Annotated in this window: 42 protein-coding genes and 4 pseudogenes (2 of these 46 only partly in view); 30 read left to right on the top strand and 16 right to left on the bottom strand. The window is 70.7% G+C overall.

Going from position 1 to position 57,671, the window contains the following annotated elements; genetic code table 11:
• From ACIQU4_RS11600 to ACIQU4_RS11615, 4 genes and pseudogenes are all read left to right on the top strand, one after another.
• A protein-coding gene (locus ACIQU4_RS11600) for a caspase family protein (RefSeq protein WP_403728349.1) crosses the window boundary here: on the top strand, positions 1-172 show its end. Its footprint begins 1,823 nt before the window's first position; only the last 172 of its 1,995 coding nucleotides appear in the window; its start codon lies off the left edge, out of view; its stop codon occupies positions 170-172.
• Positions 173-229: 57 nt separating this feature from the next.
• Positions 230-1,294, top strand: a complete 1,065-nt coding sequence (locus ACIQU4_RS11605) for an AAA family ATPase (RefSeq protein ID WP_403728351.1) — start codon at positions 230-232, stop codon at positions 1,292-1,294.
• A gap of 13 nt (positions 1,295-1,307) precedes the next feature.
• A complete protein-coding gene (locus ACIQU4_RS11610) occupies positions 1,308-4,895 on the top strand; it encodes an SAV_2336 N-terminal domain-related protein (RefSeq protein WP_403728353.1) in 3,588 nt (1,195 codons plus the stop codon).
• Positions 4,896-5,860: 965 nt separating this feature from the next.
• A pseudogene (locus ACIQU4_RS11615) lies at positions 5,861-6,512 on the top strand (IS701 family transposase); the annotation flags it as partial.
• A gap of 22 nt (positions 6,513-6,534) precedes the next feature.
• Here the strand turns inward: ACIQU4_RS11615 and ACIQU4_RS11620 are convergent.
• Positions 6,535-7,538, bottom strand: a pseudogene (locus tag ACIQU4_RS11620) (IS5 family transposase).
• 84 nt (positions 7,539-7,622) lie between these two features.
• Between ACIQU4_RS11620 and ACIQU4_RS11625 the strand changes: the two are divergent.
• From ACIQU4_RS11625 to ACIQU4_RS11660, 8 genes and pseudogenes are all read left to right on the top strand, one after another.
• Positions 7,623-7,881, top strand: a pseudogene (locus ACIQU4_RS11625) (IS701 family transposase); the annotation flags it as partial.
• A gap of 335 nt (positions 7,882-8,216) precedes the next feature.
• Positions 8,217-10,319, top strand: coding sequence for a hypothetical protein (locus tag ACIQU4_RS11630; RefSeq protein ID WP_403728354.1), 2,103 nt, complete (start codon positions 8,217-8,219; stop codon positions 10,317-10,319).
• Positions 10,316-11,266: a hypothetical protein gene (locus ACIQU4_RS11635; protein ID WP_403728355.1), complete on the top strand. Its 951-nt coding sequence runs from the start codon at positions 10,316-10,318 to the stop codon at positions 11,264-11,266. The genes ACIQU4_RS11630 and ACIQU4_RS11635 overlap by 4 nt, the downstream gene beginning before the upstream one ends.
• The gene (locus tag ACIQU4_RS11640) at positions 11,259-16,832 is read left to right on the top strand and encodes a DEAD/DEAH box helicase (protein ID WP_403728357.1); all 5,574 of its coding nucleotides are present in this window, start codon (positions 11,259-11,261) and stop codon (positions 16,830-16,832) included. The genes ACIQU4_RS11635 and ACIQU4_RS11640 overlap by 8 nt, the downstream gene beginning before the upstream one ends.
• 122 nt (positions 16,833-16,954) lie before the next feature.
• A complete protein-coding gene (locus ACIQU4_RS11645; protein ID WP_403728359.1) occupies positions 16,955-18,403 on the top strand; it encodes a PIN-like domain-containing protein in 1,449 nt (482 codons plus the stop codon).
• Positions 18,404-18,879: 476 nt separating this feature from the next.
• Positions 18,880-19,299 (top strand): aspartate 1-decarboxylase, encoded by a 420-nt coding sequence (gene panD, locus ACIQU4_RS11650; RefSeq protein WP_403728360.1) that lies wholly within the window; start codon positions 18,880-18,882, stop codon positions 19,297-19,299.
• Positions 19,300-19,314: 15 nt separating this feature from the next.
• A complete protein-coding gene (locus ACIQU4_RS11655; protein ID WP_403728362.1) occupies positions 19,315-19,668 on the top strand; it encodes a GNAT family N-acetyltransferase in 354 nt (117 codons plus the stop codon).
• Positions 19,662-20,291 (top strand): aspartate/glutamate racemase family protein, encoded by a 630-nt coding sequence (locus ACIQU4_RS11660; protein WP_403728546.1) that lies wholly within the window; start codon positions 19,662-19,664, stop codon positions 20,289-20,291. The genes ACIQU4_RS11655 and ACIQU4_RS11660 overlap by 7 nt, the downstream gene beginning before the upstream one ends.
• Positions 20,292-20,565: 274 nt before the next feature.
• Here ACIQU4_RS11660 and gndA read toward each other — a convergent pair whose 3' ends face one another.
• A complete protein-coding gene (gndA, locus tag ACIQU4_RS11665; RefSeq protein ID WP_403728364.1) occupies positions 20,566-22,008 on the bottom strand; it encodes an NADP-dependent phosphogluconate dehydrogenase in 1,443 nt (480 codons plus the stop codon).
• Positions 22,009-22,193: 185 nt separating this feature from the next.
• Here gndA and ACIQU4_RS11670 point away from each other — a divergent pair, with 185 nt between their 5' ends.
• A complete protein-coding gene (locus ACIQU4_RS11670; RefSeq protein WP_403728366.1) occupies positions 22,194-23,477 on the top strand; it encodes a transglycosylase family protein in 1,284 nt (427 codons plus the stop codon).
• Positions 23,478-23,579: 102 nt separating this feature from the next.
• Here ACIQU4_RS11670 and ACIQU4_RS11675 read toward each other — a convergent pair.
• Positions 23,580-24,401 (bottom strand): annotated as a pseudogene (locus tag ACIQU4_RS11675) (DMT family transporter); the annotation flags it as partial.
• Positions 24,402-24,587: 186 nt separating this feature from the next.
• Between ACIQU4_RS11675 and ACIQU4_RS11680 the strand changes: the two are divergent.
• Complete coding sequence (locus tag ACIQU4_RS11680) at positions 24,588-26,081, top strand: SDR family NAD(P)-dependent oxidoreductase (protein WP_403728368.1); 1,494 nt, start codon at positions 24,588-24,590, stop codon at positions 26,079-26,081.
• Positions 26,082-26,141: 60 nt separating this feature from the next.
• On the opposite strand, the gene ACIQU4_RS11685 is transcribed toward ACIQU4_RS11680, so the two are convergent.
• Positions 26,142-26,669 (bottom strand): HD domain-containing protein, encoded by a 528-nt coding sequence (locus tag ACIQU4_RS11685; RefSeq protein ID WP_403728547.1) that lies wholly within the window; start codon positions 26,667-26,669, stop codon positions 26,142-26,144.
• 346 nt (positions 26,670-27,015) lie between these two features.
• Between ACIQU4_RS11685 and ACIQU4_RS11690 the strand changes: the two genes are divergently transcribed.
• Both ACIQU4_RS11690 and ACIQU4_RS11695 read left to right on the top strand, forming a co-directional pair.
• A complete protein-coding gene (locus ACIQU4_RS11690) occupies positions 27,016-27,192 on the top strand; it encodes a hypothetical protein (protein WP_385585375.1) in 177 nt (58 codons plus the stop codon).
• 173 nt (positions 27,193-27,365) lie between these two features.
• Complete coding sequence (locus ACIQU4_RS11695; protein ID WP_403728370.1) at positions 27,366-28,349, top strand: NAD-dependent epimerase/dehydratase family protein; 984 nt, start codon at positions 27,366-27,368, stop codon at positions 28,347-28,349.
• On the opposite strand, the gene ACIQU4_RS11700 is transcribed toward ACIQU4_RS11695, so the two are convergent.
• From ACIQU4_RS11700 to ACIQU4_RS11710, 3 genes are read right to left on the bottom strand one after another with little or no spacing between them, the layout of a single operon-like run.
• Positions 28,335-29,774, bottom strand: coding sequence for a lipase maturation factor family protein (locus ACIQU4_RS11700; RefSeq protein ID WP_403728371.1), 1,440 nt, complete (start codon positions 29,772-29,774; stop codon positions 28,335-28,337). The genes ACIQU4_RS11695 and ACIQU4_RS11700 overlap by 15 nt on opposite strands.
• 20 nt (positions 29,775-29,794) lie before the next feature.
• Positions 29,795-30,328: a DUF1990 family protein gene (locus tag ACIQU4_RS11705; protein WP_403728373.1), complete on the bottom strand. Its 534-nt coding sequence runs from the start codon at positions 30,326-30,328 to the stop codon at positions 29,795-29,797.
• On the bottom strand, positions 30,325-31,185 hold the full coding sequence (locus ACIQU4_RS11710; protein WP_403728375.1) for a YndJ family protein: 861 nt from the start codon (positions 31,183-31,185) through the stop codon (positions 30,325-30,327). Before ACIQU4_RS11710 ends, ACIQU4_RS11705 begins: the two co-directional genes overlap by 4 nt.
• Positions 31,186-31,376: 191 nt before the next feature.
• On the opposite strand from ACIQU4_RS11710, the gene ACIQU4_RS11715 reads away from it, so the two are divergent.
• The 5 genes from ACIQU4_RS11715 (at position 31,377) to ACIQU4_RS11735 (ending at position 37,529) form a co-directional block, all read left to right on the top strand.
• Complete coding sequence (locus tag ACIQU4_RS11715) at positions 31,377-32,786, top strand: DUF6777 domain-containing protein (RefSeq protein WP_403728377.1); 1,410 nt, start codon at positions 31,377-31,379, stop codon at positions 32,784-32,786.
• A gap of 7 nt (positions 32,787-32,793) precedes the next feature.
• Positions 32,794-34,857 (top strand): SpoIIE family protein phosphatase, encoded by a 2,064-nt coding sequence (locus tag ACIQU4_RS11720; RefSeq protein ID WP_403728379.1) that lies wholly within the window; start codon positions 32,794-32,796, stop codon positions 34,855-34,857.
• 73 nt (positions 34,858-34,930) lie between these two features.
• Positions 34,931-36,181: a hypothetical protein gene (locus ACIQU4_RS11725; protein ID WP_403728381.1), complete on the top strand. Its 1,251-nt coding sequence runs from the start codon at positions 34,931-34,933 to the stop codon at positions 36,179-36,181.
• Between the two features lie 32 nt (positions 36,182-36,213).
• The gene (locus ACIQU4_RS11730; protein WP_403728382.1) at positions 36,214-37,074 is read left to right on the top strand and encodes an Fpg/Nei family DNA glycosylase; all 861 of its coding nucleotides are present in this window, start codon (positions 36,214-36,216) and stop codon (positions 37,072-37,074) included.
• Positions 37,075-37,100: 26 nt separating this feature from the next.
• On the top strand, positions 37,101-37,529 hold the full coding sequence (locus ACIQU4_RS11735; RefSeq protein ID WP_403728384.1) for a hypothetical protein: 429 nt from the start codon (positions 37,101-37,103) through the stop codon (positions 37,527-37,529).
• A 42-nt stretch (positions 37,530-37,571) separates the two neighbouring features.
• Here the strand turns inward: ACIQU4_RS11735 and ACIQU4_RS11740 are convergent, their stop codons facing one another.
• Both ACIQU4_RS11740 and ACIQU4_RS11745 read right to left on the bottom strand, forming a co-directional pair.
• Positions 37,572-38,036 (bottom strand): hypothetical protein, encoded by a 465-nt coding sequence (locus tag ACIQU4_RS11740; protein ID WP_403728549.1) that lies wholly within the window; start codon positions 38,034-38,036, stop codon positions 37,572-37,574.
• A gap of 201 nt (positions 38,037-38,237) precedes the next feature.
• The gene (locus ACIQU4_RS11745) at positions 38,238-38,777 is read right to left on the bottom strand and encodes a sigma-70 family RNA polymerase sigma factor (RefSeq protein WP_403728385.1); all 540 of its coding nucleotides are present in this window, start codon (positions 38,775-38,777) and stop codon (positions 38,238-38,240) included.
• Between the two features lie 275 nt (positions 38,778-39,052).
• Between ACIQU4_RS11745 and ACIQU4_RS11750 the strand changes: the two genes are divergently transcribed.
• Positions 39,053-40,267 carry a CapA family protein gene (locus ACIQU4_RS11750; RefSeq protein ID WP_403728387.1) on the top strand — a complete coding sequence of 405 codons (1,215 nt, stop codon included), beginning with the start codon at positions 39,053-39,055 and terminating at the stop codon, positions 40,265-40,267.
• Positions 40,268-40,294: 27 nt separating this feature from the next.
• Here ACIQU4_RS11750 and ACIQU4_RS11755 read toward each other — a convergent pair whose 3' ends face one another.
• Positions 40,295-40,756 (bottom strand): universal stress protein, encoded by a 462-nt coding sequence (locus ACIQU4_RS11755; RefSeq protein ID WP_399251409.1) that lies wholly within the window; start codon positions 40,754-40,756, stop codon positions 40,295-40,297.
• Between the two features lie 60 nt (positions 40,757-40,816).
• Between ACIQU4_RS11755 and lysX the strand changes: the two genes are divergently transcribed.
• Together lysX and ACIQU4_RS11765 are read left to right on the top strand one after the other, a co-directional pair.
• Positions 40,817-44,146, top strand: a complete 3,330-nt coding sequence (gene lysX / locus ACIQU4_RS11760) for a bifunctional lysylphosphatidylglycerol synthetase/lysine--tRNA ligase LysX (RefSeq protein ID WP_403728389.1) — start codon at positions 40,817-40,819, stop codon at positions 44,144-44,146.
• Between the two features lie 70 nt (positions 44,147-44,216).
• Entirely contained in the window at positions 44,217-45,149 is a 933-nt protein-coding gene (locus tag ACIQU4_RS11765) for a polysaccharide deacetylase family protein (protein ID WP_403728391.1), read from the top strand.
• Positions 45,150-45,216: 67 nt separating this feature from the next.
• Here the strand turns inward: ACIQU4_RS11765 and ACIQU4_RS11770 are convergent, their stop codons facing one another.
• Positions 45,217-45,915 carry a class F sortase gene (locus tag ACIQU4_RS11770; RefSeq protein ID WP_403728393.1) on the bottom strand — a complete coding sequence of 233 codons (699 nt, stop codon included), beginning with the start codon at positions 45,913-45,915 and terminating at the stop codon, positions 45,217-45,219.
• Positions 45,916-46,270: 355 nt separating this feature from the next.
• On the opposite strand from ACIQU4_RS11770, the gene ACIQU4_RS11775 reads away from it, so the two are divergent.
• Positions 46,271-46,822, top strand: coding sequence for a hypothetical protein (locus ACIQU4_RS11775; RefSeq protein ID WP_403728395.1), 552 nt, complete (start codon positions 46,271-46,273; stop codon positions 46,820-46,822).
• A gap of 220 nt (positions 46,823-47,042) precedes the next feature.
• Here the strand turns inward: ACIQU4_RS11775 and ACIQU4_RS11780 are convergent, their stop codons facing one another.
• The 3 genes from ACIQU4_RS11780 to ACIQU4_RS11790 form a co-directional block, all read right to left on the bottom strand.
• Complete coding sequence (locus tag ACIQU4_RS11780; protein ID WP_403728396.1) at positions 47,043-47,615, bottom strand: hypothetical protein; 573 nt, start codon at positions 47,613-47,615, stop codon at positions 47,043-47,045.
• A gap of 231 nt (positions 47,616-47,846) precedes the next feature.
• A complete protein-coding gene (locus tag ACIQU4_RS11785) occupies positions 47,847-48,617 on the bottom strand; it encodes a hypothetical protein (protein WP_403728398.1) in 771 nt (256 codons plus the stop codon).
• Between the two features lie 54 nt (positions 48,618-48,671).
• Entirely contained in the window at positions 48,672-49,367 is a 696-nt protein-coding gene (locus tag ACIQU4_RS11790; RefSeq protein WP_403728400.1) for a hypothetical protein, read from the bottom strand.
• Between the two features lie 314 nt (positions 49,368-49,681).
• On the opposite strand from ACIQU4_RS11790, the gene ACIQU4_RS11795 reads away from it, so the two are divergent.
• Both ACIQU4_RS11795 and ACIQU4_RS11800 read left to right on the top strand, forming a co-directional pair.
• Positions 49,682-50,512, top strand: coding sequence for an SAM-dependent methyltransferase (locus ACIQU4_RS11795; protein WP_403728551.1), 831 nt, complete (start codon positions 49,682-49,684; stop codon positions 50,510-50,512).
• A 107-nt stretch (positions 50,513-50,619) separates the two neighbouring features.
• On the top strand, positions 50,620-52,791 hold the full coding sequence (locus ACIQU4_RS11800; protein ID WP_403728553.1) for a putative bifunctional diguanylate cyclase/phosphodiesterase: 2,172 nt from the start codon (positions 50,620-50,622) through the stop codon (positions 52,789-52,791).
• A 32-nt stretch (positions 52,792-52,823) separates the two neighbouring features.
• Here ACIQU4_RS11800 and ACIQU4_RS11805 read toward each other — a convergent pair whose 3' ends face one another.
• Entirely contained in the window at positions 52,824-53,894 is a 1,071-nt protein-coding gene (locus tag ACIQU4_RS11805; protein ID WP_403728402.1) for an FAD-dependent monooxygenase, read from the bottom strand.
• Between the two features lie 119 nt (positions 53,895-54,013).
• Here ACIQU4_RS11805 and ACIQU4_RS11810 point away from each other — a divergent pair, with 119 nt between their 5' ends.
• Positions 54,014-54,658 (top strand): TetR/AcrR family transcriptional regulator, encoded by a 645-nt coding sequence (locus ACIQU4_RS11810; protein ID WP_403728404.1) that lies wholly within the window; start codon positions 54,014-54,016, stop codon positions 54,656-54,658.
• A 93-nt stretch (positions 54,659-54,751) separates the two neighbouring features.
• On the opposite strand, the gene ACIQU4_RS11815 is transcribed toward ACIQU4_RS11810, so the two are convergent.
• Positions 54,752-55,630, bottom strand: a complete 879-nt coding sequence (locus ACIQU4_RS11815; RefSeq protein ID WP_403728406.1) for a LysR family transcriptional regulator — start codon at positions 55,628-55,630, stop codon at positions 54,752-54,754.
• A 94-nt stretch (positions 55,631-55,724) separates the two neighbouring features.
• Here ACIQU4_RS11815 and ACIQU4_RS11820 point away from each other — a divergent pair, with 94 nt between their 5' ends.
• Complete coding sequence (locus tag ACIQU4_RS11820; protein ID WP_403728407.1) at positions 55,725-56,429, top strand: succinate dehydrogenase; 705 nt, start codon at positions 55,725-55,727, stop codon at positions 56,427-56,429.
• Between the two features lies 1 nt (position 56,430).
• On the top strand, positions 56,431-57,671 hold the 5' portion of the coding sequence (locus ACIQU4_RS11825) for a fumarate reductase/succinate dehydrogenase flavoprotein subunit (protein ID WP_403728408.1). 712 nt of this gene lie beyond the right edge of the window; 1,241 of the gene's 1,953 nt are visible here — the first part of the coding sequence; its start codon is at positions 56,431-56,433; its stop codon lies off the right edge, out of view.

The following is a 57,671-nucleotide window of genomic DNA, read 5'->3' on the forward strand; positions in this document are numbered from 1 at the left end:
GGCCCATGCACTGATGGAGGATGCTGGGCTCAACATCGGTAGCCTGCCTGAAAAATTGAAGAAGATACGCAACTCCACACCGCTCTCTGAAATGCCGCCGAGTTGGCGGCATCCCCTGGCCCTGCTGTGGGACGATCCGGATCGCAGGCCCAGGCCGCAGTCATTGTCCTGAAATGCGGTCGTGCTCGGCGGTGCGCGGATTCGGCAAACGAACAGAACGGGGAATGCGGTGAAGGACTGGTGGATCTACTACGGCGAAGGTAGCCCTGAGGAGAAACTCGCCCGGCTGGCCGCGATCAAGCCCCCGCCGTGGCGAGAGTTCACCGGAAGCCCCGACCCGGCTTACCAGCGTCCAGGTACCGAAGGCCCCGCCTGGGCGAAGAGCAAGAGCCGTGGTTCGGGCTACGTGCCCGGTGATGCCGAGAAGGACGCAGTCAACACCGCCCTGTACCTGCGGCGGCCGCTTCTGGTTACCGGTAAACCCGGCGTCGGGAAGTCGACGCTGGCCCACAGCATCGCCGCCGACCTGGCACTGGGCCCGGTGCTGCACTGGCCGATCACCAGCCGAACCACACTGCTCGACGGCCTCTACCACTACGACGCTATCAGCAGACTCCAGGACGCCAACCTCTTCCAGAACCTCCGTGCGGGCGGGACACGCGGAGGACGCCAGCGCGGCGGCCGCCCATCCGTGACCCCTGGGCCCTCCATCGCCCCCTATCTGCGACTCGGCCCTCTCGGCACAGCGCTGCTTCCCCAGGTCAGGCCCCGGGTCCTCCTCGTGGACGAGATCGACAAGAGTGACATCGACCTGCCCGGTGACCTGCTCACCATTTTCGAGGAAGGCAGCTTCGAGATCACCGAACTGGCGAGGATCGCAGCCCGGCATCCTCAGGTTCGTCTCGGCACCGAGGACGGCCCGGAGCACGATGTTCTCGTCCAACGCGGCCGGGTCGGCTGCCGGGAATTCCCCGTGGTGGTCCTCACCAGCAATGGAGAACGGGACTTTCCGCCACCGTTCCTGCGTCGCTGCATCCGGCTGCACGTCGAACAGCCGGACAAGGAGAAACTGGAAAAGATCATCCGGCAGCGGCTCGCGTTGACATCCGTTGCGGGCGACGAGTATCAGGACCTCATCGAAGCCTTTCTCGACCGGGGCTCAGCGGGTGACCTCGCTACCGACCAGCTCCTCAACGCGGTTCAGCTCCGGCTGAGCAATGCCTGGTCACATCCCGGCGACCGTGACCAGTTCGTGAAGACCGTCATGCAACGGCTGACCGGACCATCCACCTGATGAGGCGCTCAGCGTGATCGAGGAACTGCTGCGAGCAATCGTCGACTCGGGAGCGGAAGCCGGCACCGACGAACTGGCGGACATCCTGTGGTTGAGCGCGCGCATCACATCCACCCCTCGGCCTCCTGAAATGACGTCAGGAGACACTGCAGTCGGAGACGCACATGAGCCCGAGCCGCGACTATCGCTGGCCGAAGAGCCGTCACAGGAATCCGGATCCAGTCCGCAGAGTGGAACACAACTGTTTACCGCGACCCATGAGGGAGGTTCTGGGGGCCGACGGGGCAGCTTGATCAAAGTCCGCCGTGCGGCGGCGTTGGACGACGCGCCAGCCATGATGAGAGCCCTACGGCCGGTGGGTCGCCGCAGAGGCGGCGGTGACCACACCGAACTGGACGAAGAACTGACCGTCGTCCGCAGCATCGAGCAGCACATGCTGGTCCCGGTGCTGCGGCCGTCGCGAGGCCACTGGCTCGACCTCGCCCTCGTCGTGGACACGCACCGCTCCATGCTGCTCTGGCAGGACTTGGTGAACGAGCTATGCCGAGTCATCTCCCAGACCGGAGTCTTCCGCGACGTCAGGGTGTGGTTCCTGCGCGGCACGGATTCCAACGGCCCACCCGCGGTGGCCCGTACGGTCGATGGGCAGCCCCGCTGCCCCCAGGAAATCTCCGACCCCTCGGGTCGCCGCGTGATCCTCGTGGTGTCCGACACCGTCGGACACGGCTGGGGCACTTCCGCCCTGGAGGACGTCCTGCGGCACTGGTCCAGCCACAACTCGGTCGCGATCCTGAACGTCTTGCCGGAACGGCTTTGGACACGGGGGGCGGTACGGCCCTCACCCCTGCTGGTGCGTGCTCCCACAGCTGCCGCTCCCAACGTCTCCTGGCAACTCGCGCCCATCAGCGGACGCCGGTCCCGCCGTCGTAGCGGACTTCGGCTTGCCCGTATCGCCGTACCCGTAGTGGAGGCATCTCCGGAATCACTCTCTTCCCTGGCGCATCTGGTGGTGGGCAACAGCCGATGGACCCGTATGTCGTGCCTGGGGCTCGACACCGGCGGAGAGCCAGGCACCCTCACCACTCCTGTGACTGGAGCGGACACCTCAAGGAATCACCCCGTCCCGGCTGATGCCAAGCATGTACTGGCACGTTTCAGGGAAGGGGCATCTCCCACGGCCCAGGAGCTGGCAGGGTACCTGTCCGCCGTGCCCCTCACCTTGCCCGTGATGACCCTGGTGCGACGGGCGATGATTCCCCTCTCGAAGAACGCCCATCTGGCGGAAGTAGTGCTCGGAGGCCTGTTCCAGCCGTGGCACACCGGTCCCGGCGCCATCGACTCCTCCCAGTTGGAATTCCATTTCCTGCCCGGCGTCCGTGAAGCCCTCATCGGTTCACAGCTACGCGAGCAGATCACTGCCGTACAGGAAATTGTCCGACGCAGCGTCTGGCGCTACCTCACCCAGCACACAGGGCCGGCGGGCGACTTCCTGGCCACCGAGGTCACGTCGCGCGACATCGGCGAACGCACCGTTGGCCCCGACGCCATTGCGTTTGCCCAAGCCGATGGCACTCCTGGACCGGCCGGGGAGAAGGAGCCGCGCGACTCCTACGCGACGGAGCTGGATGCCGACCGCGTCGTGATGATCGAGGTGTCGACAGTGGAACAGCCAGCCGTAGGGGCCGGTCTCCTGCTGACGGGTCGCCTGGTCCTCACCGCGGCGCATCTCGTGAACGGCTTCGACCCACCCGCCACCATCACCATTGGGAGCGGGGACAGGCGGATCAGCTGCCGCACAGTGTGGCTGGGGCTCGATGACCCGTACACGGCCGCACTCCTGCTAGCGGAGGAGGACATCGTCGATGCCACTGGCTCCGGTTCCTTCTCGGCCCTTCGGTGGGGTGAAACCGTGAGCAGCACCGATCTCCCTGTCCCGTGCAGCATCCTCGGGTTCCCCGGGCGAAGTGATGACCGGATCCGGGTGGCTGGCGGGTTGTATCGGGGTACCTATGGCAGGCGAGAGCGATACATGTTCGTCGGCTTGAGCGCACCTGAGCCGCCACGGGGCGCAGGTATCCGTCACTGGCCCGGTATGTTGGGTTCGCCTGTAACCGCTCAGGGTGTTTTCCTTGGCCTGGTGGTCGGTTCCTCGTCCACGGGGGCCCAGCGGGAGGTGCTTCCCGGCAGCGTGCTTCTCCGGGATCCGAACTTCGTGCAGATCGTCACTCGACACCTCGGCTCGCTGCCCGAACTGGAACCCGTACCCACCGGCTTGCCGGTGCCGGCTGACCGGAGGGTGAGTGACCGGCTGTGCCTGGCTATCGAAGTACGGTCGACGGGGCCGAAGGGGACAAGCCGACACCTTCCCCAAGACGCTGTACTCGATGCGGAACTCCGGGTCCGGCACATGCTCGAAGACATCCTCGGCCCTGCCGGTTCCGACGCCGCGGTGGCCCGGGGGACGGACGGGGGTGGCGCTGATCTCTTGGCAGCCCTCACCCCTTCTGCCACCATCGCCGAAGCCGTGGGGCAGATCGTCCTGGGCCTGTCCGACGGGCTCGCGGTCCTCAACAGCAGCCGAACCGGGCGTGCGAGTATCCACGTGGGGGTGGCCATCACCTCGGGGCACGGTCTGGCAGGGGCCGGTGGCCTGCGCGGGAACACAGTGGACGAAGCTGTTCGGATGCTCACGACGCGCACCGTCCGAGGACGTGTACAGGATGGACTCAGGTCCAAGAGCCGCAGCCGAGAAGTGGTGCTCGTCGTCTCCCGGTCGGTTCTCGACAGCCTCGTCAGCCGGGTCGGGCCGGAGCTGACCGGCGACTTCACGTCGATTGTTGCGGATGATCCGATCCTGTCTCGGACGGGAGCCTCGGTGTACTTGGGGGATCCAAGTGCTCTGGGACACGCGGTGATCGACCCACCGCAGCAAGGGCTCACCCGGCGGACCGATCCCGGACAGCCATCCGGCGTTCTCGACGCCGCCGTCGAAGACGTCATTAAATACCGCCAGCTCGCCCGTGTGGAGCCCGACTCCAATCGTCCTCGACTTGCCGGTGCACTCACGGCACTGGGGGCCGAGGCCCGACGCCTCGGGCGGCAAAAGGCAGCCCTGGCCGCCATTTCCGAAGCCGTGGCCATCTGGGAAGAGTTCGCCGCGGACGCGCCGGGCACCTTTCGCGGCTCTCTTGTCGATACTTTGCGTGAACAGTCCACTGTCTGCCGGGAGCTGGCGGCCTCCGATCCGGCCACCTATCTGCCCCGTTTGGCGCAGAGCCTGAACGACCTTGGTAAGGGTCTGGGGGAGCTGGGCCGGTACGAAGAGGGGCAGGCTGCGATCGCCGAGGCCGTGGAGATCAACCGGGAGCTGTCGACCTCCGATCCGGCCACCTATCTGCCCCGCTTCGCGGGGAGCCTGTATGACCTCGCGCTCCTGCTTGTTGAGTTGAGACGGGGCGAAGAGGCCTTGGCTGCAGTCAAGTTGAGCGTACACACGTACCGGCAGCTGGCCCTCACCCGTCCCGGTTTTCAAGACCTGCTCGATGAGACTCTTGAGGTCCTGTCCGGGCTGCAAGGCGACGAAGACGGCACAGCAGGCTGATGGGGCCATCGAATGCAGTCCGCATGGCTGTGCCCTCACCGCCGACGGGGGTTCGGCGGCGAGGGCTCGGGGAGCGGGTGGATTCGGCACACGGTTCACCTCGGCGGCTGGCAGCTTCTTTGACCCCCTGCGACCGGGGCGGACGTACACACACTCGTCAACGTCATCCACAACTAAAACGACCAACAGATCGGTGCCATCCTGAGCCATCGTGCCGAAGCCGGTCGCGAGGACTCCGCTTTCCTCGTCGCCGAACGGCTCATCGACGACACGGACCCCCGGACCATCACCGCCATGGATCTGCCCATGTTCCTGTTCCTCGACGGAAGGGAGCGGACCTTGGCCCAGGTCCGCGAGATCGCAGATACGGCCGGCCTGGCACTAGTGTCGACACTTAGGACTCCAGCGGGACTGAACCTGATCAGATTCAGCAAGGGGCGAGCCTGAGCATCCCTCCTGGCGGCCTATTCCAGAGCCACTGAACCCCATATGGAAGGGAAGCGCTCCTTTCTAGGCGCGAGATAATCGCATGACCACCTCCCGCGCTGCGAGGGCCGGCCGATGCCTCTGGCTTCCGCCCCGAGCGCGTCTCGGTCGTCGTGGCGGCAGGCAGTCAGGGGACGCTGGAGGGCTGCTGCATTGTGCTGACGGTGTGTCGGAGAAGCCAGCCATCGGTCAGCATGAGACCTGAAAGACCCGGGGAAAGCTGGCCGAACATGGGAATGGTTGTAGTCTGCGGAGACCGCCCTTGACCTGCGGGAAGCAGGCAGGGAGCAGACATATCGGGAGTATTCGCATGCTTCGTACCATGTTCAATTCCAACCCCTGACATCTGGACATCTGTGCAGGCCAGAGCAGTGATGGGCGGGCCGAGGTCAGCAAACACTCAGCATGAGATCGGAACCGTTCCGCCGACGCCGACCCTCTGGGCGTGACAGTGGGGGCCGGTCCAACGGCCGCCCAGCCGAATTCTGAACCGGATCGACTGGGACGCGGACGAAGTCCTGGACGACGTGCGCGACTACATCGTCGAGCATCTCGTCGATCCGATGTGGTGCTGATCGTGGACGATACGGGGTTCCTGAAGAAGGGTGTCCGTCGGCCGGGTTTCAGCGCCAGTACTCCGGAACCGCTGGGCGACGGAAAAGTCTGAGATCGGGGTGTTCCTCGCCTATGTCTGCGGCCGGGACCGCACCCTGATCGACCGCCGCCTCTGTCTGCCCACCTCATGGGCGGAAGAGCGCAACCGGTGCCAGGCCGTCGGCATCGACAACTCGGTCGGCTTCGAGACGAAGGTGGTGACGGCAAGGCCATGGTCCGCCGGGCGATCGCCGAGAAGTTCCCGTTCCGGTGTGTGACCGAGGACGCCGCCTACGGCTTCCCCAAGGGCTGGCGCACGGAGCTGGAGCGGGCGGATGTCTTCCACGTCATGGCCACCACTCGCCACGACGCCGTCGTCTTCCGCTGGGCCATGGACCATCCCGTTCGCGACCTGCCTCCGGGCGGCCGCGGCAGAAGTGGAAACGCCGTTCCTGCGGTGACGGGACCCATGGTCCGAGGGTCTACGAGTGGGCGTGGGTGGAGGTCCGGCCCTGGCACCGCGAGGACCGCCGGCACTAGGGCGCGTATTTGGTCGTGATCAAGGAGTGGCCCGGGTGAGGTCCTTGATCCAGATCATCGAGGCTCGAAGGTGGAGTCCGGCGAGGTAACTCTCAGGCGTTTTGTCGCAGCGGGTGGCGATGCCCCGCCAGGCCTTCAGCTTGTTGATCAGACGCTCGACGGTGTTCCGCTCCTTGTAGAGACCGGCGTCGTGACTGACGGGCCGGCCGCCCCCGCTGCCCCTCTTCTTCCGGTTGGCGGCCTGATCCCTCTTCTCCGGGATGACTGCCTTGATCTTGCGTTTGCGCAGGTAGGCGCGGTTGACGCGGGCCGAGTAGGCCTTGTCCCCGGCGACCGCACCGGGCCGAGTGCGGGGACGGCCAACGGGCCCGCGGACCCGTACCTTCTTGAGTACGGGGATGAACTGCGGGCTGTCCGCGGCCTGCCCTGCGGTCAGGACGATCGCGAGGGGGCGGCATCTGCGGTCGGCAGCGAGGTGGACCTTGCTGGTCTGCCCACCCCGCGAACGTCCGAGCAGAGCGACCTTCAACCGCAGTTTGTGCCGGCGCCGGATGCGCCGTCGCTCTTCGCGCTCCGGGTCACTTCTGTCGTCCTGCCCGTCTTGTCCTTCCGCGCCGCCCCCTTTTGCCGGGCCTTCTCCTCCTCGGCGGCGGCCTTCTCCAGGGCGGTGACGACCTCGGGATCGAGGTGCATCCCGGCGGCGTCGTGGTGGGCCCGCACGGTGGTGGAGTCCACGCTGACCAGGGACAAGCCCACCCCACCCCGTTTGGCGGCTTCCGCGATCAGGCCCTCCAGCAGGCTTTCGAAGACGCCGACGTCCCGCCACTGCCGGAAGCGGTTGTGGACGGTCGGCCAGGCACCGAACTCGGTCGGCATCTCCCGCCACTGCCCGCCCGTCCGAAATCGCCAGATCACCCCCTCGAACTGCTGCCGCAGCCGCTCCGGGTACGGCCCGTACTCGCCGATCGGCAGGTACGGACCGATGAACTCCCACTCCGCATCCGTCAGTTGCATCCGCGTCATGCAAGACGATCTACCGGATCAGAGTCAGCCGCGAGGGCAAATCCCGCAAATTGATCACGACCAAATACGCGCCCTAGGTGATCGCCCGCCGCAGCATCCGACGGCATCGCCTACTGCCCGGCCGAAACCATTCTCTTCGGGCTCATCCGCGTCGCGGGAAGCTGGTGGGTGGTCGAGGAATGCTTCCAGACCGTGACACGAAGGCTGGCACTGCCACATGACCCTCGCCATGGCCGCTCACGCCTGCCTCCCCATCCTGCGAGCCCGCGAACTCGACCCGGGGAAAGCAGAAACCCATCCGCCCAGCTCACGCCCCTCACCCTGCCCGGAGTCCGACGTCTGATCAGTCGGCCTACCCGGCCACGCGCGAGCATCTCGGAATGGCGTTGAGGAGGCTGCTGGAGGTCTCCCTGACGCACCGTCGGCTGCACCAAGCGAAAGTTCGTGGTCCTTTCCTTCCCGCAGGTCCGCAATGTGGGAACCACGCAGATTGCCTGTCACACAAGCGCCTTCGGCAGTAGTGTGCTTGAAGCTATAGCTGAGCACGGTGGATGAGGTGCGTCGCTGGGCGTCGGCCCCTTTCCGGATTGGTGCGGGCGGCAGTTGAGGGTGCCGCCGAGTTCGCAAACGCAGCCGCAGATTGGATGCGGCCGCGCGTGGGGGATCTGGAAAGGCTAGATGGGGACTGGATACAAGCAGTGGCATGAGGCGCTCTCCGCAGAGTTCTTTGGTGCGGGTCATGCGCTGCAGAGCACCGTGCTGTACATCGACGACGAGGCCGAACGGGAACTGGCCGAGAGCTGTGGCATTGACACGGGGCTCGCCCAAGCCGTCGCTGATGAGCTGAACTGGACTGACCCGGAGAGGCCCCTGCTCAGCCGCATTCAGCGGAGGTGCGAGATCTGGGCGAGGGGCGGGACCATGGGCCCCCCGCCTAGCCTGCCGGTGTTGGCTCTGTCTGTGCTGGCAGCTACCCGGATGGCTTCGTCCGACGGCATGTTGAAGACCAACTTCTACGGACGGTGGATCCAGCTGTTCGGCGAGCAGCGCTCCACCTTCCGGGCGAACAAGCTCGAGCACGCGTTCCAGGACGTCGCGGTGATGTGGGAGGAGCTCGACAACTGGCTGGAAGAGACTGGAGGTCTGTACGGTGCCAGCACGGTCAGCACCGACGAGTTCTACTGGAAGATCGGGTTTCCCATTTCGCAGGCGCTGGTCCGGGGTTCCGATCGGCACGCCCTCACGCGGTTCTTCGCCGCCACCCGTTTGCGGCCGCACAACCTCGACGATCTCTCCAGCCGCGAGCTGCTGCGGCGGCTGCGCTTGTGGACGGCAGGTCGGGACCGGCGACTCTCGCCACGACTCATGGAGGAGTTGGCAGGTGCCGTCGGCGTGGAAGACACACTGATCGCTGATCTGATTAAGCGTCTCGCTCACGACTGGGACGGCACCCTGCACGAGCCGGAGCGCGAGCGCCGTCGGCGGGGGGTCGGGCTCCGCCTCATGGTTTCGGACCGCGGCAGGCGGTTGGAATGGCTCGCCGAGGTGTGCGAAGGCATCAGCGAGACCCGCGTCACTGTGGCGGGTGGCCGTATGTTCCTGCTGCGCAAGGACTACGGTGAAGTCTACGAAGGGCTGGAATCTCTGCGGCCATCGTGTCAGCAGCTCGACCACGGCCTGCGCCTGGAGGGCGAGCACCTGGTCCTCGAGTGGGGGCCGCAGGAAGTGGTGCTGCTGCGGATGCACCCCCACCTGGGGGAGTGGGTGAGTACGGAGTACTTCGAGCCCGGCGAGGAGCACTGGATCCTGGCCGCTGATCCCACCGTCGGCGCAGTGCGCTCCATGGTCAGTGCCCTCGTCGGCCGCACCGTCCGCGAAGCACCCGCCCCCGTACCGGGGTGGAAGTTGTTCAAAGGTGTGCGTGCCCTCAACGGGCTTGCATTTGCCCGCACCCTCGATGCGGGCGGAGAACACGCACACGTACTCGAACCACAGGTCCGGCAGCATGCCGTGCTGTCCGGTGGACTGCGCATCGCTCCCGAATTCCGGATTGGCGGAGCAGTAGCAGGCCATTTCCTGCGCGGCGGCGCCCCCGACCTCCTGCTGCCAGCCAGCGCTTCCCCGGACGGCCGTGTGGAGATCGTCCTTGACGGTCACCGTGAGAGGCTCCGCGCCGACCCCCGGGTGCCCTTCCCGCTATGCGTCATTCCGCTGGATGAGGGCGAGCACCGCGTAGGTACGGATCACAGCAGCCAGGTCTTCACCTTGCACGACGGGCTGCACGAAGGGCTGCCCCCCGGCAGCGGCACCCTCGGATATGCCTGCCAAGGCACCACGCAACCTGAACTGAGCAACGCAGAGAATCTGGAGGCAGCCATCCGCGGGGCTGAGGTGCCCGGCGGCATCCGCCTCCCGAGGAGCGTGCTGGTGCGTTCGCAGGTTCTGGAAGCGGTGCTCATCGACCCCGAGGGGGGCGTACGCCAGGTCAGGCAGCAGACAGTTCCGGCGTGGATGGCCTCGCGCCTGCCCCAGGATGCCTGCGGACCCGGTCTTGAGGTCGACGTGCCGGACGGCTATGTCTGGCTGGTGTACCGGACGCCGGCCCGGTGGTCGGTCAGGACACTGGCGGTAGCGTCGGACATACCTGCTCCCACGCCGGAAGCGGATGACTTCGCCTGGGCGTATGCCGTCCTCAGAGCGGCCGGGCGGTGCCGGACTGCCGCATGGCTCGAGTACGTAGCGGCGGCAGAGGCGATTGCCGGGAGGCGGAAAGCGCGATGACCGATACGGGAAGCTTGCTGCTGCGCTGGGTGAGCGAGCAGGGAGCCGGTTCGCTGTCCAACATCAAGCAGGGGATGTGGTGGCTGGCGGCCAAGCATGGCCCGGACATCGAACCCGGCGCTGCGGGCCGATGGCTGCGAGACGCCGTCTCCCTGGCCTACATGGACATCGACTGGCGTAACCGGCGCTGGTGCGCGGCCCCGCCCGTCCTGACCCGCCTGCCGCAGGCCAGGGGACTGGCGGTTCTTACCGGGAGCCGGACGGCTGCGTTCGACGCGCGTCTGGCACGAGCGGTACAGGGCGGCTTGCTGGAACTGCTGCAGGTGCCCAGTGACCGCCCGCCAAGGGACATCCCCCTGCCTCCTTCGCTGATCATCCAGTTCGACGACGAAGAGGGGCTCGCCAGCTGGGCGGCGGAGCTCGGTGCGGCGTACATGCCGTGCTTCGCATTGCAAGGAGCTGGGCTCCTCCCGCCATTGAGGCCCGGAGCGCTGACCTCCGCACCGGAGTTTGGGAAGCCGCTGGAACAGTACGACCTCGACAGGCGCGAATACCGGCCCGTCCCGCGGCCCCAGGGCGAGGGCCTGTACCGGCTCAAGCGGCGGGACAGCAAGCGCGTATGCCAGGTCCTGCACGCCGGCGAGTGGCACGAGACCAGCCACGAGCAGGGGGTGTACCTGGTGTTGGAGTCCCGGAGCCGTGCGGCGGACGTACTGCGCTGGCTGCCCGAGAAGGACTGCGGGCGCGAAGGGTTCGGGACACTGTACGTCGACTACGGATACCCCCTGCCTGACCTGCAGCGGCGGGTGGCCGTGATGTGCTGTGGCCTCGCTCCCCGCATCAACACGCAGGCGGAGAACCTTGCCCACGACAACGTGCCGTACGCCGTAGCCGCGAAGATCGCAGAATCACTCGGACAGCACCTGGGGGAGAAGGCAGATGACTGACACCGGTGCGCAGCAGCTCGGTATCACCAGCCAGGACGTAGACATCCTTGCCTCGTTCGACCATCTGAAGGATGCGCTCTTCCGCTACTACAACACGCCGTTCGGGCTGGCTGACGAGTACCTCGAACGAGAGCGGCAGGACCTGTTCGATACGGACGGCGGAGCGTGGCGGCGCCCCTTGCTGGAAGTCCGCCCGCGGTACGTCCAGATGGAGGCGGGTATCGAGGGGGCCCTGAAGGCGGCAGGGGCCCACCCCCACCTGGCGGAACTGGTGCAACTCGGACTGCTGCAGGGCATCCCTTCCCTGTACGAGCACCAGCACCGGGCCCTGGCTGCTGCCGTCCGGGACGGGCGCGACGTTGTTGTCACGGCCGGCACGGGCTCCGGCAAGACGGAGTCGTTCATGCTGCCCATCCTGGCCGACCTCGTCCGGGAGTCCGTGTCCTGGCGTGCCGCCCCGTTGCCGTCCAACCGCTGGTGGGCCTCTCCCGACGGCGGATACCAGCCCCAGCGGGCAGGTGAAACCGGGCGCCACGCGGCCGTACGCGCTCTGGTCCTGTACCCCATGAACGCGCTCGTCGACGACCAGATGATGCGCCTACGCAAGGCGCTCGACAGCGACGGCGTCAGGGAGTGGCTCACCCGGTCGCGTCCCGGCCACCGCTTCTACTTCGGCCGCTACACGGGTGCCACTCCCGTCCCAGGCGAGGTCGGTTCGGACAACGGTGTGCAGACGCTCAGGAGGGAGTTCACGGCCACCGAGGAGCGCTCCCGACAGGCGCAGAAGGCTGGTGGAGAGGGCCGCTACTTCATCCCCCGGCTGGATGGGGGAGAGATGCGCTGCCGCTGGGACATGATCCAGGCCCCGCCCGACATCATGATCACGAACTACAGCATGCTCAACGTCATGCTGATGCGCTCGCGCGAGTCAGCCATCTTCGACAAGACGCGCCGCTGGCTGGAGGAAGTGCCCGAGGCCCGCTTCACGCTGGTCGTCGACGAGCTCCACATGTACCGCGGAACGGCCGGTACCGAGATCGCCTACCTCCTGCGCAATCTGCGCCACCGCCTCGGCCTGGACCGTCACCCCGAGAAGTTCCGCATCCTCGCCGCGTCGGCCTCCCTCGACGCACCCCGCGACCTGGATTTCCTGCAGGAATTCTTCGGCGTAGACCGTGACCGCTTCGAGGTGCTCGGCGGCCAGCTCGTGCTGCCTGCACACACCCGTACCGACATATCAGAGCATGCCGACGCCTACGCCGCCCTGGGCCCGGACACCGAACCTGTGCAGGCCGACCGGCTCCTTACTGCCACAGGAGCCAGCGACGCGTTCGTCAACGCACTGCGCGACGGTGACCGGCTCATTGCCGATTTTGACACCGCCGTCGCCTCGCGGCTCTTCCCTGCCACCGCCGCAGAGGTTCAGGACAAGGCGCTGCGCGGGGTCCTCACCGCTCTGCGCCGCTCTGCGAACTCCCGTACTCCCAAGCTGCGTGGACACTTGTTCTTCCGTAACATCCCCGGAGTCTGGGCCTGCTCAGACCCACAGTGCCCCGATGCTGGGCGCCCGGAGGGCATGGACAGGACCGTCGGCAAGCTCTACTCCCGCCCCACGCCGCGCTGCAGCTGCGACGCACGCGTCCTGGAACTCCTCTACTGCCAGAGCTGCGGAGACGTACTCCTCGGTGGTTACGCACCGGGTACGGCTTTCCGCAACGCTGCAGGGCGCCCGTTCGACGCTGGCCTGATGGCGGATCTGCCCGACCTGGATTCCCTGCCCGACGCAGCCGCCACCGGACCTGACGCATCCAACTACGTCGTCTACTGGCCGCGCAAGGACGACCCGGCGGTGGAGAAGCTGGAGTGGCCCTCCACCTCCGACAAGGGCGCCATGAGCGCCAGCTTCGCGTTCAAGCGCAGTGCCTACGACCCCCGTACGGGCAGTCTGCGCAACCAGCGTGACCACACCGGATGGTCTTTCCACACAAGCGTTCCGAAGTCCAAAAGCGGTCAGTCCCGGTTGAAGCCGGAGGACCTGCCAGCCGCTCCCACCCAGTGCCCGAACTGCGGGGACGACTGGGAGCTCAAGCAGGTCGGAAGTGAATGGCTCAGTCTGAGCGACCCGCGTCGCATGCGTACTCCGGTCAGGTCCATGCGCACCGGTTTCGAAAAGGTGAACCAGGTACTGACCACGGGGATCCTCTCGCTCATGCCGAACCGGCAGGCAGTGGTGTTCTCCGACAGTCGGCAGGACGCGGCGAAGCTGTCCGCGGGCTTGGGGCTGCGCCACTATCAGGACCTTCTGCGCCTGTTGCTCGCGAAGGAGGTCGAGGGGCAGGGCGATCCGGTCGCCGATCTCGCAGTCGTGTCGGCCTTCTACCGCAAGTCCCCCTATAGCCTGGTGGACAAGAAAGCCGCCAAGGCTGCACGCGACCGGCTCCACGCACGCGCACCTGAGGCCTACGACGCCTGGGCACATTTCCAGAAGGCATCCGAAGGGCTGGACGACCTTGACGACGACCTGCCCGACCCGGGACAGGAGGCCGTGCTCTACAACCGGCTCAGCCGCGTGCCGAGCCTCGACAGCCACGGCACCGCGGTCGCCGAGCGCCTGGTCCAGCTAGGCATCAACCCAGGCGGCCCGAAGGCCTCCCTGCAGCAGACGGCGTACGTGAAGGGCGGCCAGCCGCAACCCTGGACCTCTCTCTACCAATGGCCCGAGACCGAGGGCGGCAAGGTCCGCGACGCGTCCAGCCTGATCCTGACGGAGCTGCAGGAGCAGCTCCGTCAGGACATCCGTGAAGCCCGCACCAGCGAGCTGCTCAGTGGCCTGTTCGGCAGTGCTGGACGCGACTTCGAGTCCCTCGGCCTGGGGTGGCTCACCCTTGCCGACGACCAGGCACCGCTCGAAGCCGACCGGGCCTCCGATGCCGCGCTCGCCCGGGCCAGCCTGCGGGTGCTCGGCCACATGCGCCGCTTCGCAGGACTGCGTAGCCCGGCTGACGAGCCACCCAGGAAACTCCGGGAGTTCTGGACCAGCGCAGCCGACCACCTGGGGCACGACAAGGACGATCTCCGCAGGACCGTCGAGCGGTTCTGGGGGGATGCGGTCAGGCAGTACGTCATCCAGCCCGGGCACGTCGCCTTGCGCCGGGGACGTGCGGTGTCCTGGACGTGCTCCGTCTGCCGACGCCGGCACCTCCATCCAGGTGTCGGCGTCTGTACGAAGTGCCGACGGCCCCTCGCGGCTGCGTCCGAACCGTTCGATGGCACGGACGCCGACTACTACGCGTGGATGGCGCGCAGGCAGTTCGGCAACTTCCGCCTCAACGCCGCGGAACTCACCGGCCAGACTGACCGCCTGGACGCCCAGGCCCGCCAGGCGCGCTTCCAGGGCATATTCCTCGACGGCAAGGAGCGCGAGCTGCCCGACACCCTCGACGTCCTCTCCGTCACCACCACGATGGAGGCAGGCGTCGACATTGGTCCGCTGTCCGCTGTCCTGATGGCGAACATGCCGCCGACCAGGTTCAATTACCAGCAGAGGGTCGGCCGGGCGGGCAGGCGCACGTCGCCGGTCGCGCTCGCGCTCACCGTGTGCCGCGGACGCAGCCACGACGAGTACTACTTCCAAGACCCCAAGCGCATCACCAACGACCCGACCCCGCCGCCGTACCTGTCCACTGACATGAAGGACATCTACCAGCGTGTTCTGGCCGCGGAAGTGCTGCGCAGGGCAATTGGTGCAGCGCAGGGCGCGGCGGGGGAGGCCGCACGACCCGACCCGACCCGCAACGTCCACGGTCAGTTCGGCCGCACCGCGGACTGGCCGGCGCTGAGTGAAGCGGTGCGTCTGTGGATCAAGTCGCACGAGTCTGACGTTCTCGCCCTCGCTGAAGCTCTCGCCGACCGGACCCGCAGTACTTGGCCGCCGGTTCGGGCAGCGGCATGGGTCATCGAGGAGCTCGTCGACCGCGTCACCGAGACCGCGGACGAGCCCCGCGGCCACCATGAGCTCAGCCAGAGGCTGGCGGAGTCCGGACTACTGCCGATGTTCGGATTCCCCACCTCGGCCCGGTACCTGTACACCAAGCGTCCCTCGGGTTCTTACCCCTGGCCGCCAAGCGGGGTAGTCGACCGGTCTTTGGACATCGCCATCGCGCAGTTCGCGCCGGGCGCCGAGACGGTCAAGGACGGACAAGTCCACACAGCGGCCGGAGTGGTTGCGTTCGAACCGGCCGGCCGAGTCGCCCGGACCGTCAGCGAGCCATTCGGAGAGCCAGTCCTCATCGGCATCTGCCGGGCCTGCGGCCACCTGGCCGAGAACGTGCACGCGGCACCTGTGCAGGAGGACACGCCGCAGCCCTGCCGTGCCTGCGGAACCACCGACGGGTCCTACCGGGAGATCGAGCTGCGCGAGCCGGCCGGCTTCTACTCGGCCGGGAAGGCCCGGGACTTCGACGGCAACTTCGCCTGGAGGGCCAGGTCGCTCGCCCCCCGTACCGCTGCTGATCTCGACCACGGCGCACCTCTGAGGATCGCTACCCCGGGCATGGTCGTTCACTCCGGCAAGGGAGAGCGGTACGCGGTCAACGACAACGGCGGCAGGCTCTTCCACTTCTCGAAAGTGCGCCCGACCGCGCCCTGGTCAGGTGCCTACCTGGAAGCCCATGCGGCAGAGCTGTTTCCGTGGTTGGCACGGGACACGGTCGGCGTGGAGCCGCTTGTCACCGCCATCGGCGCCACCCAGCACACGGACCTGTTCCTCCTGGGGCCGAAGGCAGGTGAGATCCCGAGCCTCGGGCTGCGCCTCAACCTCACCGTTGTCCCGCAGAGCACTGGGTTCCCGGACGACCGCTCGGGCAGGCGATCAGCTTGGTACTCGCTGGCAGCCCTGCTGCGAACAGCTGCCGGGTCGCTCCTGCAGGTGCAGCCCAACGAGATCGCATCCGGCATCCACGGTGCTGGCCCGGGCAACAGTAAGGCGCGTACATTCGCCTTTCTCTCGGACACGTTGGACAACGGTGCTGGCTACTGCACGCATCTCGCCGAACCGGACGTCTTTGAGAAGCTCATGGCAACTGCAGGGCAGATGCTGAAGGACTTCGCTGGCGGAGCGCACGGGCGCGAGTGCCGTGGCTCGTGCTACCAGTGCCTGCGCGACTATACGAACATGGCGTACCACAGTTTGCTGGACTGGCGGCTGGCCGGCGAGCTCCTGGCCATTCTCCAAGGTGCAGGTGCCGCGAGCAGCCGACGGGGTCGCCATGCCGCAGGGCTGCTGCGGAACTGGGCGTCTGACCTGCCGCCCGGCGATGCGGAGTTCGTGGATGACCTGGGTGGCACCGGGCCTGCGGTCCTGTTCGAGGAGCGGGTCTGGGTCGCCGCCAAGAGCCCGTTCGAGGCCGCCGATACCGTGCTCCAGTCTCCCCGCATCAGCACCGTGCGCGACGCCGCCGTGGCCGACGGCCGAGGTGTCCACGAGGTGGTCTTCGTCGACGACTTCCTTCTCGACAGGGCCCCGGCCCGGGTGACGGTCATGCTTGCTGAATTCGACGGTCTGTAGAAACCTGCCCCTTGCGGCTCCGGGAGCCGCAAGGGGCATTGCACGAGTAGGAGGAGATGCCGCAGGCGCCTGCACCGCCGCCGGCTTCCAGCCGCTTGTGTGTCAAGACGATCACTGAAGGGATGGCCGTGGCCGAGCCGGAGGAGAACATGGGCGACCCGGTACTGCTGCGGCGGTTCGCGGCCTGGCTACAGCCCGGGCCGTCGTCCGAGGATGCGGAGCGCGGCGCCTTCTTCAACGACGGCATCATCGTCCTCGACACGAACGTCCTGCTCAGCCTGTACGAGTACACAGAGACCTCTAGACAGGAGGTTCTGTCGGCTCTCGAGCAGGCGGCGGGGCGCCTGTGGATGCCCTATCAAGTGGGCCTGGAATTCGTGCGCGGTCGCCGCAGCACGCTGGAGTCGCGCAAGAGGGCACTGGCGGATGCAGCTTCGGACGTGAACAAGAAGCTCATGGCGGCCCGTAAAGCGATCGTCGAGGCGAAGACCCTCGTGTGCGCACAGCTCGACAAGTACGCGAGGGCCGACGAGGAGATAGACCAGCTCCAGGCGCTGGCGGCGGATGCCAGTGTCGATTCGCACCTGGATCTCTACCGGCGCGAGTTCAAGCGCCACCTGGACATGCTCAAGGCGGATCACAGCCTGGCTTTGAACACAGCCGATGCGTCCGACCCCATTCTTGCCCGCATCGCAGAGCTCTATGGGGAAGGCGTCGGCGAGCAGCCAGAGGGCCAAGTCCTGCGCGGACGAATTGAGGAGGCGACCGCCTTCCGATTCCCGAACAAAATCCCTCCCGGCTTTGCCGACTCCGGCAAGGACACGCCACTGAAATCGGCTGGCGACTTCCTGCTCTGGGAAGAACTCATCGACCACGTTCGCAAGATGCCTGAGGGAAGCCGCCACGTCCTGTTCGTATCGAACGATACGAAAGAGGACTGGTACGAATCCGAATCCGGCTCGCGCAGCACCCGTCCGTGGCCGAGCCTCGTTGATGAACTGAAGCGCAGGGCCGGTGCGGACTTGAGAATCGAAACGCAGCTCAGCTTCTACGGCGGGATCAAGGAGTTCCTGGATGCTCAACTCGCCGAGGACACCTACGCAGAGATCGAAAGAGTGTCGGAGGCTTTCGAGCTGAGGATCCCGCAGGACCGGCCGGTTACCGAGGAGACAGCCTCTTTCGTCGCTCCACCGGAAGGACTTGCGCTCGCGGCCCTGGAATCCGTCGGAATCGCCTCCACGCTCCTGCGTGCGGCCGTGGAGTCGCCCTCGCCGTCGCAGTGGCTGTTTCAGTGGTGGCTGATCGGCGTTACGGCGCAACTCGGGCGGCGCACTGCAGAGGAGTTCGAGCCGCCTGTGGTCATCACCGCGGCATTCAGGGGCAATGAGCCGCCGTCGTCAAGCTGGAGGCCTGGTACGGACCTGTCGCCAGGCGAATGGCTGCACCGTGACTCCTCGTGGATTGCGCCGTGGTTCCTGGAGCTGCTGGATGCCGTGCCAAATAGGGATACGGCGGTCCTGCGCGGTCTCGCAGCGCAGCAAGCGGAGCAGGAGCGCCGCTCTCCCCGCTGACGTATGCGCATTCTGCCGGTATGGCGAATTGCGGGACTCGACAGGGTTGGCTGTCCGGGATTCTTCGATGTAATGTGAGAAGGTATCCTGATGGGGTTCTCTGTCCCGAACGCCACGGTTGTGATGGGAGTCTGCGCTTGCGTGCTCTGGATCTTCAAGCGCGCGCGGAAGAGCGGGTGGAGTGTCTTCGGCATCGGACACTCTGCTGCGATGGAGTGGCTGGATGTGACGATGGGTCGCGGTCGCCTTCGCTTCCGGCCAGGTGTAGGCGGCCCGCTCGGCTGTGCGGCAGACATCGATCGCGAGCGGAGGCATTCCGGGCTGTTTGATGGGGCATCGGAAAAGTCAGCAACGGGTCAGCGTGAGTCCTGAAAGAGCATGAGAGAACTGGCCGAATCGGCGAAGCGTTGTAAGATCCGGAGACCGCCCTTGACCTGCGGAAAGCGGGCAGGGAGCTACGTTTCGGGAGTTTCTTCATGTTTCGGACAATGTTCAAGTCCAAGATCCATCGGGCCACGGTCACCCAGGCCGACCTGCACTACGTCGGCTCCGTGACCATCGACGCCGATCTGCTCGACGCGGCGGATCTGCTGCCCGGGGAGCTCGTCCACATCGTGGACATCACCAACGGGGCGCGGCTGGAGACGTACGTCATCGAGGGCGAGCGCGGTTCCGGGGTCATCGGGATCAACGGCGCCGCCGCACACCTCGTGCACCCCGGGGACCTCGTCATCCTCATCAGCTACGCACAGGTCGAGGACGCCGAGGCAAGGGTGCTGAAGCCGCGCGTCGTACACGTCGACGCGGACAATCGGATCATCGAACTGGGTGCGGATCCGTCCGCCCCGGCGCCGGGAACGGACCAGGAGCGCAGCCCCCACGCGGTGGCTGTCTGAGGGGAGTCGGGGACCATGTCGCAGACCGGGGCCATCGGATTCAAGGACGACCGCAAGGCAGGACGGCTGCTCGCCGTCGAGGACGGTGAGGTGGTCGGCCTCATCGCGTACTTCGTGCTCGACGCGGCGCCCCACGCCCTCGTGGCGGTGCACACCATCGTCGAGCCGGGGCACGAGGGGCGGGGCATCGCCGGGGACCTGGTGAAGACCTTCTACGGGATCGCCGCCGCCGAGGGGGTACCCGTGGTCCCGCTGTGCCCGTACGCGGCCAGCTGGGCCGGGCGGCACCCCGACCAGGCGCCCGAGGCGCCGGCCGAGGTCGTCGCGGCGGCGAAGGCGCAGCTCGACGCGAGCCCCGACCTCTGGTGACACCCCTGACCCTGCTGCACACCTCGCCGGTCCACGTGCCGGTCTTCGACGCCCTGCGGGACCGGGAGCACCCCGGCGCCGTACTGCGCCACCTCGTGGTGCCGGAGCTGCTGGACCGGGCCCGTACGGAGGGCCCGGACTCGGTGGCTCCGGCCCTGCGGGCCCTGCTGGCCGGCTCCGGCGGCCCGGTCCTCGTGACCTGCTCGACCATCGGCGCGGTGGCGGAGGCCCTGGAGCCGGAGCTCGGCGTCCCGGTCCTCCGGGTCGACCGCCCGATGGCCGCGGAGGCCGTCCGTACGGGCCCGCGCGTCGCGGTGCTGGCCACCGTGGAGTCGACGCTGGTCCCGACGGTCGCCCTGCTGACGGAGGAGGCCGATCGGGCCGGCCGCCCCGTGTCGATCACCACGTGTCTGATCGCGGAAGCCTGGCCCCGCTTCGAGGCCGGCGACACCGCCGGCTACCTCACCGAGGTGGCCCAGGCGGCCGACGCCGTCACCCACGCAGACGTCATCGTCCTGGCCCAGGCCTCGATGGCGGACGCATCATCCCTGGCCACGACCGCCACCCCGATCCTCGCCAGCCCCACCCCCGGCCTCGCCGCGGGCCTCCACGCCGCCCGTTGATCCGTCGCGTACGGGCTTCGGCGGGCGTACGGGGGCGGATCCGGGGAAGGTGGGGCTTATGGTGCGAAACGTAGAGATGACCGAGCCGCCTCTGCCCGGGCCGGCTCCTGTGCCGCCCGGGCCCGGGCCGAATCCCTTCCCGGATCCCGAGCCGATTCCGCAGCCCGTGCCGCCCGTGCCGGCGCCGGTGCCCGAGCCCGATCCGATTCCGCCGCCGCCCGGGCCCGCGCCGATCCCGCAGCCCGGGCCGCTGAGCGGGGCGCCGGTCCAGGCCCTAGGCCGTACGGACCTCGGAGCGGTCGCCGCTCCAGAGGGTGTGGAACGAGCCCTCGCGGTCGGTGCGCCGGTAGGTGTGCGCCCCGAAGAAGTCCCGCTGGCCCTGGGTGAGGGCCGCCGGGAGCCGCTCCGCGCGCAGCGCGTCGTAGTACGCGAGGGAGGCGGAGAAGGCGGGCACAGGGATGCCCTGTGACACGGCGGCCACCAGGGCGGCCCGCCAGTCCTCCTGGGCCGCGCCGATCTCCTGCGCGAAGCCCGGGTCCGCCAGCAGGCTCGGCAGGTCCGGCTGCGCGTCGTACGCCGTACGGATCCGGTCCAGGAAGGCCGCCCGGATGATGCAGCCGCCCCGCCACAGCGAGGACACCGCGCCCAGGTCCACGCCCCAGCCGTACTCCTCGCTGCCCGCCCGGATCTGGTGGAAGCCCTGCGTGTACGAGACGATCTTCGAGGCGTACAGGGCCTGCTCCACCTGGGCGGCGAAGGCGTCGGCCGCCTCCGCCGACAGCGGCGCGGCCGCCGGGCCCGCGAGTCCCCGGGCAGCCGTACGCAGGTCCGCGTGGCCCGAAACCGCACGGGCGAAGACCGCCTCCGCGATCCCCGACACCGGAACGCCCAGGTCCAGCGCGATCTGTACGGTCCAGCGGCCGGTGCCCTTCTGCTCGGCCGCGTCGGCCACGATGTCCACGAACGGGCGCCCGGTCTCGGCGTCCGTGTGGGCGAGCACCTCCGCCGTGATCTCGATCAGGTACGAGTCCAGCCGGCCCCGGTTCCACTCACGGAAGGTCTCCGCGATCCGCGCGGGGGAGTAGCCGGCGACGTCGCGCAGCAGGTGGTAGGCCTCGGCGATGAGCTGCATGTCGGCGTACTCGATGCCGTTGTGCACCATCTTGACGAAGTGTCCGGCGCCGTCGGGGCCGACGTGCGAGACGCACGGCGTACCGTCCTTGGCCTTCGCCGCGATCTTCTCCAGCATCGGACCGAGCGACTCGTACGACTCGGCGGAGCCGCCCGGCATGATGCTCGGGCCGAGCAGCGCACCCTCCTCGCCGCCCGAGATGCCCGCGCCCACGAAGTGGATGCCCTGCTCGCGCAGCTCCTTCTCCCGCCGCCGGGTGTCCTCGAAGTGGGCGTTGCCGCCGTCGATGATGACATCGCCCGGCTCCAGCAGCGGGGCGAACTCGTGGATCACGGCATCGGTGGGCTCACCGGCCTTCACCATGATGATGAGACGGCGCGGCCGTTCCAGCGCGTCCACGAACTCCTTCGCGGACTCGGCGGCGACGAAGGCCCCCTCGTGCCCGAACTCCTCCACCAGGGCGGTGGTCTTCGCGGCCGTGCGGTTGTGGACGGCGACCGTGAAACCGTTGCGGGCGAAGTTCCGGGCGAGGTTGCTCCCCATCACCGCGAGCCCGGTGACGCCGATCTGGGCCGTGCTGCTCATACGTGCGCTCCTGAGTGCTTCGATGTGCGGGTGGGAGCGACGCTACATGGGCGGGCGCGCCGCAAGCCGTCCCGCCATGCGAATCAATGTCAACTTCCGTGAACATGCGCCCTGTTGCGCCCCTTGTCATGCCCTGATCGCGCCGTTAGGTTGTGCGGTTCCTGATGTCTTCAATGGGGGCTCCCATGGGTGTACGGGGTCGGCACCGCCGGTACCAGCCGAGCAGCATCAACCGCGCCTCGCTCGCCGTCACCGCCGGTGGCGCAGGGCTCGCGCTCCCTCTGATCGGCGCCGGAACCGCCCACGCCGCCTCGGTGGACACCTGGAACAAGGTCGCGGACTGCGAGTCCACCAACAACTGGCACGTCAACACCGGCAACGGCTACTACGGCGGGCTCCAGTTCACCCAGAGCACGTGGCGTGCCTTCGGCGGCGCCGCGTACGCGGCCCGCGCCGACCTGGCCACCAAGGACCAGCAGATCGCGGTCGCCGAGAAGGTGCTGACAGGACAGGGCCCGCAGGCCTGGCCGGTGTGCGGGAAGCAGGCCGGGCTCTCGCGCAGCGGCCCCGCGCCCGCCGCCTCTCCGCAGGCGCAGGGCCAGGGCCAGGGCCAGGGCGTAAAGGTCCAGGTCCAGGTCAAGGAGGCGAAGCCCGCCGCCCCGCCGGCCGCCTCACCCCGCCCGACGGGCACGTCGGTCCTGCCCAATCCGTACGTGGTCGCGCCCGGCGACTCCCTCTCGGCGATCGCCACCACCCAGCACGTCGAGGGCGGCTGGCAGGCGCTGTACGAGACCAACCGGGCCACCGTGGGGAGCAACCCGAACCTGATCTTCCCCGGTCAGCGGCTCACCCTGCGCGTCACCGCCGCGCCCGCCCCGCCGGCCGCACCGCCCGCGCAGAACCCCGAGAAGCCGCCGCGGACCGCGGAGCCGGTCAAGCCGGCGGAGCCCAACGCGCAGAAGCCCGCCGAGAAGCCCGCGCAGAAACCGGCCGAGAAGCCCGCCGCGAAACCCGCGGAGAAGCCCGCCCCCGCTCCCGCCTCAGCGCAGCAGCAGCCGGCCTCGGCCGGCTTCGTCGCCCCCGTGGACGCCTCCATCGGCACCGCGTACCACGTGGCCGGATCGTCCTGGTCCAGCGGCTACCACACGGGCGTCGACTTCCCCGTCGCCACCGGAACCTCCGTCAAGGCCGTCGGCCCCGGCTCCGTCGTCTCCGCCGGCTGGGCGGGCGCGTACGGCTACCAGGTCGTCATCCGGCACGCCGACGGCCGGTACTCCCAGTACGCCCACCTCTCCGCGCTCGGGGTCAAGGCCGGGCAGCAGGTCTCCGGCGGGCAGCGGATCGGCCGCTCCGGCTCCACCGGCAACACCAGCGGACCCCACCTCCACTTCGAGATGCGCACGTCCCCCGGCTACGGCTCCGACATCGACCCGCTGAAGTACCTCCGCGGCCGAGGCGTCAGCATCTGACCCCCGTACGTGCGGCGGCACGGCGGTGAGCAGGATCAGGCCGGCCGCCGTCAGCACGGCGCTGGCCAGGGCCGCCGCCGTGCCCGCCGCCCCGAACCGGAAGCCCTCGTCGAACAGCGATATGCCGACCGCCGCCGCGACGACCGGGTTGACCACGGTCAGCGTGGCCAGCGGGGCATTCAGCCCCGCGCCCCGGTAGGCCGCCTGGGAGAGCAGCAGCCCGCCCGAGGCCAGGACGGCGACCGCCGCCAGATCGGGCCAAACGGAGCCGAGCGCGCCCGGTGCGAAGGCGGATTCCGCGGCGGTCTCGGCCACCGACTTGGTGAACACGGAGGCCATGCCGAACGCCGTACCGGCCGCGACCGCCAGCAGCACACTGCGCAGCACCGGCCGGTGCATCCGCTGCGCCGCCAGGAACAGGGCGGCGACCCCGGCCCCGGTGACGATCAGCAGCAGGCCCCGCTCCCCGCCCGCCAGCGGCTGGTCCGCATCCCCGTCCCCGCCCGTCAGCGCCAGCAGCCCGGCCAGCCCCACCGTGGCCAGCACCGCGCCGCGCCAGGCCGCCGCACCCGCCCGGCGGTGTACGAAGAGGGCCGCCATCGGCAGCGCGACCACGATGGTCAGCGCACCGAGCGGCTGCACCAGGCTCAGCGGCCCGTACGCGAGGGCCACCACGTGCAGCAGGGCGCCCAGGCCGTTCAGCCCGACCGCACACCACCAGCCGACCCGGCGCAGCGGCGCGTACGGGCGGTCGGGGGTGCTCGCCGCGACCCGTTCCTGGACGATCGCGCCGCCCGCGTACGCGACGGCGGACACCAGGCAGAGCAGGACCGACAGCGCAAGGGCACTCATGATTTCCACAATGCCCCACCCCAGCGGCCTATTCCTCCCCCTACAGGTGGTAGCCAGTGATACCTCAGGCATACTCCGAAAGGATTACAGGCCCCGCGGCGGCCCCCGCCGGGCCCTGCCCGCGGTGACGCCTCCGTCGCGGTGCGTGAGGCGCCGGGCGACGAGTTTGGTTCCGGGCGCGTCGGATCCGTACAGTGGCGGTTTTGGGGACTTCCGCAGAGGCGGATGCGGACGAGTGAGCAAGGAACGGCAGCGGCCATGACGGTGACCGAAGACAACCACGTGAGCGCGGACGGCCACGCCTACGGGCCGGGCATCGACCCCGACCGGCTGGCGCTCTGCCTCAGCGTGCTCGACGAACTCGACAAGATCGACGTCGACCACCCCGACGCCATCACCGTACGCCGCGCCACCGCCGGCCTCTACCGCACGGTCAAGCAGCGCCGCCGCCAGGAGCGCCGCGCCTCCAAGACCGCCAACGACAAGGCCGTCACCGAGGCGACCGCGACCGGCTCCGCCGAGCGCATCGACGACGAGACCGAGGGCATCCTGCCTTCCTCGGTCACGGAGGCCGGCCGGATCGCCGGAATACTCCAGCGTCCGCGCTCCTGCTACATCTGCAAGACGCGGTACGTCGAGGTCGACTACTTCTACCACCAGCTCTGCCAGCCGTGCGCCGGCCACAACCGTGCCAAGCGCGAGGTCCGCGCCGACCTCGCCGGCAAGCGCGCCCTGCTCACCGGCGGCCGGGCCAAGATCGGCATGTACATCGCGCTGCGGCTGCTGCGCGACGGCGCCCACACGACGATCACCACCCGCTTCCCCAAGGACGCCATCCGCCGCTTCAAGGCGATGGAGGACTCGGCGGACTGGATGCACCGCCTGGAGGTCGTCGGACTCGACCTGCGCGACCCGGGCCAGGCCGTGGCGCTCGCCGACCAGATCGCCGAGGCAGGTCCGCTCGACATCCTGATCAACAACGCGACGCAGACCGTGCGCCGCCTGCCCAGCGCGTACGCCGCGCTGGTCGAGGGGGAGAGCGCCCCGCTGCCGGCCGGCGAGCTCCCCGCCCACCACGTCATCGGCGCGTTCAACTCCGGTGCGGTCGACGGCCTGGCGGCGCTGCCCGTCGGCGTGAGCGGGATCGACGCGCAGAAGGTCGCCGACCTCGCCCTGGTCGCGGGCAACGCCAGCATCGAACGGCACCTCGACGGCACCGCCATCGACGCAGGCGGCCTGCTGCCCGACGTCGTCGACACCAACACCTGGGTGCAGACCATCGACCAGATCTCCCCGGTGGAGCTGCTGGAGACCCAGCTGTGCAACTACACGTCGCCGTTCATCCTGATCAGCGCGCTCCGGCCGGCGATGGCCGAGGCCGCCCGCAGGGCGTCCAGCGGGCGGGCGTACGTGGTCAACGTCTCGGCGATGGAGGGCGTGTTCAGCCGCGGCTACAAGGGCGCGGGGCACCCGAACACCAATGCCGCCAAGGCCGCGATGAACATGGTGACGCGGACCAGCGGCCAGGAGATGTTCGAGACCGACCGCATCCTCATGACCTCGGTCGACACCGGCTGGATCACCGACGAGCGCCCGCACTTCGACAAGCTGCGCCTGGCCGAGGAGGGCTTCCACGCCCCCCTCGACCTGGTCGACGGCGCGGCCCGGGTCTACGACCCCGTCGTCCGCGGCGAGGCCGGCGAGGACCTGTACGGCGTCTTCCTCAAGGACTACGCGCCCGCCAACTGGTAGGCCGCCCGGTCAACCGCTCGTGCCCCGGTCCCCTTTCCAGGGGGCCGGGGCACGGTCGTGTCACGGCGTGCGCTCGTACGCCCTCGCCGCCACCAGCGTCAGGACCGGACGCCAGTCCTCCATCACGCCCGCGTCGAGCCCGACGACCTTGCCCGCGTCATCCGCTTGGCGCAATGTCACCGCCGCTTCCGCGTCGGGGTCGGCCGCGAAGGCCCGGACCTCGGCCTCGTCCATCAGCCCGCCCTGCGCCCGCAGGGTCAGCGCGCTCTGCGGGGACAGCGCCCGGTCGGGCTCCACGGCCGCCAGGTAGCGCTTGGCCGGCACGTGCAGCCGTACCAGCCGGGCCACTCGGTGGCCGAGCAGCGGACGGATCGCTTCCGCCGCGTGGTCGGCGTGTCCCGCGTCGTCGCCGGGGAAGAGCAGGTGGCCCAGGTCGTGGACGAGTCCGGCGACTTGGAGCTCCTTGTCGAACGGATGCGAACGGCGCAGCAGTGCCGCAGTCTGGAGCCCATGATCGTGCAGATCGACCGGGTCTCCGCTGCGGTCGGGCGTGTCCCACGCCCCGCGGCACGCGAGCAGCAGTTCCATCAGCTCCTCGATGCTGTCGACCCTCGGTACCCCCGGCACTCCGGACCTCGCCGCCACCGTCGCTCCCTCCGCTGCCTGTACTCCGGTCGTGCTACCGGCGTCGAGCACACCACCCGACCCGGTCACATCGGCGTACGACTTCCTGAACTCGCGGCGAAATCCAGCCGTCGAGCGGATTTTGCCAATCCATCGAGCGGGGGCGCGCTCATATGTGTACTCTGAGTGGCACAAGACGGCCGTATCCAGGCCACGCTCCACCAAGGCGCCACCGCGTCCGGAAACCCTTTATCCCTTGTGCCCGGCGCGCGGCTCGCACGCCGGGTTACGCGACACAAAGGAGTGCGCGGTGACAGACACGACGACGAAGTCCGACGAGACGCTGAGGAAGCACACGGCCGGGCGGTACCGTCCGCACGCCGATGAGCTCGGCAGCCTCGAAGTCTGGGCCCGGTCCGCCCCGATCCGACTGGCCGGCTACGAGGACGACCTGGCGGAGCCCCACATCCTGCCCGGCATCGACTAGTCCGACAGCCCGACGTCACGCAGCGCCCCCGAGCCGACCGGCGACGGGGGCGCGGTGCTGCGCTGACCGTGTGGGCGCCCGGAGAGGTTCCCGTCGGCCGTACGCCGTGAGCGTCATCGCTGTGGGCGATCAAGGCTTCCGGCCGGGCCCCCGGCTCCGCCACGCTGGCCTGCATGAAACTACTCATGCTGGGCGGTACCGAATTCGTCGGACGCGCGATCACCGAAGACGCCCTGGCCCGAGGCTGGGAGGTCACCGTCTTCCACCGCGGGCACCACGCGCCGCCGCCGGGCACCTCCGCCCTGCGCGGCGACCGCACCGCGCCCGGAGGCCTGGACGCCCTCGCTGCGGGGGAGTGGGACCTCGTCGTCGACACCTGGAGCGGCGCGCCGACCGTCGTGCGCGACAGTGCCCGGCTGCTGGCCGGCCGCGCCGGGCGGTACGTGTACATCTCCAGCCGCTCGGTCTACGCCTACCCCGCTCCCGCCGGCCTGACCGAGGACGGCCCGGTGGTCGACGGCTCGGCCGACGCCGAGGCCACGGCCTACGCCGAGGACAAGCGGGGCGGTGAGCTCGCCGCCGTCGACGCCTTCGGCGACCGGGCCCTGCTGGTGCGCGCCGGGCTGATCATAGGCCCGTACGAGAACGTGGGCCGGCTGCCCTGGTGGCTGGACAGGACCGCCCGCGGTGGCCCCACACCGGCCCCCGGCCGGCCCGGACTCCCGCTCCAGTACATCGACGTGCGCGACCTCGCGCACTGGACCCTGGACGCGGCCGAGGCCGGGCTCGGCGGACCGTACGACGCGGTGTCGCCGGTCGGGCACGCCACGATGGGCGCACTCCTCGACGCCTGCGCGGCCGTGACCGGCGGCCGCGCCGAGTTCCGCTGGATCGACCAGGACCGGATGGCGGAGGCGGGCGTGGAGCCCTGGATCGAACTGCCGATCTGGCTCCCCGAGGGCGAACTGCACGACTACATGTTCGGTTCCGACACCACCAAGGCGCAGGCGGCGGGCCTGAAGTGCCGCCCGGTCGAGGAGACCGTGGCTGACACCTGGGCCTGGCTCCAGTCCCTCGGGGGCCCCGCCCCCCTCCGCGGCGACCGCTCGACCAAGGGCATGTCGGCGGAGCGCGAAGCCGCGCTATTCGGGCTCTGACCAGGAGGCTTCGGCGAGGCGGGTCGGGGGGAGGTACTCGCGCAGCAGCGTGCGGTGCCACCACGCGCCCGTCTCGCGCAGCTCCCGCCAGGTGGTGAACCGGTACCGGTACAGCCTGGCCCGTACGTACAGCGGCGGGGCGTCCGGGAACGGGTTGTGGCGGAGCAGCCGCAGCGTGTCCCGGTCGCCCGCCAGCAGCCGCTCCACGAACGGCCCGAACCAGTCCCGCGCATAGTCGGGGGAGAGCGCCGCGAACCACATCAACCAGTCCAGCCGCAGATGGTACGGGGCGAACTGGCGCGGCATCCTGCGCAGATCACCCGGTTTGCCCTTGAATCCGTACTCCCGCCACGCCCCGTCCTCCCGCGGCACCCGGTCCGCGGTCCCCTCCACCACCACCTCGTCCCGGATCCGGCCCACCGTGCCGAAGGCCCCGTACGTGTTGACCAGGTGCAGGGAGTCGAACGAGCGGTTCATCACCTGGCGCCGCGAGATCATGTTGAGCACCGGACGCCGGCTCAGCACCAGCACCAGCACGGTCACCGCGCACACCAGGACCGCGAACCAGACGGGCGCCGCGCGCGAGGCCGCGGCCGGCGGCGGCCCCGCGAGCCCCGTGAAGTCGATCGCCGACAGGGCCACCGTGATGGTGATCCAGTTCAGCCAGGCGAAGTTGCCCGACAGCACCAGCCACAGCTGCGTCGCCACGATGATCCCTGCCGCATACGAGGCCACCGGCTGCGGAGTGAACAGCAGCACCGGAACCACCAGTTGGGTCACGTGGTTGGCCGCGCACTCCACCCGGTGCAGCGGCTTCGGCAGATGGTGGAAGAACCAGCTCAGCGGCCCCGGCATCGGCTGCGTCTGGTGGTGGTAGTAGAGACAGGTCAGCTTGCGCCAGCAGGGGTCCCCGCGCATCTTGATCAGCCCCGCGCCGAACTCCACCCGGAAGACCACCCAGCGCAGCAGCCACAGCACCAGCACCGGCGGCCCCACCCGCGCATTGCCGAGGAAGACCGCGAGGAAGCCCACCTCCAGCAGCAGTGACTCCCAGCCGAAGGAGTACCAGGTCTGTCCCACGTTCACGATCGACAGGTACAGCAGCCACAGCAGCGCCCACATCCCCATCGCCGCGCCCAGCGGAACGAGGTCCCCCACCCCCGCCGCGAGGGCCGCGGCCACCGCCGCCCCCGCCCAGGCGCAGCAGGCGAAGAGCCGGTCCGAATAGCGCAGTTGGAACAGGCTCGGGGCGCGCCGGAACGGCACGTACCGCACGTGGTGCGGCACGGGCAGCATGCCGTGCGCCCCGATCAGGGCCCGGAACTGAAGGGCGGCCGCGACGAAGGCGAAGAGGTAGACGCCGGCGAGGGCCCGCTGGAAGACCAGCCGGCCGAGCCAGTAGCCGGGCGCCGTGAACCAGTCCATCCCCTCCAGTATCGGGCGGATCAGGCCGCGGCGGCCACCTTGCGCACGGTGCGGCCCAGCCATCGGGCGTAACGCAGCTGCAGGAAGGGGATCACGGGGCCCGCGAGCCGGGTGTACCAGGCGGCCGGGCGGCTGAAGGCGGTCACCTCGAACCACACCGTGCCGTCCGGGTCCCGGAACACCATGAAGGACTCCTCCCCGCACTCCGGGTGGCCGGCCAGCGTCCCGTACGCGAAACCGATGCGCGCGGGCTCGTACGCCGTCCAGACCACCTCGCACGGCGCGCTGATCCGCAGCGGCCCGAAGCCGATCCCGACCACCACCCGGCTCCCGGGCCGGACCGCGCCGTGGCCGGCCCGCACCAGCATGCCCGAGGCCCGGTGGGCGCCGAAGGTGGTGACGGCGGTCCCGGCGGCCTCGAAGGCGGCCTGCCCGTGGCCGATCCGCGTGCGGTGGTGCAGGTGGTGGTATCCGGCGGGCAGCGGCCGCCGGCGCGTCGCACCCCGGTCGGGGTAGTTGACGGTGTCACGGCCGGCGCTGATGAGGCGGGTCATGGCGTGGTCTCCATTCGGTCGACGGCCAGCCTGCGCCAGGCCAGCAGCGAGCACAGGGCGAAGCCGAGCGCGTTGCCGAGACCATGGGTCGCGGCCATCCAGGTCAAAGTGGGGTGCACGAGGTCGGCGGCCTCGCCGAGCGCCCACCACAGGGCGAGCAGCATGGTGGCCACCAGGACCGCGGACGAGGTCGCCAGCAGCGCGCCGGTCGTGCGGCCCCGGGCACCCGGCCGTATCTCCCGCCAGGTCAGCAGCGCCACCGCCCACATCCCGCCGGTCAGCACCACCGCGCCCACGAGCTCCGCCCAGTCGTCCACGAAGTAGCCGAGGAGGACGAGCAGGGTCCCGCCGGGGACGCTGTACGCGGCCCAGCGCGACAGCGTCGTACTGCCCGGCGCGGCCCGGCAGACCAGCCCGGCGACCAGGGCAGCGGTGAATCCCGCGAAGTGGAAGTGCGGCACGGTCAGCGCCAGGATGTCCAGGTCGAATCCGAACAGCCGGTACCCGGCGCGCTCGGCGACGAGGGCGGTCCCGGCGACCGACGGCGAGAGCAGTGCGGTGAGCACGGCGATCTCGGCCGGTGCGAAGGGTCCGGCTGCGGCGGTCGGCGTCCGGAGGGACCGCAGCAGCCGGGCCGGGGCCCGGGCCGCGAGCGCCAGGGTGGCCCCGGCGTACAGCACGGCGAGCACCGTGGCGGTCGCGCCGCGCGGCAGCCAGAGGCACACGGCCCCGGGGGCGGCGAGCAGCGGCCAGATCCGGGCCATCGTGCCCAGCCGGGCCGGGTCGATCAGGCGGAGGCCGGCGGGGATCACGTAGAGCATGCCCAGGGTGACGATCAGATGCACCAGTACCGTCACCGTGGACTCCCCTCCGCGCGCGGCCGAACGCCTTGAACGCGTTCAACTCACGGTCGTGACCTTACGAGGTTCCTTGAACATGTTCAAGACGCGAACCCGGCTTCGGCCCGCTCCGTCGCGCCGCTCCGGTTGCGGCCCTCCCGCGGATGCGGCAGACAGGAGGGAGTAACCGGGGCGAAAGGGAGATTCACGTGCATGCACCGACACACCGTCAGGCTCCACGCCGTCATACACCGGTCCGCGCAGCCCTCTTCACGCTCCTCGGTCTGCTCGCCGCGGCCTGCGGCGCTCCCGAGGAACCGAAGAGCGCGGCCGGCCCGGAGAGCCAGGAGGTCCTGCTCCAGCCCGTGGGGACGCCCGGCCCCGACCCCTTCACCACCACCTCGGCCACCGGTGAGTCGGCGCCCGCGCAGCCCCCGCTGCCCAATCCGACCGGCCAGGGCATCCGGACCGTCAACGCGGCCACCCCCGGTCTCTACGCCGGCACCAAGCGGCTCGGCAGCTGCGACGTGGAACAGCAGCTGCGCGCCCTCACCGAGGACGAAGCCAAGGCCAAGGCCTTCGCCCAGGCCGTCTCCGTCGACAGGGCGAAGCTCCCCGAGTTCCTGCGCGGACTGACCCCGGTCGTGCTCCGCGCCGACACCCGCGTCACCAACCACGCCTTCCGCGACGGCCGCGGGGACGCCTTCCAGTCCGTCCTGCAGGCCGGCACCGCCGTCCTCGTCGACGACCACGGCATGCCCCGGGTCCGCTGCGCCTGCGGAAATCCGCTCCAGGCGCCGCGCGCCCCCAAGGGCTCCCCGGCGCTCAAGGGCGACCAGTGGAACGGCTACCAGCCCCACCAGGTCATCGTCATCGAACCGACCCCGCACCCGATCAAGAGCCTGGTCATCGTCAACATCGCCGACAACACCTGGATGGAGCGCAAGACCGGCGACGACGGCGCACAGGACGGCACCCCGCAGCCGGTCCCCGCGTACGACCCGGCGCAAGGCATCCCCTCCGGTCCCGTGACCCCGCCCGCGGCGGCCCCGGCCGAACCGTGCGCCCCGCCCGAGACGGGCAACGACGCCGGCGCCGGTACGAACAGCCTGGCCAGGACCGCCCCGCCGACCCCGCCGAAGCCGCCGGGCGGTCCCGCCGGGGTCCCGGCCCCCGAGGCCACGGACTGCGTACCGGCCCAGAGCGAGCAGGCCGGTCCGGACCAGCGGGCCCAGCCCGACCAGCAGGTCCAGCCCGACCAGCAGGTCCAGCCCGACCGGCCGGGCCAGGCCACGCCGCAGGCCCCGCAGAAGCAGCGCCCCGGGCAGCCCCCGGCCGCTCCGCGGTCCGACGTACCCCCGAACCAGCCGGGCGACGTACCCCCGGACGCGTTCGCGGACCCGGGGCTCCCGCCGGAGGCCGACGGCCCGATGCCGCGGCAGCCCGACCCGGGGGACCCGTTCGCCCAGGGCGACCCCTCCGGCCGGGGCGCCGATCCCTTCGGACGCGGCGACGACCCCTTCGCCCCGTCCGGCCAGGACGCCCCGAACGACCCCTTCGGCGGGCCGGACCGGCAAAAACCGCTGGCGAACCCGGCCCGCTCCTTGGAGAGCGCCTGACCGGCCCGTGTGTCATGGTGGATCGGTGCCGACCACCGTATCGCTGCCGGACGACTGGCCCGCACACCCGGACCGGTCGCTCTCGCTGAACCGCATGGGCAGTTTCGACTGGGACCTGGAGACCGGTCTCCTGCACATGGACGCAGCGGCCCTCGAGGTGTACGACATGACGCCCGGGGAATACGACGGCCGGCCCGATTCCCTCGCCGCGCGCGTCCCGCCCACCGAGGCGACCCGGCTGGACGCCCTGGTCTCCACCGTCCTCAAGAGCGGCGACGACAGCTACGGCGCCTACTTCCGGATCCGCTGCCAGGACGGGCGGCTGCGCTGGACCCACACCCAGGGCCGCGTCATGCGCGGCCACGACGGCCGCCCGTTCCGGATCATCGGCATCGTCCGCGACGCCACCGAGGAGCTCAGCCACTCGGCGGAGCGCCTCGGCCTCGACGAGGAGCGGCGCCGCCAGACCTCGGTGGTCGAGAGCACCACCGCCGCGCTCGCGCACGCCCGGACCGTACGGGACGTCATCGACGTCATCGGCGACGCGCACGGCCTGGAGCGGCTCGGCTCGATGGGCATGGTGATGGGCCTGGTCGAGGCGGGGCGGATCCACCTCGTGGCCGAGGGGCCGGAGGACAGTTTCGTTCCCGGCACCCGCTACACGCGGATCGACGAGCAGTACCCGATGAGCGAGGTCGTCCGCTCGCTGCAGCCGCGGTTCCTCGACACCGCCGAGGAGTTCGCCGAGGGCTACCCCGAGCTCTGGGCGAAGATCTCGTACATGGACATCTCGGCGGCCGCCTACCTGCCGCTGATCGCCCAGGCCCGCCCGATCGGCGCGATCGGACTGCTCTACCAGGACAAGGACGGCTTCACCCAGGACGAGCGGAACCTGCTGATCGCACTGGGCAGCAGCATCGCGCAGAGCCTCCAGCGGGCGATGCTGCTGGAGCAGGAGCACGATCTGGCGGAAGGCCTCCAGCAGGCGATGCTCCCGCGCCGGATCCCGTCGGTGCCGGGCGCGGAGATCGCCGTACGGTACCGATCCGCCCGGATGGGCCAGGACATCGGCGGCGACTGGTACGACGTCATCCCGCTGCCCGGCGGCCGGGTCGGGGCCGTCATCGGCGACGTCCAGGGCCACGACACGCACGCGGCGGCGGTCATGGGCCAGCTGCGGATCGTGCTGCGCGCGTACGCCGCCGAAGGGCACGCGCCGGGCACGGTCATGGCCCGGGCCTCCGTCTTCCTGCACGAGCTGGACACCGACCGGTTCGCGACCTGCACGTACGTCGAGGCCGACCTCTCGACGGGCGTCCTGCAAGTGGTCCGCGCCGGGCACATCGACCCGCTGCTGCGCACCCGGGACGGGGACTGCCTGCGGCTGTCGGTGGAGGGCGGGATGCCGCTGGGCCTGTCGGCGGAGTTCGGCCGCCTGGAGTACCCGGTGACCACCGTGGAACTGGACCCGGGGGAAACGCTCCTCCTGTGCACGGACGGCCTCGTGGAACACCCCGGCGCGGACCTCGACGACGGGATCCAGCTGCTCACCGCGCTGATCCGGAGCGGGCCGGCGGACCTCGCGCGGCTGGCGGACCGGCTGTGCGGGGTGATCGACGAGCGCGGCGGCGACGACGACATGGCGCTGCTCCTGCTGCGCCGCCAGGTGGAGGACACCCCGCAGGGCGGCGGCCGCCTCCAGCAGCACGTGGCCCCGGGAGACCCGGAAGCCCTGGTCGCGGCCCGGCACATGATCGGCGCGGCGGTGCGGGCGTGGGGCGCGCGGGAACGGGCCGACGAGATCGAGCTCGTCGCGGACGAGCTCATCGTGAACGCCCTGATGCACACGGACGGCCCGGCCATCGTGACCCTCCGGGTCCTGAGGGGCCACGAACGCCGCCTCCGCGTCGAGGTCGAGGACCGCTCCAGCGCCCTCCCGCGCCGCCGCGAAGCGGGCGACTCCGGCGTCTCGGGCCGCGGCCTGATGCTGGTGGACCGCCTGGCGGACGTCTGGGGAGTGGAGCCCCGGGGCAGCGGCAAATGCGTCTGGTGCGAGTTCGTGATGCCCTGACCCGCACCGTCAGGTCCCGGCCGGCCACAAATTCCGTTGCGGCCGCTCGCAGCCGTGCCGGACGATCAACGCGATGACCCAGATGACAGACGACGTCCGCCGGCTGATCAAGGCCGGAGATCTTCCCGGGGCCGTACGCAGCCTGCGGCCGCACGCCGAGACCGCCCCCCTGGCCGACCTCGCGAAGGCGACGAGGCACCTGGCCGAAGCGGCCGGCTTCGACGACCTCGCCCGGGCCGCGAAGGCCGCCGCCCGGGGGCCCCGCGACCCCCAGGCGCTCTACGACCTCGGCTACGGCTGCGTCGAGCACGGGATCGCCTTCCTCGCCGTGGCGCCGCTGCGCCAGGCGCTCGCGCTGCTGCCCGACTCGCGGCGGCTGGTGCAGGAACTGGTCTCCGCCCTGGAGGACGAGCACCGGCACGGCGAGGCCGCCGCACTGCTCTCGGGGCGGGGAGCCGCTCTGGCGCCCTGGCCCGAGCGGTACCTGCTCGTCCACAACGCCCTCTTCGCGGGCGACCTCGACACCGCCCGCCGGACGGCCGCCGCCCTTCCGGACCCCGAGGACACCCGCTGGCTCGGCGCCCGGGACCGGCAGCAGGGGATCCTGTCCCGGGCCGCGCTCGCCGAGGCCGCGGGCGCACTCGGCGGCCAGGACCTGCGCGGCTGGCACTTCGCCCTCACCGGCGGCCTGTTGGCCACCCTCTCCCCGTACGGCTTCGACGCGGGCATGACCGGCCGCTACGCCTACCTCGGCGACCAGCCCGAGCTGTGCCGCCGCGGCCTGGACCGGCTCGGCCTGGTCCTGGCCGCCGCCGGCCGCCGCCCGGGCACCGTGTCCCTGCTGCCCGGCCGGTCCTGCCAGGCCATCGGGCTGGCGGCCGCCGAGCTGTTCGGGCTGCCCGCCGTACCGTACGACCCGGCACGCACGGACACCGTCGTGGTGGCGTACGACCTGAACGCCCACGACACCGAGATCCTGTCCGGCCTGCACGGGCGCACCGACGGCCAGGTCCTGTACGAGCACACCACCTGCTGGACCGACCCGCCGCCCGTGACCGCCGACGTCAGCGGCCTGCTGGCCCAGCACACCGTCGCACCGTGGGCGGAGCAGGGCCAGCAGCCCGCCGACACCCGGCCCGCCGAGGAGCTCGCCCGCGACATCGTCACCGCCGACCCGGCCCCGGACGAGGGCGACGGGCAGACCCCCGCCGACCCGGACGAGGCGCTGCGGACCTTCACCGCGGCCGTGGCCGCCGGATGGCTCCGAGGTCCGCGCGACCGCGTCCGCTCGCCCGGTCCGGTGCGCAGCTCCCGGTTCGGGTAGCCGGGGCGGGGGTTGCGGGGGAGGGTGGGGGTATGCCCGAGCTGCCCGAGGTCGAGGCCCTGCGGGAGTTCCTCGACGAGCACCTCGCCGGGCGGGTGGTGGAGCGTGTCCTCCCGCTCGCCGTCAGCGTGCTCAAGACGTACGAACCGCCGCTCAGCGCCCTCGAAGGGCAGCCGGCCGGGGCCACCGCCCGCCACGGGAAGTTCCTGGCGATCCGGATCGGCGAGCTCCATCTCGTCACCCACCTGGCCCGGGCCGGCTGGCTCCGCTGGCAGGACACCCTGCCCGACCGGCCGCCGCGCCCCGGCAAGGGGCCGCTCGCCCTCCGCGTCGCCCTGGAGGGCGGCGGCGGCTTCGACCTCACCGAGGCCGGGACGCAGAAGCGACTCGCGGTGTACGTCGTCCGCGACCCCGAGGAGGTGCCCGGCATCGCGCGCCTCGGCCCCGACCCGCTCGCCGACGGGTTCGACCGGGACGCGTTCGCCGCGCTCCTGGCGGGGGAGCGGCGGCAGATCAAGGGCGTGCTGCGCGACCAGAGCGTCATCGCCGGGATCGGGAACGCGTACAGCGACGAGATCCTGCACGCCGCGAAGGTCTCGCCCTTCAAACTGGCGGCCTCCTTCGACGACGAGCAGGTCACCCACCTGTACGGGGCCGTCCGCCGGACCCTGCGCGAGGCCGTCGAACGCGCGCGCGGCGTGGCCGCCGGGAGCCTCAAGGCCGAGAAGAAGAGCGGGCTGCGGGTGCACGGCCGGGACGGGGAGCCCTGCCCGGTGTGCGGGGACACCGTGCGCTCGGTGTCGTTCGCCGACTCCTCGCTCCAGTACTGCCCGACCTGCCAGACCGGTGGCAAGCCGCTCGCCGACCGCAGGCTCTCCCGTCTCCTCAAATGACGTCCGCCTGCGTAGACTCCGGCCCCATGGCCGACCAGCAGCAGCCGCATGCGCGCCCGCAGCAGCAGCCGCCGCCCCGGCGCGAGATCGTCACGGGTGTGCCCCGCGCCAGCCGCCGCCGCCCGCCCGCGCACACCCCCGCCCGTTCGGAGATCTCCGAGCAGACCACCCTGGGCGCCACGTACGTCCGGGCCCTGATGCGCAGCCAGCTCCGGGCCGGGCTCGGCGCGCTGGGCGTCCTCGCGCTGCTCGTCGGGACGCTGCCGGTGCTGTTCGCGCTGTCGCGCTCGGCGTCGGGTCCGCTGGTCTGGGTGGCGCTCGGCCTGGTGGCGTACCCGGTGATGTGGCTGATCGCCCGGTGGTACGTCACCCGGGCCGAGCGCAACGAGGCCGATTTCACCGGCCTGGTGATGGACCCGGCCGAGGCGCCGGGCCCGTACCAACGGCCCGGCTGACCCCGTCCTCGGTCTTCGGAGCCCGCGAAACGACGGGCTCCCTCAGAACAGGTGCATCGCCAAGTGGCCCAGCGGCAGGCCGAGCTGCCACGCCGGGGTCCACACCCGCGCGTTCTCGTCCAGCCCGGGCGGGGTGTCGGCGTGGCCGTGCCGTCCCGGGTCGAGGTTGGTGGCGAACAGCTCGGTGCGGTCCAGCCAGCACCAGGCCGCCCGGGCCAGTTCCAGGTCCGGGTCCTCGCCGCTGCCGCGCTCCCTGGCCTCCTCGCCCAGCGCGAGGAACCGGGTGTCCACCCAGTCGCGCCAGGGGTGCCCGTACGCCGTCAGCGACATCCACTCGTCGAGCTGCGAGACCACCCGGATCCCGGAGAGCTCGCCGGCCGCGTCGGAGAGGTAGATCGTCAGCGCGAGCGTGTCCCGCCCGGCGCGGAACTCCAGGGTACTGACCGGGATCAGCCGGCCCGTGCGCAGCAGTTCGTCGGCGATGTACTCCGCGTAGAGCCATGCCATGGGCACCGCGAGCCCGCCGTCACTGGTGCCGTTCGTACCCTCGGGCTGCACCGTTCCACCTTCTCCCGCGCGTCGAGCTTCCCGTCGTCAGCCATGAGCCTTCACCGAGCGACTCGCGGAACGGGGCATGTTTACCCAACTTGAACGCTCTGAGGCCGATTTCGATGCGTTTTGTGTCCGATGCGCATGCATTCGGTTCGTTCAGGCCCCGAGGCCGTACCCGTACCCCTGGAGGTCCTTCTTCAGTGCGCGCAGGGCGTAGTACGTACGGGACTTGACCGTTCCGGTCGGAATCCCGAGCTCCGCCGCCGCCTCGGCCACCGAGCGGTCCTGGAAGTAGACCTGCATCAGCACGTCGCGGTGCTCCGGCCCGAGCGAGCCCACGGCCCGCCGGACGTCGATCGCAGTGACCGAGCCGGCCACCGCGTCCACGGGCGCGGGCGCCTGCTCCAGCCCCTCCGGGTCCACCTCCTGCGGGCGGGACAGCCGCGCCCGCCGGGCGTCGATCGCGAGCCGCCGCGCCACCGTGAACAGCCAGGGCCGCATGGAGTCGTGAGCGCTCTCAAGTACTTCGGGGTGCTGCCAGGCACGGACCAGCGTCTCCTGTACGAGGTCCTCGGCGCGCTGGGAGTCCCCGGCCGTGAGCCCGAGCAGGAAGCCGAACAGGGCCCGCCCGTGGTCGCGCTGGAGCTCGGCCAGCGCCTCGGGGTCCGTGCGCAGGAGGGTGGGGGAGAGGGGCACGAGGGCCTCCTTCCTGGGTCCGTTCGGCTCCGACGCACCCACCCTCACCTGCACGGAGCGCCCCGGGAACCGTCCGGCCCCGCCGTTGCGCCCAAGCGCCCAGGTCATCCGGTGGGCGGCCGAGACCGGCGGTGAACGGTCGAACGGCGCGGCGAACGGCCACCCGGGTGAGGGCGGGTGCCGCGCGGACCCCTTGGATCCGCCGCCCGACTGGTGACACCCACCTCCATGGATTACAGATGGTCAGATAGTCCTACTAATGAGAGCTGGCTCAGATGACCAAGCACACCCGGCAGGCCCTCGCGCTCCTGTCGGCTGCCTTGCTGGCCGCGGCCGCCGCCGGCTGCTCCTCCGCCAAGGACCCCGCGCCGGCCCGCCTCGGCAACTCCCGCGCCCCGGAGCCGTCCACCGGCTCCGGGGCGAACTCGGCCCCGGCCGAAGGCGCCGCGAAGGGCTTCACCCTGGTCGCGACCGGCGACGTACTGCCGCACGATTCGGTCATCAAGCGGGCGGCGGCGGACGCGGACGGCGACGGCCACGACTTCAGGCCGATGTTCTCCCTGGTCAAGCCGGTGGTCTCGGCGGCCGATCTGGCTCTCTGCCACATGGAGACCGTGTACGGGGAGGACGGCGGGCCGTTCACCGGCTATCCGGCCTTCCAGTCCCCGCCGGAAGTGGCCGACGGACTGAAGGACGCCGGGTACGACGGCTGTTCCACGGCCTCGAACCACACCCTGGACGCCGGGTCCGAGGGGTTGAAGCGCACCCTCGACAAGTTCGACAAGGCCGGGCTGAAGCACGCCGGTTCGGCCCGGACGGCCGCCGAGGCGGCCACGCCCACCATGTACACGGCGGGCTCCGCGAAGGTCGCGCACCTCGCGTACACGTACGACACGAACGGCTACCCGCTGCCCGACGGCCAGCCGTGGGCCGTCAACCTGATGGAGAAGGACAAGATCATCGCGGATGCGCGGGCCGCCCGGAAGGCGGGCGCGGACGTGGTCCTGGTCAGCGTGCACTGGGGCACCGAATGGCAGACCGAGCCGGATGAGAAGCAGCTGTCGCTCGGCAAGGAGCTGACGGCCTCGCAGAGCGGCGGGCGCCCCGACATCGACATGATCCTGGGCACGCACGCGCACATCCCGCAGGCCTACGAGAAGGTCAACGGGACGTGGATCATCTACGGCATGGGCGACCAGGTCGCCGGTGAAATGTTCAACTACTCCGGCGCGCGGGACATGCGCGGCAACTACGGCTCCATCGGCCGCTTCACCTTCGCCCCGCCGGCCGCCGCGGGCCTGCGCTGGCAGGTCACCAAGGCCGAGTTCATCCCGCAGATGATGGACCTGTCCGCAGGGAAGGTCGTCAACCTGCCCGCCGCCCTCGCACAGGACCCCGGCGACGACGAGTACGAGCGCGCACAGGACGCCGTCAGCGAGGCCGTCCTCAGCCGCGGCGCGGCCAAGGACGGCCTGACGATGGCGAAGTAGCCTGTGCCCTTTGCCGGGGAGCGCCGGTCACGGAACCACGGTGACCGGCCATCGGCCCGCCTTGACCAGGCGGACCGCCACCGATCCGATGATCCGGTGCCCGGCCTGCTCCGAGGCACCGACCACCACCGCGTCCGCCTTGAGCTCGTCGGCCGCGCTCACCAGGCCCGCGTACGGGTCGCCGCGGAAGGTGTGGAACTGCCAGCGCACCTCGTAGATGCCCTTGAGCCGCTCCGCCGCGTCCCGGATCTCGGCCACCAGCCCCTCCGCGATCTCCCCGGTGGTGTCGGCCACCGGCGCGCCCAGCGAGGCCCCGGCCGGCATCACCGGCTGGACGTACACCAGCGCCAGCAGCGCGTGCTGCCGCCGGGCCAGCCCCGCCGCATACGCCGCCGCCCGCAGGGAGGACTCCGACCCGTCCACCCCGGCGAGGATCACCTTCGGACCGTCCGTACCGCGTTCGAATCCCGTATTCACGTGCTCAGTCACCCTCCCGAGGTTATGCGCTTCGCCGCGCGCGGCGGCGCGGGCCTCCCTAAAGTGCCAATCATGAGTGCCACCGTGGAGGAGACCCGGGGCACCCGGAACCGCTTCCTCAACCGGGTGCCCGACGCGTTCGCCGCGTTCTTCGGAACGCTCGGACTCCTGTGCGCCGTACTGGCACTCTCCCCGACGCTGCGGCACCTGCTGCGGCACATCGTGCGCTTCCTCGACGAGATCGTGGTGCCGGTCAGCGCCAACCTGGCCTACGCCGTCTTCCTCTTCCTGCTCGCCGCCGCCCTCGGCACCCGCAAGAAGGTCGCCTGGTGGATCGTCGTCACCTATCTGGCCCTGCTCCTCCTGGTCGACATCCTGATCATCGCCGACGAGTACTACTGGATCGGCGGCCCCTCGATGGGCATCGCCGTCGCCGCCCTCGTGGTCCTGATCGCCGCCCGCACGGAGTTCTACGCCGCCTCCCGGCCCGGCGCCTTCTGGCGCGCGATGCTCGTCCTGGGCCTCGGCCTGCTCGTCGCCGTGCTCGCCGGCTGGGGGCTGGTCGCCCTGTTCCCCGGCACCCTGCCCAAGGGGCAGTGGCTGGACTGGGCCGCCCGGCAGGTCTTCGGCGGTCTCGTCTCGCCCCGCCAGTTCGACGGCCACCCGCCCCGCCCGCTGTACTTCTTCCTCGGCCTCTTCGGCGCCCTCGCCCTGCTGAACGCCGCCTCGACCCTGTTCCGCTCCCAGCGGCTGACCGCCGCCCTGCACGGGGACGAGGAGCCCCGGATCCGGGCCCTGCTCGGCGCCTACGGCCGGAGCGACTCCCTCGGCTACTTCGCCACCCGCCGAGACAAGGCCGTCGTGTTCGCCCCCAACGGCAGGGCCGGCGTCACCTACCGCGTCGAGGCCGGCGTCTGCCTCGCCAGCGGCGACCCGGTCGGCGACCCCGCCGCCTGGACCGCCGCCGTCGACGCCTGGCTCACCGTCGCCCGCCGCCACGGCTGGCAGCCCGCCGTCATGGGCGCCTCCGAGGAGGGGGCGACCGCGTACGCCCGCTCCGGGCTCAGCGCCCTCCAGCTCGGCGACGAGGCGATCCTGCACATCGCCCACTTCGACCTCGACGGCCGCGACATGCGCGTCACCCGCCAGGCCGTCAACCGCGTCAAACGCACCGGGGCCACCAGCCTCATCCGCCGCCACTCCGCCCTCAGCGACGAGGAGATGCAGCGGATCATCGAGCGCGCCGACACCTGGCGCGACACCGAGACCGAGCGCGGGTTCTCCATGGCCCTGGACCGGCTCGGCGACCCCGCCGACGGGGACTGCCTGCTCGTCGAGGCCTTCGACGCGCAGGGCGAGCTGATCGCCCTGCTGTCCTTCGTCCCGTGGGGCAAGGACGGCATCTCCCTGGACCTGATGCGACGCGACCGCACCGCCCCCAACGGGGTCATGGAGTTCATGGTCGCCGAGCTGTGCGCCGCCGCGCCGGGCCTGGGCGTGCGCCGGATCTCCCTGAACTTCGCCGTCTTCCGCTCCGCCTTCGAGGAGGGCGGCCGGATCGGCGCCGGGCCGGTGCTCAAGCTGTGGCGCAAGCTGCTGCTGTTCTTCTCCCGCTGGTGGCAGCTGGAGGCCCTGTACCGCTCGAACGTCAAGTACGGGCCCGAGTGGTACCCGCGGTTCCTCTGCTACCAGGACGCCGGCTCGCTCGCCCGGGTCAGCCTCGCCTCCGGCATCGCCGAGGGCTTCGTCTCCGTACCGAGCCTGCGCAAACTGTGGGGCAAGGGGCACGCCAAGGGGCTCACCGCGCCGGCCAGCACCGAGGGGCTGCCGCCCATCGACTCCCTCGCCCTCGACCTCGTGGACCTGGAGGCCGAAACGGCGGCGCGGGCCGAGCGGCTGCCCGAACAGGTCCGCGTCCGCCACGACAAGATGGAGCGGATCCGGGCGGCCGGTACCGACCCGTACCCCGTGGGCATCCGGCAGCGCACCCACACGGTGGCCGAGCTGAGGGCGGCCCTCCCCGGGCACGCGCCGGGCACCCTCCTTGAGCACGCGCCCGGCGCCCGCTCCGGAGAACAGGCCACGCTCGCCGGCCGGGTGATGCTCGTACGCGACCTCGGCGGCGTGGTCTTCGCCGTCCTGCGCGACTGGTCCGGGGACATGCAGCTGATGTTCACCCGCGACGAGAGCGGAGCCGGCGTACTCGACTCCTTCACCTCCCAGGTCGACTTCGGCGACCACGTGGTCGCGAGCGGCGAGATCGGCGCCAGCCGCAGCGGCGAGCCCTCCCTCGTGGTCTCCTCCTGGCAGCTCACCGGCAAATGCCTGCGCCCGCTGCCGGACAAGCGCAAGGGACTCGCCGACCCCGAGGCGCGCGTGCGGCGCCGCTACCTCGACCTGGTCGCGAGCCCCGAGGCGCGGGACGTCCTACGGGCCCGGTCCGCGGCCGTCCAGGCACTGCGCCAGGGGCTGCTGGACCGCGGCTACCTGGAGGTCGAGACCCCGATGCTCCAGCAGATCCACGGCGGGGCCAACGCCCGGCCCTTCCGGACCCACATCAACGCCTACGACCTCGACCTGTACCTGCGCATCGCGCCCGAGCTGTACCTGAAGCGGCTGTGCGTGGGCGGCCTGGAGAAGGTCTTCGAGATGGGCCGCACGTTCCGCAACGAGGGCGTCTCCTACAAGCACAATCCCGAGTTCACGATGCTGGAGGCCTACCAGGCCTTCGCCGACTACGACGTCATGCTCGACCTCACGCGCGAGCTGATCCAGGGCGCCGCGACCGCCGCCTTCGGCTCGCCGGTCGCCCACAAGGCGGGCCCGGACGGCAAGCTCGTCGTCCACGACATCTCCGGGCCCTGGCCGGTCAAGACGATGTACGGGGCGATCAGCGAGGCGCTCGGGGAGGAGGTCGACGCCGACACCGAGGAGCACGTGCTGCGGCGGCTCTGCGACCGGGCGGCCGTCCCGCACACGCCCGAGAACACCCGCGGCGACGTGGTGCTGGAGATGTACGAGCGGCTGGTGGAGGAGAAGACCAAGCTGCCCACCTTCTACAAGGACTTCCCCACCGACGTCTCCCCGCTGACCCGGCAGCACCGGGGGGACCCGCGGCTCGCCGAACGCTGGGACCTCGTCGCCTTCGGGACCGAACTGGGCACCGCCTACTCGGAGCTGACGGACCCGGTGGAGCAGCGGCGCAGGCTCACCGCCCAGTCGCTGCTCGCGGCGGGCGGAGACCCGGAGGCGATGGAGCTCGACAACGACTTCCTGGACGCGCTGGAGTACGCGATGCCGCCTACGGGCGGCCTGGGCATCGGCGTCGACCGGCTCGTCATGTTCCTCACAGGCCTCACGATCCGCGAGACGCTGCCGTTCCCGCTGGTGCGGCGCGGCTGATCGGGTGAGGGGGAGGCCGCGCGTTCGTGCCTCTCGACATCTGCGGGGATGTCGTTGATACGTAGTAATAATGAAAAATGACGAGCCGACAGTAGGGCGACGCGTGCTCCTGCGTACCGCCGTCTTCCTCGGAGTCGCCGCGGCCTCCGGACTGCTCACCGGCGGCGAGACCGGCGCGCCCGGCCAGAACACGGCGGGCGCCGCACCCGGCGCCGGCCTCGGCGCCGCCCCCGGCCGCGGCCCGGCGGCCGGACAGCCCGGACCCGGCGGAGCCGCCGGACCGGGCGGAGTCCGCGCCCTGCGGCCGCAGGCGCCCGGCCAGGGCGCGTACCGGCTGAGCCCCATGACCGCCGAGACCCCACTGCGCCCGCCCGCCGCGCGGCCCGCCGTCCGGACCCGGCCCATCCTGGAACTGCCGCCCGACGCGAGCACGGCGAGCGCCATGGTGCTCACCTTCGACGACGGGCCCGACCCGCGCTACACGCCCGCCATCCTCGACACCCTCGCCCGGTACGGCGTCCGCGCCATGTTCTTCGTGTGCGGGGAGATGGCCACCGACAACCGGGACCTGCTGCGCCGGATGGCCGCCGAGGGCCACGTCATCGGCAACCACACCTGGACCCACCCGCTCATCCCCACGCTGAGCCGGCCCGCCCTCGCCTCTGAGATCGCCCGGACGAGCGAGGTCGTACAGCAGGCCGTGGGGGAGGCGCCGCAGTGGTTCCGGGCACCGTACGGGGCGTGGAACCGGGCGGCGTTCGAGATCGGGGCCGAGCTGGGCATGGAGCCGCTCGCCTGGACGGTGGACACGCTGGACTGGAAGGAGCCGGGCACCACCACGATCGTCTCGAACGTCCTCAAGGGCGCGGCGCCCGGCGTGATCGTGCTCAACCACGACGCGGGCGGCGACCGCTCGCAGAGCGTCACGGCGGTGAGCACGTACCTGCCCCAACTCCTGGCCCGGGGCTACCGGATGACGCTGCCCACGCTGCCGCCCCGCTGAGGACCGTACTCCTCGGCGGGGCGGGTACGGGGTGTCCTCGCGCGGTGCGGCGGCGGTCCGCCGCCGCTCAGCGGGTTTCCACCAGCCGGGCGAAGACGACGACGTTGCCGTCGTAGCCCCGGGCCTTGGAGTAGCCGCCGCCGCAGGTGATCACCCGGAGCTCCGCGTGCCCGTTGTCCCCGTACACCCGGGCTCCGGGGAACGTCTCCTTCGAGAAGACCTCCACCCCGTACACCTCGAACACCGCCGTGCGTCCGTCGTACCGCTCCACCTCGATGTGGTTGCCCTTGCGCAGCGAACCCAGGCCGTAGAAGACCGCCGGGCCGTTCGCGTTGTCGACATGGCCCACGACCACCGCCGAGCCGCGCTGGCCCGGCGAGATCCCGTTGAGGTACCAGCCGGCCAGATTCGGGTCCTGCGGCGGCGGGGCCTCGATCCAGCCCTGCGCGTCCAGCCCGACCGTCATCACCGGCGCGTCCACCTTGATGTTGGGGATGCGGATGCGCTGGACCGACGAGTGCTCCAGCGGCTGCACCTCCGGGCGCGGCTCGGCCTGCTGCTGCATCGGCTGCTCACCCTGCATCGGCGGAGCCGCCGGCAACTGCTCGGCCGGCACCCCGACCGCCGCCGCGGCGGTCGGCTGCGGCGGCCCGTCGCCGATGTCCGCTCCGTTGCGCATCATGGCGAGGCCGCTGAGCATGACCAGTGCGAGCACGCCCCAGGGGGATCGTCTTCTCGGTGGCTGCTCGCTCTCGTCCTCGGTCATGGCTCTCCCTTCCCGACGCGGGGGTCCCGACCCGCGTTCTTGTCCCACCCCTGTACGCCCTTCCTCACGCACGCTAAGGCTGCGTGCGCAAGACGGCGATCGGTGAAGGGCGAACGGGTGGCGGCGCGGCCGGAAGGGGTGCGCCCATCCAGGTATTCGTCACATAAATGCCTGACGGGTCGTGACCTGCGGATCCGTCAGGCGAGCCGCGCGTGCCTCGGCGTGTCGCTCAACCTTGCGGCCCAAAGACGGAAATGCGCTGGTTGCGAGCCGCCCTGAGGGTTCGTCGTGGGAGGCGTTCTCGTCGATCTTCCCGGGCGACCGCTCCGGGGCGCTTCCCGCTGGAGGTTCCACCATGCGTGTTCTTCGCGCCCTCACCGTGGCCGCGGCGGCTGTCGTCGCCGTCGGGCTCAGTACCCCGTTCGCCGCCGCGAACCCGTCGGACCCACTGGGCGGATCTCCGTCGGGTCAGGGCGGCAACGGCGGCATCGGGGGCAACAACGGCAACGGTCCGAGCAATGTCACCGTCAACCCGTACTCCGTGCACCAGGGCTCGACGATGCAGGTCAGCGCGGCCGGGTGCCGTCACGGCGGCACGGTCTGGTCGGCCGGCAACTTTCCCCAGACGAACCTGTCGGCCGGCTCCATCGGGTTCGCAACCGTCCGGATCTTCAACCACGCCTCGCCGGGCAACCACACGCTGTCGGTCAAGTGCCACGACAACAGCCTGGTCGCCACGCACCGGTTCACCATCCTCCGGGGCAACGGTGCACAGGGCGGTATCGGCGGCTCGTTCGGCCCGTCCACCGCCGAGACCGCCATCGGGTCGGGCCTGGTGGGCGCCGCTGCCCTGGGCGCGGGCGCGCACGTGCTGCGCCGGCGTCGTCCGCTGCGCGGGCGGGCCTGACGGCCGGGCCCTCCCCGGTCGGGCCCTGCGCAGCCCGCAGTAGCCCGGGAACCGCCGGTCGCCCCGAATCCTGGCCAGGACTCGGGGCGACCGGCGGTCGGTGCTATGGGGGTGTGTGGGGCGCGTTGCCGTGGACGGGCCAGTGGGTGTCTTACAGATCGGGCCGGATCAGGGAGCGGTGCCGGACGCCGCGAGCCCGGCCTGACCCGTCAGGCACCCCCTAGTGGCCGCGGGTGGAGGCGCGGCGGCGCAGTACGTACGTCGTACCGCCGGCGGCCGCGAGGAAGAGCGCGGCGCCCGCGCAGAGCTCCCGGGGATCCATGCCGGCCACGCTGCCGCCCAGACCGCCGCGGACGCCGAGGGAGGCACCCCGGGTGGCCGTGGAGTTGGCCCTCGACGTGGAGGTGGAGCTGGTGGTGGGCTTGGTGGTGCCGCCGGTGATGGTGAGGTCCGCCGAACCGTTCTCGCCGTTGCAGGTGAAGGTGACGGAATACACGGCTCCGCGCCGGGCGTCGCGGTCCACGGTCACCCGGGCGGTCTGGCCGCGCGCGATGCTCACGGTGTCGAAGACCCCGGAGGAGACGGTGGCGTAGGCGGCGTTGCAGCCGGTGACGGAGAGCACCGTCTGGCCGCCGGGGGCGACCGTCGACGGGGTGATGGCGAAGCCGAACGAGGTGATGGGCTGGGCCTCGGCCGCGGTCGCGGAGGACACGCCGAGGGCGCCGAGCGCGAATACGGCGCCCGTGGCGCCGGCGCTCAGCAGGGCGGTGGCGTTGCTGCGTATCGCACCCATGGTTGATCTCCGGATCTCCGAGGAGCAGCCGCGGAACGGTTTCCGCACGTGGGGGGTCGTGCGCCTCGATGTCCGACACGCTAGGTCCGGTCGCGGTGACCCGCGATCAGGAACGGGCGAATGGGGCACAGGGGTGGGCCGAACCGGGGACGGCGGGCCCGTCCCCGGTTTGCGGCGCGTCGGAGTGCCCCGGTTCCCGGCCCCCGGCCCCCGATATCCGGCCCCCGCGCCTCAGTCGCCGAGCGTCAGATGCGGGAACTGCGCCAGGAAGGGTTCGGCGGTCGCCGCGATGCCCCGGCCGAACGGCGCGTCGAAGTCCCAGATCAGGAACAGCAGGAAGGCGATCAGCGCGCTGAACAGTCCCGCCAGCAGCAGTTCCCGGAACGAGCGGCGGATCTGCAGGGTGAAGACCAGGCCCACGGTCACCAGCGCCCCGGCGATCAGCCCGAACCACACCACCCCCGGCATCGTCGCCCCGGCGCCCTGGCCGCGGGCGCTGCGGGCGTCGTCCACCAGCGCGACCTGGTCCACCAGCGGCTGGTACGCCTGCCCCTCGTGGTCGGTCTGCGGTTCGTAGTCCGTTACATCCCGGCGGATGCGCTCCAGCAGTTCCGCGCTGCGGTCGGTGAGATCGCCGTGGTCGGCCATCTCCTTCCACTCGGTGTCCACCACGTACGTCACGTACGCGTCGACGTCGGACCGGATCTTCTTGCGCACGTCGGCCGGATAGACCTCCGAGCGGACGCTGATCTCGTGCAGGGCCTGCGCCTCCTGGCGCACGTACTCCTGGGCGGCCCCGCGGCCCTCCCAGACGCCGGCGATCGCCAGACCCAGCACGATCGCGTAGATCACCCCGATCATCATCGTCATGTACTCGATGACGTCCGGGGTCTCGTTGGGATCGTCGTCGTCGCCGATCCGCCGTTGGTTGAAGAAGGCGATGGACAGCACCACGGCGCAGGCCGCGGCCATCGCGAGGGTCAGGACGAGCCATTCCGACAAGATGACTCCCAATCGGTCACGAAAGGTGGTGTGCGGGGCGGCGGGTCTGCGGGCCTAGCGAGGCCGCAGCGCGACGATCGCGAGCACCGCGGGGGCCGCGGTCATCAGGGTGAAGGTCACCGGTGAGATGTGGTGCTCGGGCCGTTTGGCGGCCGCCGTGCGGTAGGCAGGCCTGGCCACCGGCTTCTTCGGGGGCGGGGGCGGCGGCGGCGTCACCACGGGGTCGGGCGCCTTCGCCCGGAGCGGAGGCGCCGGCACCGGCTTCGGCGGGGTCGGCGCGCGTGGCTTCGGCCGGGGCTTCGCCTGTGGAGCGTGCGGGGGCGGCGGCGCGGGTGGGGGAGTCGGCTTCGGGGGCGGCTTGGGCGTCGGCGTCGGGGGCGGCGGCGGGGTCGGCGTCGGGGTGGGGGTCGGGGTGGGGGTCGGCTTCGGCGGGCACGGCGGGGGAGGCGGCGGGCAGTGATGTCCACCGTGTCCGTGGTGGCCTCCGTGGCCGCTCCCGTGCCCCGAGCCGTGACCGTTTCCGTGGCCGTCGCCCCGGCCGCCGGAAGGGCCTTCGCCGTGATGTCCGCCACCCCGGCCGCTCGCGGCCGCGCCGCTTCCGGCGGTCGCGACCAGCCCGACGGCGCTCGCGCCGTCCCCGGCGTCGATCGTCGCGTAGGCGCAGCTATCAGCCATGGCCGGCGTGGCGGACAGCGCCGCCCACAGCAGGACCGGGACCACCAGCAGGCGTCTGGTAGAGGCTCTGTTCACCCGGGGAGCATGGGCTCACGTGCGCTCGCGCACGCGGAGCTCGACCGTGGTTCGCCTGAACGGGTGGCGTGAAGACCGTAGAGGTTTGAGCCACGGAATGAAGAATTCCGATCACCTACCTGCGTATTCCCAAAAGCGACTTGTCGGTTTCGGTCATTCGCTGCGGGAGGGGTCGTGGAGGCCTTTGGTGTGTGATGAAGAACGGATCACCAATTTCCGCTTTTGCTCGCTCCGTTGGGCAATGATCAGTACATTCGGCTCGGACAGGCGTCCGATCCCGGACGACCGCGCAGGACTACGGCTTGGAGACCCCGATGGAGCGCCCCGCCTGGGCCCCGCCAGGTATCGACATATCGGTGCCGAGCGTGTCCCGCATCTACGACTACTACCTGGGCGGCTCCCACAACTTCGAGGTCGACCGCCAGGCCGCCCGCCGCGCCATGGAGTTCCTGCCGGGCCTGCCCAAAATCATGCAGGCCAACCGGGCCTTCATGCGCCGCGCCGTCCGCTACGCCGCGGCCCAGGGCATCACCCAGTTCCTCGACATCGGCTCCGGCATCCCCACCTTCGGCAACGTCCACGAGATCGCCCAGGCCGCCAGCCCCGAGGCCCGCGTGGTCTACGTGGACCACGACCCGGTGGCCGTCGCGCACAGCCGGGCCGTCCTCGCCGGCGACGAGCGCACCGGCATCGTCGCCGCCGACCTGCGCAAGCCGCAGGACATCCTCGCCGCCCCCGAGGTCTCGCAGCTGCTCGACCTCGAACGCCCGGTCGCCCTGCTGCTCGTCGCCGTCCTGCACTTCCTGGAGGACTCGGACGACCCGTACGCCGCCGTCTCCGAGCTGCGCGACGCCCTGGCCCCCGGCAGCCTCCTGGTGCTCACGCACGCCTCCTACGAGGGGATCCCGCTCTCCCCGGAGGTCGCGGCCGGGACGGTCGGCGTCTACCGGGACATCCGCAACCCGCTCGTGATGCGCAGCGGCGAGCAGATCGGCCGCTTCTTCGACGGCTTCGAGCTCGTCGAACCCGGCGTCGTGTCCATGCCGCTGTGGCAGCCCGAGGGCACCGCGGACCCGGAGGACGGCGAGACGCCCGAGGACCCGTACGCGTTCTCGGGCTTCGGCGGAGTGGGACGCAAGGCGTGAGATCCACGGCCGCGGTGCCCTCCGGCACACCGACCCCGAAGGACGAGGGGCCCGCGCAGGCAGCGGAGCCCACCGCCCCGCCCACAGGCCCGCCGGCTCCGGCGGGCCTGTCGGCGGGCGCGGGCCCGGCCGCGCTGCGGAGCGGGCTGGAGGACCGGATCGGGCGCTTCGCGACCATCTGGGGACGGGCGATCTTCCCCGTCACCGCGACCTCGCTGACCCGCGTCGAGTTCGAACAGCACCTCATACCGCTCGCCCGGACCCTCGCCGAAGCCCTGCACGCCCGGCCCTTCGACGCGGGCGTCGCCCAGCGGGTGGGGGCCGAACTCGTCGCCGTGCACTGCACCGACCCGGAGGCGCTGGCCGGCACGCTCGGTGTGGTCGAGTCGTACCTCGTGCTCTACTGCGGCCCCGACGGGGTCGGCGTCGAGGGCACCGAGGAGTACCGCTCGCGCTGCGCCCGGCTCCAGCACGGCATCGCGGCCGGATTCGCCCGGGCCCTGCGCGAGCGCACCCTCAAGGAGCAGGAGGCCATCGCCCGCTCCGCACTGACCGCCCGCATCGACGCCCAGCAGGCCCTGCACGCCAGCGAGGAGCGCTTCAAGGCGGTCTTCGAGGGCGCGGCCGTCGGCATCGGCATCGCCGATCTCGAAGGGAACATCCTCGAGGTCAACGACGCGCTGCTGCAGATGTTCGGCGGGATGAACGGGCACATGCGGGGCCGCAACGTCAGCGAGTGGGGCCACCCCGACGACGCCCCGCACGTCTGGCGGATGTACGGCGAACTCGTACGCGGCGAACGCGAGAGCTACCGCGTGGAGAAGCCGTACTACCGGCACGACGGGACCGTGCTGTGGACCAATCTGACGGTGTCGCTGCTGCGCGACGCCGAGGGCGTTCCCCAGTACCAGCTGGCGCTGATGGAGGACACCACCGAGCGCCGACTGCTGAACCTGCGCCTCCGCTACGAGGCCACCCACGACGCGCTGACCGGGCTGCCGAACCGGACGCTCTTCTTCGAACGCCTGGAGAAGGCTCTGAGCGGGGCCGGCGGCAGCCGTTTCGGCCTCTGCTACCTGGACCTCGACGGGTTCAAGGCGGTCAACGACAGCCTCGGCCACTCTGCGGGCGACCGGCTCCTGGTGGAGGTCGCCGACCGGCTGCAGAGCTGCGCGACGGGCCCCGGCGAGGTCGTCGCACGCCTTGGCGGCGACGAGTTCGTGGCGCTGACCACCGGTTCGGACACCGAGGAGAAGGTGACCGAACTCGCCGTCCGGATCCTGTCCGCCCTGTCGGTGCCCATCCGGATCGAGGGCCGTGAGCTGTCGGTCCGCGGCAGCATCGGCATCGTGGAGGGCCCGGCCCGCGAGCGCACCGCGGCGGAGGTGCTGCGCAGCGCCGACATCACCATGTACCGGGCCAAGGCGGCCGGCGGCAACCGCTTCGAGTTCGCCGACGCCGAGGCCGACGCCCGCGCCATCACCCGGCACGGCCTGACCAACGCCCTCCCCGCGGCACTGGAACGCGGCGAGTTCTTCATCGAGTACCAGCCGCTGGTCCACCTGCACGACGGCAGCGTCCACGGCGCCGAGGCCCTCGTCCGCTGGTCCCACCCGCAGTACGGGGTGCTCGGCCCGGACCGCTTCATCCCGCTCGCCGAACGGACCGGGCTGATCGTGCCGCTCGGCCGCTGGGTCCTGGAGGAGGCCGTTCGCCAGGCCCGCAACTGGCAGCGCCAGCACGGCGGCTCGGCCCTGCGGATCAACGTCAACCTCTCGCCGACCCAGCTGCACCACCCCGGCCTGGTCGCCGACACCGTCGCGGTGCTGGAGAACTCCGGCCTCGCCCCGGGCGCCCTGTGCCTGGAGGTCACCGAATCGGCCCTGATCGGTGCCGACGACGAACTCCTGGAACCCCTGCGACGGCTCGCCGCCCTCGGCGTGGACATCGCGCTCGACGACTTCGGCACGGGCTACTCGAACCTGGCGAACCTGCGCCGCCTCCCGGTCAGCGTCCTGAAGCTGGACCGCTCCTTCACCAAGGGGATGCAGCAGCAGCCCGCCAACCCGGTCGACGTCAAGATCGTGGAAGGCATCGTGGCCCTGGCCCACAGCCTCGAACTCGCCGTCACGGTCGAGGGCGTGGAGACCGGAGCCCAGGCCGCCCAGCTCCGCGACCTCGGCTGCGACACCGCCCAGGGCTGGTACTACGCCCGCCCCGGCGCCCCCGACCGCATCCACACCCTCTCGCTGTTGGACGCCGTGCCCACGCCCTCCTGACGCCCGGCCCGACACTGGCCCGGCGGACCCGGTCAGTCCAGGCCGGCCTCCGTCCCCACGCCGGGGGTCCGGACGGCCGCCACGACCCGCTCGTACCGCCGCGCCGTGTCGGCCACGACCTCGGTGGCCACCGGCAGCCGCTCAGCCTCGTACACGTCGAGCACCTCCTCCCCGCCCGGCCCGGTGAGGGCGGCGGCCAGGGTCCGGCCCAGGGCGGCCGCGTCGTCGATGCCGGTGTTCATACCCAGTCCGCCGGCTATGGGGTGGACGTGCGCGGCGTCCCCGGCGAGGAAGACCCGGCCCTCGCGCATCCGGGTGACCACGCGGACGCTGACCCGCCAGGTGGAGAGCCAGGTGGGATCCGTGAGCCGGATCCCGGGTATCCGGGCGTGCCGGTCGAACAGGCGCTGGAAGGTCTCCAGCGAGGGCGGCACCGGTTCGCCGTGCTCGTTCTGCTCGGGTGAAGCCTGCAGCTGGAAGGTGTCCGTCCCCGGTATCGGGCAGAGCATGATCCCGCTGCCGTCCGAGCTGAACCACTGGTGCCAGAAGTCCCGGCTGAGCCCGGGGGCCCTGACGTCCCCGATGACCATCGCGGGCTCCTCCTCCGTGCTCCCTTCGAAGGGGATGCCGAGGAGCTTGCGGGTGGTGCTGCGCCCGCCGTCGCACCCGGCGAGATAACGGGCCCCGATCACGGTGCCGTCCGCCAGCTCCGCGCGGACCCCGGCCGCGTCCTGGCCGACTCCGGCCAGCCGGGCCCCGTACTCGACCGTCACCCCCAGTCCGGCGAGCCGCTCGCGCAGCGCCTCCTCGATCTGCCACTGCCCTATCAGCAGCCCTGTGCCGGATACGAGGGTGTCGTTGACGTGTGCTCCGTCGAAGTACTTGCGCAGGACCACTTCCTCCTTGCCGATGGCGGTCAGGGACCCGGCCACGCCGAGCTCCTCGAAGATCTCCACACTGCTGGGGCGGAGCCCCTTGCCGCGGGACTCGTGGTGGGGCTCCGAGCGCGCGTCGATGACGCGGACGGCGGCTCCGCGCAGGGCGAGGGTGCAGGCCAGCGTCAGCCCCGTGGGGCCGGAGCCGGCGATCAGTACGTCAGTCATCGGATGTCCTCTCAGATCGATCCCTGTCTCGTCGATGTCTCAAGGAAAGCTGCTCGCGCCAGAAAAAGCAACCCGGTCAAGAAATTAACTGAGTCATAATTCTGTGCTACGCTCGCGGTATGGAGAAGACGACGGGTCTGCGCGAGAACAAGAAGCTCCGTACGCGTCGCCAGCTGGCGGCCACGGCGCTGGAACTCTTCCTGGAGCGGGGCTTCGATGCCGTGTCGGTGGCCGATGTCGCCGCCGCGGCCGAGGTCTCCAAACCCACCCTGTTCCGGTACTTCCCGAGCAAGGAGGATCTGGTGCTCGACCGGTTCGCCGACCACCAGGACGAGGCGGCGCGCATCGTGCGCGACCGGCCCGCCGGCCGCACGCCGGTCGCCGCGGTGCGCGCGCACTTCCTGGCGGCCCTCGCCGAACGGGACCCGATCACCGGGCTCTGCGATCACCCCGGGGTGATCGCGTTCCAACGGCTGCTCTACTCCACCGCCAGCCTGGAGAGCCGGATGGCCCACTACGCCGACCGCGAGGTGGAGCTGCTCGCCGCCGTGCTCGAATCGGAGTCGGTCCGGCCGCTCGCCGCCCGACTGGCCGCGATGCACCTGGTGGCGGTCCGCCATGAGCTGGGCCGGGAGAACTATCTCCGCATGGCCGCCGGTCAGAGCGCCGAGGAGGCCCACCCGGCCGCCGTTGCCGACGCCGACCAGGCCTTCGCGATGCTGGCCGACGGGCTCGACAAGGCCCTTCCCATAGCCGCGGCCTGACGGACCGGCCGACCCCGGATGCGGGCCTGACGGACCGGCCGACCCCGGGAGCGGGCCTGACGGACCCGCCGCCCTGGGGGAAGCGCGGCGCGCTCAGCCCAGGAGCATGCGCTTCAGCTCGCGCGCCGCGCGCGGGGGAGCGACGTCCGTGCGGTGCGCCAGGGCGATGGTGCGGCGCAGCGGGGAGCCCGCCAGCGGGGTGGCGCGCAGCCCCGGGCCGCCGTGGTCGACGACCATCGCCGGGACCACCGCCACGCCGAGTCCCGCGCGTACGAAGCCCAGCACCGCATCCATCTCCCCGCCCTCCACGGTGAACACCGGCTCGAAGCCCTCCGCCCGGCAGGCGGCCACCGTCAGGTCCCGCAGGTCGTAGCCGTGGCGGAACATCACCATCGGCTCGTCGCGCAGCGCGGACACCGTGAGCGGTCCGCCGCCCGCCGGCGGCGGCAGCTCCGCCGAGGAGACCACCACCAGGTCCTCCGTCAGCAGTTCCACGGTGGTCAGCGCCGGAGCCGAGGGCGGCAGCGGCAGCGCGATGAGCGCCAGGTCCAGGGCCCCGCGGGCGAGTTCCCGTACGAGGTCCAGCGAACCGCTCTCCTCGATCAGCAGCTCGATCCCCGGATGGGCGGCGTGGAAGGCGCGCAGCACACCGGGCAGCAGCCCCGTGCACACGCTCGGCGTCGCGCCCAGCCGGACCCGCCCCCGCCGCAGCTGCGCCAGCTCCTGCACCTCCAGCCGTGCCGTGTCCGCGTCCGCCAGGATCCGCCGGGCCAGCGGCAGCAGTGCCTCGCCCGCGTCGGTCAGCGCGATGTTCCCCCGCGCCCGGCTGAACAGCTCCGCCCCCAACTCCCGTTCGAGCGCCTTGATCTGCTGCGAGAGCGACGGCTGGGCGACGTGCACCCGCTCCGCGGCCCGGGTGAAGTGACGGGTTTCGGCGACGGCCACGAAGTACAGGAGCTGCTGGAACTGCATCGCCCCAGCATACGCCGTACATAGGCAACCCCTATCGACATGAGCGCCATCATGTCTTGGACCTCTCGGGACTTTGGTCCTTACCGTCGGTGGCATGGCTCTGGCAACGCGGACGGGCCGACGGCCGTCCACCACGCGCACGCTCTGGGACTCCACCGTCGGCAAGAAGTCCGTGATGGCGGTGTCCGGGCTGATCATGCTCGGATACCTGGTCGTCCACATGCTCGGCAACCTCAAGATCTTCTTCGGGGCGGAAGAGTTCAACGGCTACGCGCACTGGCTGCGCACCCTCGGCTCGCCCTTCCTCCACCACGAGTGGGCCCTGTGGATCGTGCGCGTCGTGCTCCTCGCCGCGGTCGTCGGCCACGCCGTGTCCGCGTACCAGCTCAGCCGCAGGGACATCAAGGCCCGCCCGGTCAAGTACGCCCACAAGCGCCGCCGCGCGAGCTACGCCACCCGCACCATGCGCTGGGGCGGCGTCATCCTCGCCCTGTTCATCGTCTGGCACCTGCTCGACCTGACCACGCTCACCGTGAACGAGCGCGCATGGGCCGGCCACCCCTACGAGAACGTCCTCGCCACCTTCTCCACCTGGTACGGCAACACGATCTACATCGTTGCGATGTCCGCCCTCGGCCTGCACGTCCGGCACGGCTTCTGGAGCGCCGCCCAGACCCTCGGCGCGGGCAGCGCCCGCCGCGACAGGGCGCTGAAGTTCCTCGCCAACGCCCTCGCCCTCGTCCTGTTCGCGGGCTTCGTTTCCGTCCCCGTCGCCGTCATGACCGGAGTGGTGAGCTGACATGAGCACCGACTACGCCCACTACGCCACCGGCGAGCCGATCGCCGACACCAAGGCTCCCGAAGGCCCCATCGCCGAACGCTGGGACCGCCGCCGCTTCGAGGCCAAGCTCGTCAACCCGGCCAACCGCCGCAAGCACACCGTCATCGTCGTCGGCACCGGCCTGGCCGGCGGGGCGGCCGGCGCCACCTTGGCCGAACAGGGCTACCACGTGGTCCAGTTCTGCTTCTCCGACTCCCCGCGCCGGGCCCACTCCATCGCCGCGCAGGGCGGCATCAACGCCGCCAAGAACTACCGCAACGACGGCGACTCGGTGCACCGCCTCTTCTACGACACCGTCAAGGGCGGCGACTTCCGCGCCCGCGAGTCCAACGTCCACCGCCTCGCCCAGATCTCCGTCGAGATCATCGACCAGTGCGTGGCCCAGGGCGTCCCCTTCGCCCGCGAGTACGGCGGCCTCCTCGACACCCGCTCCTTCGGCGGCGTCCAGGTCTCCCGCACCTTCTACGCCCGCGGCCAGACGGGCCAGCAGCTCCTCCTCGGCGCCTACCAGGCGCTGTCCCGGCAGATCGCCGCAGGCAACGTGGAGATGCACGCCCGCACCGAGATGCTCGACCTGATCACCGTCGACGGCGTGGCCCGCGGCATCGTCGCCCGCGACCTGATCACCGGCAGGATCTCCACCCACTACGCCGACGCCGTCGTCCTGGCCTCCGGCGGCTACGGCAACGTCTTCTACCTCTCCACCAACGCCATGAACTCCAACGCGACCGCCGTCTGGCGGGCGCACCGGCGCGGCGCGTACTTCGCCAACCCCTGCTTCACCCAGATCCACCCCACCTGCATCCCGCGCACCGGCGACCACCAGTCCAAGCTCACCCTGATGAGCGAGTCCCTGCGCAACGACGGCCGCATCTGGGTCCCCAAGGCCCAGGGCGACACCCGCCCCGCCGCACAGATCCCCGAGGCGGAGCGCGACTACTACCTGGAGCGGATCTACCCCTCCTTCGGCAACCTCGTGCCCCGCGACATCGCCTCCCGCGCCGCCAAGAACGTCTGCGACGAGGGCCGCGGCGTCGGCCCCGGCGGCCAGGGCGTCTACCTCGACTTCGCCGACGCCATCAGCCGCATGGGCCGGGACAAGGTCGCCGAGAAGTACGGCAACCTCTTCGACATGTACGAGCGGATCACCGCCGAGAACCCGTACGAGGTCCCCATGCGGATCTACCCCGCCGTGCACTA

It is taken from the genome of Streptomyces sp. NPDC090741 (genome assembly GCF_044769045.1).
Lineage (GTDB): Bacteria > Actinomycetota > Actinomycetes > Streptomycetales > Streptomycetaceae > Streptomyces.

Excerpts from the sequence above, each read along its gene's own strand:
- ACIQU4_RS11630 (WP_403728354.1), top strand. The coding sequence starts at position 8,217 with ATGGGGACTGGATACAAGCAGTGGCATGAGGCGCTCTCCGCAGAGTTC.
- ACIQU4_RS11635 (WP_403728355.1), top strand. The coding sequence starts at position 10,316 with ATGACCGATACGGGAAGCTTGCTGCTGCGCTGGGTGAGCGAGCAGGGA.
- ACIQU4_RS11640 (WP_403728357.1), top strand. The coding sequence starts at position 11,259 with ATGACTGACACCGGTGCGCAGCAGCTCGGTATCACCAGCCAGGACGTA.
- ACIQU4_RS11645 (WP_403728359.1), top strand. The coding sequence starts at position 16,955 with ATGGCCGTGGCCGAGCCGGAGGAGAACATGGGCGACCCGGTACTGCTG.
- panD (WP_403728360.1), top strand. The coding sequence starts at position 18,880 with ATGTTTCGGACAATGTTCAAGTCCAAGATCCATCGGGCCACGGTCACC.
- ACIQU4_RS11655 (WP_403728362.1), top strand. The coding sequence starts at position 19,315 with ATGTCGCAGACCGGGGCCATCGGATTCAAGGACGACCGCAAGGCAGGA.
- gndA (WP_403728364.1), bottom strand. The coding sequence starts at position 22,008 with ATGAGCAGCACGGCCCAGATCGGCGTCACCGGGCTCGCGGTGATGGGG.
- ACIQU4_RS11670 (WP_403728366.1), top strand. The coding sequence starts at position 22,194 with ATGGGTGTACGGGGTCGGCACCGCCGGTACCAGCCGAGCAGCATCAAC.
- ACIQU4_RS11680 (WP_403728368.1), top strand. The coding sequence starts at position 24,588 with ATGACGGTGACCGAAGACAACCACGTGAGCGCGGACGGCCACGCCTAC.
- ACIQU4_RS11685 (WP_403728547.1), bottom strand. The coding sequence starts at position 26,669 with ATGGAACTGCTGCTCGCGTGCCGCGGGGCGTGGGACACGCCCGACCGC.
- ACIQU4_RS11695 (WP_403728370.1), top strand. The coding sequence starts at position 27,366 with ATGAAACTACTCATGCTGGGCGGTACCGAATTCGTCGGACGCGCGATC.
- ACIQU4_RS11700 (WP_403728371.1), bottom strand. The coding sequence starts at position 29,774 with ATGGACTGGTTCACGGCGCCCGGCTACTGGCTCGGCCGGCTGGTCTTC.
- ACIQU4_RS11705 (WP_403728373.1), bottom strand. The coding sequence starts at position 30,328 with ATGACCCGCCTCATCAGCGCCGGCCGTGACACCGTCAACTACCCCGAC.
- ACIQU4_RS11725 (WP_403728381.1), top strand. The coding sequence starts at position 34,931 with ATGACCCAGATGACAGACGACGTCCGCCGGCTGATCAAGGCCGGAGAT.
- ACIQU4_RS11730 (WP_403728382.1), top strand. The coding sequence starts at position 36,214 with ATGCCCGAGCTGCCCGAGGTCGAGGCCCTGCGGGAGTTCCTCGACGAG.
- ACIQU4_RS11735 (WP_403728384.1), top strand. The coding sequence starts at position 37,101 with ATGGCCGACCAGCAGCAGCCGCATGCGCGCCCGCAGCAGCAGCCGCCG.
- ACIQU4_RS11740 (WP_403728549.1), bottom strand. The coding sequence starts at position 38,036 with ATGGCATGGCTCTACGCGGAGTACATCGCCGACGAACTGCTGCGCACG.
- ACIQU4_RS11750 (WP_403728387.1), top strand. The coding sequence starts at position 39,053 with ATGACCAAGCACACCCGGCAGGCCCTCGCGCTCCTGTCGGCTGCCTTG.
- lysX (WP_403728389.1), top strand. The coding sequence starts at position 40,817 with ATGAGTGCCACCGTGGAGGAGACCCGGGGCACCCGGAACCGCTTCCTC.
- ACIQU4_RS11765 (WP_403728391.1), top strand. The coding sequence starts at position 44,217 with ATGAAAAATGACGAGCCGACAGTAGGGCGACGCGTGCTCCTGCGTACC.
- ACIQU4_RS11770 (WP_403728393.1), bottom strand. The coding sequence starts at position 45,915 with ATGACCGAGGACGAGAGCGAGCAGCCACCGAGAAGACGATCCCCCTGG.
- ACIQU4_RS11775 (WP_403728395.1), top strand. The coding sequence starts at position 46,271 with ATGCGTGTTCTTCGCGCCCTCACCGTGGCCGCGGCGGCTGTCGTCGCC.
- ACIQU4_RS11780 (WP_403728396.1), bottom strand. The coding sequence starts at position 47,615 with ATGGGTGCGATACGCAGCAACGCCACCGCCCTGCTGAGCGCCGGCGCC.
- ACIQU4_RS11795 (WP_403728551.1), top strand. The coding sequence starts at position 49,682 with ATGGAGCGCCCCGCCTGGGCCCCGCCAGGTATCGACATATCGGTGCCG.
- ACIQU4_RS11805 (WP_403728402.1), bottom strand. The coding sequence starts at position 53,894 with ATGACTGACGTACTGATCGCCGGCTCCGGCCCCACGGGGCTGACGCTG.
- ACIQU4_RS11810 (WP_403728404.1), top strand. The coding sequence starts at position 54,014 with ATGGAGAAGACGACGGGTCTGCGCGAGAACAAGAAGCTCCGTACGCGT.
- ACIQU4_RS11815 (WP_403728406.1), bottom strand. The coding sequence starts at position 55,630 with ATGCAGTTCCAGCAGCTCCTGTACTTCGTGGCCGTCGCCGAAACCCGT.
- ACIQU4_RS11820 (WP_403728407.1), top strand. The coding sequence starts at position 55,725 with ATGGCTCTGGCAACGCGGACGGGCCGACGGCCGTCCACCACGCGCACG.